Here is a 57,195-nt window from a genome sequence, read left to right on the forward strand (position 1 = left end):
GAGGGCGGGGAGTGATAGGGGTAAAGGGTATGGGTCCCCCCTTCCGTCTTCCTCCCCTCCCCCCCCCCCCCCCCCCCCCCCCCGCCACAGTAGTTTTCGCTATTCGGAGCCGGCGGGCTGGAAGGGCTTGACGCCCTGGCCTGGCTGTACCGGCGGCGTGTAGCTCACCGTGTTCGGATGGGCGTAGAACCCGCTGATGATGCTGACCGGTGCGGTCCAAGCTTCGTCGACGATGTACTCGTTGACCGCTCGAATGGCGTCCCTTTGCTTATCCTCTGGAGCGGAGTCGACGGTGGCTGCGAGTTCCTGGAACTCAGGCGTGACTTGGTTGAAGGGGTTGAAGACCCCCGATGTAGCCGTGTTGAGGTCACGTGCGTCCGAACCACTCAGACCGTTGAACATGAAGAACATGCCGTAGGTTCCCCCGAGAACTCGGGCGTAGAACTCTTGGAACGGAACTGACTCCCAGGTGACCTCGATTCCGATGTCGGCCAGTGCCTGCTGGATGACGCTCTCGTAGGTCGTGGTGATGCCGGCGACGCTCGGCATGGACACAGCGAATCCATCCGCATAACCGGCCTCAGCCAGGAGCTCCTTGGCCCGTTCCACGTCATACGGTGTCTGTTCCAGCAGCGCCTCGTCGTAGGCCTCTCCCAGAGGGCTGAACAACTGGTTCGTCGGTGTGTTCGTGCCTGGGTTCAGGTTCTCCGCGATTGCCTCGCGATTGACCGCAAGGTTGATCGCTTCCCTGACGCGGACGTCCTTCAGCGCTGGCACGATCGTGCCTTCCCGGTCCACCAGCCAGAGGGCGGCAACCGTTCCGGGGCTGCTCTCACCGGTGGTAAATCGATCCGCGGGGTACTGTGCCAGGGCATCCTCGGTGGGGACGCCTCCGAAGTCTAGTTGCCCGGACTGCAACGCGTTCTGGGCGGCGGCCGAATCCTGAATGATCTGGATTTCGACCGTGTCATACGGGTAGTTCTCGGCGTCCCAGTGGTCCGGGTTTTTCTCGAGGATGTACTTGGATCCGACCGTCGTGCTGTCTGCGAGCACATAGGGACCCGATCCGACCGGCGTGAGCTTTGAATCCTCACTGGTCAGGAGGTCCGGATCGCCCACCACGCCGGCCGGTCCGCTCAACGTCGGCACCAGCGCGGCGTCAGGGGCAGACAGTGTCACGAGCACCGTGGAAGCATCGGGCGCCTCAACTGACTCAATGCGGGCCAGGTTCTGCTGAGTGGACGCCCCTGCCCGGGACGCCTCCAGAGAAGCCGCTACCGCAGCCGCGTCTACTGGGTCCCCGTTGGAGAACGTCATGCCCTCCCGGATCTTCAGCGTCAGCTGAGTCCGGTCCTCGTTGTATTCCCAGCTTTCAGCAACGGCAGGCTCCAGTTCGCTTTGGACGGAGCTGCCGATGATGGTGTCGTACGTGGACAGGTACAAGGTGGCGTCGCCACCGGACCAATTTCCCACCTGGAAATTGGAGGGGGGTGAGGTCTGGGCCAGACGTAGGGTCTGCGGCCCTTCCTGCTCAGGGGTACCCGATGATGACTCACCCGACCCGGAGCACGCAGTCAGCGCCAACCCTGTTGCTATTGCGATCGCACCGGCGCGAGTCCAAAGCTTCGCTTTCATGGAGACTTCCTTGTCTGAGAGTAGAACGAGTGATGACAACCCGGGGCCATCGAGGGCTACATGGTGTCTGCGCGGTCGTGCGCCGCATCGGCATTACCAGGATCAACTGTCAGTAACGCGCGTAACCAAATGTTAGGGCACACGTGTTACCAAGTCCAGAGCAAACATGATCCACGTCACAAACAGGAAGATCGAGAACAGGCTAACTGCACGTCCGCCGGGGACCCGGAGCTACTCGGGCGTCTGATTTCTTTACGAAGCGGTTGTGCCAAGATGAGGAGATGACGATCAGTGTGAAGACGACTGGACCGTCAACCAGTCTCGATGTTGCACGCTTGGCCGGGGTCTCTCGATCGACGGTGAGCAACATCCTCAATGGCAATGACGCTCGCTTTCCAGCTGCAACGCAGCAGCGGGTTCGTGAGGCGGCCAAGGAACTTGACTACCGGCCCTCCCAAGCCGGGCGCTCCCTTGTCAGCGGACGAAGTGACACGATCGTCATCCTGTTGCCCAACACCACCTTCGGCAGCAATCTGCAGGATGCCGTCGATGAAGCTGTCTCCACCACTGTGCGATTGGGCGGCAACGTTGTCGTGCGTTTTGCCGGAGAGACACCCAAACTGACTTTCGAGGCCATCAGCGCGCTGCGTCCCCTTGCAGTTCTCGCGTTCTCGGGTCTGCCGAACGGCGACCGCCAGCGTCTTGAAGCGGCCGGCACCATAGTTGTTCCCAGTCAGGCGCCCGCGCCTGACGCACTTCCCGATGCCGGGATCGGGGAACTGCAGGCCCGGCTACTTCTCGCTCGGGGACCTCGCCGTCTCTGGTTTGCCTCCCTTTCGGACCAGCGTCAGGACCCCTACGGTCCTGGGAGGCTCAGCACGCTGATGCGCTTTTGCGTCGAGCAGGGGCTGCCCGCTCCCGGTCACATTTCGGTCCCGCTCAACGTTCCCGGTGCAACGCAGGCGCTCGAAGAGGTCCTCGCGTCCGGTCTGCCAGCCGGTGTCGTCTGCTACAACGACGACGTCGCTCTCGCGCTGCTCGCCGCGGCTCGAGTACTCAAGGTGGAAGTGCCCGATACGCTCTCCTTGGTCGGCCTGGACAATACGCCTGTGGGTCAACTGTGGGACCCACCGCTGACTACAATTGATACAGACCTGCGCGGGCTCGTCGCGAACTACTCCGCCGACCTCGAAGCGCGCCTCAAACGCCGCACTCCCCCACCGGCTGAGCCTCATCGCTTCCAGGTCATCCACGGTGGAACAACGTAGGCACCGATCTGCCTGTGCAACGGTCCTACCTCGATCCTCGGAAAGAACCTATGGTTCTACTAGGCAGAAAGTATCGCGCGACACCTCACGCTGCGGCGAATGGGAACTCGTCCTGCAGATGACTAGGTGCAGCACATAGGGCTGAGAGGGGGTGAACGAGAGTGATTACACGGAGCGAGGACGTTGCCGTTTCAGCGGGGGTTTCCCGGGCTACGGTGAGTCAGATCCTCAACGGCCGAGGTGAGCGATTCTCGGAAGCCACGCGAAAGAGGGTTCGACAAGCGGCAAAGGACCTCGACTACCAGCCGTCGGTTGCAGCTCGAACCCTCGCCCGAGGATCCAGTGATTTCGTCATCGCGCTGATTCCGAACACGACCTTCGGTGGGAACCTTCAGGACCTGTTTGAACGCGCAACCGAAGAGCTCGCGACTATTGGGTTGACCCTCGTTCTGCAGCTTTCCACCCCCTCGACCAAGCCACTGGATCGCGTCATCTCCGGGATGGCGCCCAAAGCTGTCATCTCCTTCACTCCCTTCACCCCGGAGGAGCGAGCCCTACTCGCCGGCCGGGGCGTTCTGACTTTTGACCCCTCAACTACGGCCGGCGAAAAAAACCCGAACCACGACATCGGCGTACTCCAAGCCACTCATCTCATCGACCGCGGTCATACACGGCTGGCCTTCGCGTACCTGCAGGACTCCAGGCAGGACCCTTTCGGTCAGGAGCGCGAGTCCGGGGTCCGCGCTGAGTGTGCACGGCGGGGGCTCTCGGAACCCCTGATCCTGCGGCTCGACATCGACCCTGACGACGCGCTCAAAGCCGTTGACATGCTCGAGCCCCCCGGCGTCGCGGTCGCCTGCTATAACGACGACGTGGCCATCGCGCTGCTGTCCGCAGCAGCCAAGCGGAAGTGGCGTGTACCAGAGGACATCGCGCTGATCGGGATGGATTACACGCCGCTGTCTAGGGTTCTCGAACCACCCTTGACTACCATCGCCTTCGATATGAAGGAAGCCTCCCGCGCCGCTATGGCGGGCATCCTCCGGGAACTGGGCAATCTTCCCGGGCCCCCTGCGCCACGCAACCTCGAGCTGCGCCTCATCCCTGGCGGTACAGCCTAAGCACGCTGCAGCACGAGTGCTGCACAGAACCAATCGCCGCCAGCCTCATCATCACCTCCTCGCGGGGGACCGCCTGATCTGCGAATGACCTTCTGGAGGCATCAGCGCGGACGGTTCGTGGTTGTTCTTCTGCGTTACAGGTCCAGTGGGATTGGAAGAAGACACTACCTGTTGACGCGCGTTACCTGACATGTTTACCTTGTTAGTAACACGCGATACTAGAAGTCGCCCAGCCCTAAGCAACGGAGCTTTCAGTAATGACCCGAGAACTTTTCAATACCGGCTGGCGCTACCGAACCAAGGTCACAGCCTTCATGGAACTGGGCGGAACGGAAACATCGGATTGGGTCGATGTGCTCCTTCCGCACGACGCGCTCATCACGACAGAACGCAAGGCCGGTACCCCCAAGGGCGAAACCAGCGGTCACTTCCCCGGCGGTGCCTTCGAATACCAGAGAACCTTTTACGCAGCGGCAGACTTGCGCGGCAGTCAACTCATTCTCGAGTTCGACGGCGTCCACCGCGATGCTGCGGTCTACGTCAATGGAAACCTCGCCGGCCACAGGGCCTTTGGATACTCCCGCTTCTTCGTACGCATCGACCCGTACCTGCGCTTCGACGCCGACAACGAGATCCGCGTCGAATGTCGTACCCATCTGGACAGCCGCTGGTATGCCGGCGCCGGGATCTACCGGGACGTACACCTTCACCACAAACCCCAAACGCACATCATCGCCGACAGCGTCAGGGTCACGACGCCTGACATCGACAATGACCGCGCCGTCGTCGAGGTTGCCGCCCGAATCGAGAACACCAGCGCCCTCACCACGACCGTCATCGTCAACGCCCTCATCACAGTTGCCGCCTCGTCTAAAGACGACGTGAGCACTCAGGTCACCACCAACACCTCGCAGAACACCCCCGGCGGCCAGGTCGCCGGCGCGACATCGCCTGTCACCCTCCTCCCAGGGACATCCGCCATCGTTCGGCACCGCCTGTACGTCGCGGAACCAGAACTATGGAGCGTCGACTCCCCCACCCTCTACTCCCTTCAGCTTCACCTCACTGAAGCTGACATCCTGATCGACGAAGAGACAACGAGCTTCGGCATCCGCTCTCTGAGCCTCGACCCCATCAAAGGCCTGCGGATCAACGGCGAAGAGGTCAAGCTCCGCGGAGCCTGCATCCACTCCGACAATGGACCACTGGGCGCGGTATCCATGCAACCGGCCGAAGAACGCCGCGTCGCTCGGCTCAAAGCCGCAGGCTTCAACGCCATCCGCAGCGCACACAACCCCATGAGCACAGCTCTGCTCAACGCGTGCGACAAGCTCGGGATGCTCGTCATGGACGAAACGTTCGACGTATGGACCTCCAGCAAGTCCGACTACGACTACGCCTTCGACTTCCCCACCTGGTGGGAACGCGACGTCGAAGCCCTCATTGCTCGCGACTTCAACCATCCCAGCGTCATCTTCTACTCCATCGGCAACGAGATCCCCGAAACAGGAACCCCCATCGGATCGACCTGGGGTCGCCAGCTCGCCGAGAAAGTCCGGTCCCTAGATGACACCCGCTACGTCACCAACGGCATCAACGGCTTCGTCTCGATGCTCGACACCATCGTTCCGCAAATGAAGCAACGCAAGGAAGCCGCAGCTGTGAACCCCTCGGGCGGCGTCAACACCATGATGGCCGGCTTTGGCAAGATGATGGCGCACATCCAGGCATCGGACCAAGCAACCGAGCGAACCGAGGAGTCATACGCGGTACTCGACGTAGCTGGCATGAACTACGCCGAAGCCCGCTACGAGCTCGACCGGGAGAAGTTCCCGCAACGCATTATCATCGGAACGGAAACCTGGCCCACCTACATCCCCGGCAACTGGGAACTGGTTAAAACCAACAGTCACGTCCTTGGCGACTTCACCTGGACCGGATGGGACTACCTCGGCGAAACCGGCATCGGAACCACCCGCTACATCGACGAAACCACTGGCGGAACCAGCTCCTTCTCCGGCGGATACCCCGAACTCACCGCATGGTGCGGAGACATCGACATCACCGGTAACCGCAGGCCCGTCTCCTACTTCCGCGAGATCGTCTTCGGACTGCGCCGCCAGCCCTACATTGCCGTCAACCCACCAGCAAACTTCGGGCGAAACATAGCCGTCGCCACACCCTGGGCCTGGGGAAACGCCATCGAGAGTTGGACCTGGGATGGACACGACGGCCAGCCGGTCCTCATCGAGGTCTACAGCGATGCCGAGGAGATCGAACTGCACCTCAACGGGCAGCGCATCGGGCAAGGAAAAATCGGGGAAACACAACCCTTCCGGACCGAGATCCAAACTACCTACCAGCCCGGAACCCTCACAGCCATTGCCTACACCAACGGCGCCGAAACCGGCAGGTTCTCCCTCACCTCAGCCGGGCCGAAGGTGGCACTGCGTGCCACAGCGGACCGCCCAGTAGTAAGCGCCGACGGAACGGACCTCGCCTTCATCGACCTGACGATCACCGATGACGCCGGAATCATCTACGCGAACAAGGACCGCCTAGTCACGCTCACGCTGACCGGTCCCGCAACACTGCAAGCCTTCGGTAGCGGTAACCCCGTCAACCCCGAGAACTTCCACTCCAGCACCCATACCACCTTCAACGGGCAAGCACTGGCTATCATCAGACCGACCGGGCCGGGAACCATCACGCTCACCGCACACGCCGACAGCTGCCCACCGGCAAGCATCGACATCACAGCGCGCTAGCCATCCACTCAGCAGTACCTTCAGTAGCACTTGACGAAGGAGTCACAATAAGCGCCCCCAACAACCAGCATCCCGTTCCTACAGCGGGTCCTTCCCCCTCCCCAGGGCGGCAGCAGTTGAGGATGTCGAACAAGCTGCGGCACAAGTAACACCCCCCGATGATCGACCGAAAGTCAGCGGGCGCTGAATTCTGCTGCTGGGACTGGGTCTTTTCAGCACCGTCCTCGGCGGACTCATCGTGCTAAGCGTCAAAGCCGTGCGCTGACACCCCACACCCACACCCGCACCCACATCTGCAAAGGCCTGTCGCCCTCGCCGCGGCCGATCGCAGTAGCCACACTTCGGATCCATCAGAAGGAAGTGCTCCCACATGAGTGAAAGTTTTCTCCCGATTGACCGCGAAAGCCTCGTGCTGCGCCACACGGTCCGGCTCACGAAGCCGGACCGGCAGAACGTCTTGACCGTCGGTAACGGAGACTTCGCCTACACCGCGGACATCACCGGCATGCAAAGCCTCACCAGCTTCCATGACCAGTCCTCAAACATCCAGTCAGGTATCACCGCAGTGAACACAGCAACCATGAGCAGCTGGGGATGGCACGAGATGCCCAACCCTGCGGGTTACGCACTCGAGGACGCCATGACCGAGCGCACCTCCCGACGAGGCCCCGTGCGCTACCCGGACAAGCACGACATGGAAGGTGCCATGCGGGGCACAGTAAGTGAGGAGAACGCGCCCGGCGCCTGGCTCAACGCCAACCCGCAACGCCTCGACCTCGGGCGCATAGGATTCCTCGCCCGCGGTGGGGACGGGGCGTTCACGGAGCTAACAGTGGAGGACCTCACCAACACGAAACAAACCCTCAACTCCTACACGGGCATCATCGACAGCCGATTCACCTACCAGGGGCAGGAGGTCATCGTCCAGACGACCGCGGACCCCCACGTGGCAAGCGTTGGATTCTCCATCACGTCACCTCTGCTGGCCGACGGATCCCTGCACGTCGTCCTGCGGTTCCCGTACGCACACAGCGGCTTTTTTCAGACCGCCGATTGGAGCCGACCGGAGGATCATCGCTCCGAGCTGGTGCGCACCGGATCATCCAGCGCCACCATCGGCCGGCAATTGGACGACACCGTCTACAGAGTCGAAATGACTTTCAACCAAGGTGAACTGGAAGAGGTCGCACCGCACCAGTTCGTGCTCCGGACGACCTCCGATCAGCTGTTCCTCTCCGCGAACTTCCAGCAGGACCACGAAGACCAGCCCGCAGAGCAATTCGCAACCATCGCCCAGAAGTCCGCGGACAGTTGGGCTGCGTTCTGGGCATCTGGAGCCGCCATCGACTTCAGTGGCAGCACCGACGCACGCGCAAACGAACTAGAACGCCGCGTCATCCTGTCCCAGTACTACTTCGAGAAGGTCCACACCGAACTGATTTGCGCCGACCTGACCGACGACTACACCGGCGTCACTGGCGACTTCAGCAGCCACTTCCCGCGCCCCGGGCCGCCTTTCACCCGTGAAGCTCCCGCATATTTCGAGCGGAACGGAACCCACTACCTCATCACCTCTGGCTCCACCGGGTACTTCCCCAACTTCTCGGAAGTGTCCTCTGCCCCGGACTACCACGGGCCGTGGACGATCCTCGGCGACGCGCACCCGGGCGACCCGTCACGCACATCGTTCCGGTCCCAGATCAGCTGCATCTTCAAACACCCCCACAAGGACGACCTCTACATTGCGGTAGCCGATAGGTGGCTGCGCCAGCTGCCCGAGAACATGCCCAACGTCTACGACGTCGTCGCCGCCATGACCCAGAGCGGAACGAACCCCGAGCAACTTGCTCTATCCGCCGCCGAAGACGGAACCGACGATGCCAGCAGCGCCACCACCGATGCCGGCGAAGAAAGTGCTACTGATGCACCCAGCTCCTCGGGATCGTCGGCAGAGGTCGGTACCGATGAAGCCCGCGCAACGATGGCCGCAGGGATGGGCGAGAACACGGCGATTGCTGACTACGTCTGGCTGCCCATCCGCTTCGACGGCGGCTACCCCGTCATTGCTTGGCACGACGAGTGGCGGGTCGAGGACTACAGCTAAAGCCTGAATCGACGATTCAACTCCACCCATTCAACACATCACTTGGAGCTACACATGCCTGCACTAACCGCTGCAACCACCATCGGAGCCTGGTTCGAGGACCCCACCGGAGGCCCACTGATCCGTGAGTTCTTCGCCCAAACAGGTCAGGACGAATCAGCCCTCAAACCGGTGCGCGGCTTCGCACTGCAGCGCCTGGTCGAGCTCAGCCAGGGCCGGCTAACCCAGGACGCGGTCGATGACCTCGTTCGCTCGGCCAACGGCGGCATCACCCCCGACGATGACGGGACCGCCACCGGTGCGTGGACCGAGACAATCACCCCGGGCCGATTCACAGGCCAGACCGTCATCGTGACCGGAGCCGGATCGGGAATCGGCCGCGCCGTTGCGTCCCGAGTTGCCCGCGAAGGAGCCATCGTCATCGCTGCGGACATCTCCGAGCAGGGACTCAAGGACTTCGCCGCAGACCACACCGACGCCACCGTCATCACGGTTCCCGGGGACATCACCAAGGAAGACGACGTAATCCGCATAGTCGCAGCTGCCAATGGCAAAATCGACGCTCTGGCAAACGTCGCAGGAATTATGGACGACATGACCCCACACCATGAAGTCTCCGACGCCATATGGAAGCGAGTGTTCTCCATCAACGTCGACGGTACGTTCCTGCTCACTCGGGCCGTGCTACCCGTGATGCTCGAGGCCCGCCGCGGATCCATCGTCAATGTCGCCTCGGAAGCATCCCTGCGCGGATCCGCCGCCGGCCTGGCGTACACGGCGTCGAAGCATGCTGTGGCCGGAATGACAAAAAGCTCGGCATTTATGTACGGGCCGCACGGCATCCGCGTCAACGCCGTCGCCCCAGGCCCCACCGCGACGAACATCGAAGCGAAGTTTGCCTCTGAGCTCGGCCGCGAACGCCTCGCCGAGTTCATGAAACTCATCCCACCCGTGGTGGAACCCGCGCAGATGGCCGCGTCCATCGCATTTCTGCTCAGCGACGACGGCACTAACATCAACGGCGTCATCCTTCCCGCTGATGGCGGCTGGTCCGTTCAATAACTCAGCGCTGAGGGGGAAGGCTTTACGACAAGCCTCCACCCCAGCAGGACGAAGTTCCCGGATCTGCAAATGGGGAAGCCCATTCCTATCAGTCTCCGCCGTGGAACTCCCCACCTACGTCACGAGCTGCCCATCCTGGTCTCCAGATAGGACCGGCATCACCGACACACTACCTTCGCCAAGAACCGCCGTAACAAGGATCTCAACCGCTTATGAGGAGATACGTCGACGTGAGGACCGCAAATACGACTAAAGATGAATGGCGCCAAAGCGGGCCGGGCTCACAAACTGCACTGCGCGCACAGAACCTCGAACGCATTCGCAATGTCCTTCGGCACCAGGGCAGCGCTACGCAAATCGAGATTGCTCACCACACAGGCCTGTCTCCTGCAACGGTGTCAAATCTGGTCAGTAAGCTAGAAAAGGAAGCGGAAGTCGTTTGTGCGGTCACCGTACGATCGGGGCGTAGAGCGAAGCTCGTCAGTTTGAACCCTGCAACTGATTCATAATGTCCTCGCATGGCATGCAGGTGAGGCGTCAATCAACATAAGGTTTCTATGGCGATAAGATCGTAGGCTGATGCACCCTCATGGAGTGTGAGGTTATGCCGAGTATAGGCCCTTGGGCGCCTGCGCCACGGGTGAAGGTTTGTTCGCCGGTTTGTGCTCCGTTGCTGTGCAGCCCTGAAAAGGCCCAGTGCCGGAAAACAGGACTGCCATGGTGGGGTCGGCGTAGCTATTCCACCAGTTAGCGAGACCTGTCGTCGGGTCCGTGCGCAGTGCTTCCCATGCGCGCCAGGGCGCGTTGAGGCGGTTGACTGCTTCCTTGTGCCGCCACCAGCTGGCACACCAGGTGAACTCGGCGCGGCCGTAGGACTCGACGGGCCGCTGATACTGGTGCACCAGGAACTGCGTCATGAACTCCTCGAGGTTGTTGAAGACCATCTCGGGAGCAGGCTGCGCGGTCCCTTGAGCTTGGGGGACGTCATCGGTATCGGGCTCCTCGCCGGGGAACACATCATCGGCAGAGTCGTCGGGCCCGAAGGGCGCATGTAGCTCCACTCCCTTACTCCTTCACCATGGCCGACCAGCGATTACCGCCGGCAGCGACAGCAGAGCTGGCAGGAACTTCGGCAGGATCTTCGGCAGTGCTTTCCACTACCGGAGATGTCGCCGCAGCGGACGCGGAGGGCGACCCGTATGCCATTGTGAGCAGCTTCCGACGCCGCGACCTTGTCTGCCGTAGGAGCGGTCGCTGACAGGGACTGTGCGCAGCAGGACGGCACGTGAGCCGGAGCCGAGCATGATGGCCCGACCCTTGGGCATCGCTGCGAGGTCCGCGACGGAGAGGATGTCGTCAGTGGAGTCCTGGCGGCTCGTGGAGCGGCTGTCCTTCTGCCGCGAGGTCGACACCGAGGTGTACCGGTACTGGCCCACGAGGTCGGAAAGCATCTTCAGGAAACCTTCTTCCTTCACGTTGCCGCAGTAGGTGAAGACGTTGGCCGTGGAGAACAGCTTTCTCATCCCGGACTCGCCCCACACGTCCACGCCCTGAGACCAGGATTGTAGGAATGTAGAAACCACGATTCCCCGGGAACCGAAGTGGCTGTAGAGGTCGGGCAGGTTCTCCCACCGGCACACGTTCGCGGCCTCATCGAGCACACAGACCATCGGGATCGCGAGGCGACCGCCCGGCTGGGTGGCCGCGTATTCCTCAGCAGCGGTGGCCGTCGCTACCGTCAGGGACGTCACCAGAGGACCTGCAGTGCCAGCGCCTTCCTTGGACAGCGCATAGAGCGTGTGCTTGCCCTTGATAAACTCCTCCGGGATGAACTGCGGCCGCAGATCATTCGGACCGCTGGGGTTCACTCAGGCAGCAATCTTCTCGTTCTTCAGGCACGTCGCCATCTGCCGAGCGGTGCCATAGACGCTTTCGCGCTGCTTGTCGGACAGTGACATGGTGCTGCTATCGAATTGGCTTCGGAGATTAATGTCCGGTCGTCATAACGCAAGGTTTTCAGCGCATACGATAACGAGTTCCGGTGGAAGCTTTTCCGAGCGACAGCACACCCGCCGGTCGCCGGGCGGCCCGGTCGCCGCCGCGCACGGCTAAGTCGTTGACGGAACGGCCTCCACTAGCTGACGCCTGCCGCCAAACACACCTGGCGTGTCACGCTTACTGCGTGGATCTTGAAGTGACATCGGACTTGATCATTCCGGCGACCGAATTGCAGTGGAAGTTCTCTAGGTCGTCCGGGCCGGGCGGGCAGCACGTCAACACCTCTGACAGTCGGGTGCAACTCACCTGGGTGGCATCGGAGTCGTCGGCGTTAAGCGATGAGCAACGGATACGAATCGTTCATCAGCTCGCCCGGAGCTTTGTCAGGGGCGCGATCACAGTGACGGTGTCGGAGCAGCGGTCCCAGTTGCGTAACCGCGAAATCGCCCTCAAGACGCTTCGCGAAATTGTGGCCACCGCACTTACCCCTTCGCCCCCTCTGCGCCGCGCAACGCGTCCCACGCGCGGCTCGGAACGTCGCCGTTTGGCTTATAAGCAGCAGCGATCCGAGACTAAACGGCAACGCCGGCGGCCCACCAGCGAATAACGGCTCATTGGGGCCGGTGCTTCGTGATGCACGCGGCCTCAACAACGTGGACGAGAAGCACACAGCAGCAGGCGTTCACCACGCCCAATCTTGAGGCGGCTGCTCGGTGGCAAGCACCCGTCGGGTCGTCTTCTCAGAGTGGGTAATCCCGCATTCACCGAAGGGTCCTCGTTTGGCGAATAGGACGACAGCGTGGCGGTCGAAGTGGTCGATCCACCAGGATGACATGCCTCCATGCGCTTGTGCTTCCAGCCATTGCTCATACAGGCCTCGAAACCTGTCGACGGCTTCGGTGTGGTTCCACCACTGGGAGCACCAGTACTGGCTTTGTGACCGATCCACTGATTCAAGCAGCGCGGCCAAGCACTCTACCCAGTCGACAAGATCCTCAGGCGTAAACGTGAATTCCTCCACTTGGTCGCCGTAACCGTTAGGTTCCGTGGTTCTCACGGCGTCTTTCTGGGACTCAGTCATGAGACCTGCCCCACTTTGGATAACTTGATGCGTTCGACCGTGGGACCGATGCGGGCGTGGATTGTCTTATCGCGGAACCAGGGCACGGTGCGGACGATGGTCCCGCCGCCGTTGGAGGTCTTTACCCAGGCCCTGTTGGCGGGGAGTTCGGAGAGCTGGGAGACGGAGAGGATGTCGCGCTGCTGGGTCTGCACAGACCGGGAGGAGCCATTCCGTGAGGTGGAGCTGCTGCGGACCGTCGCGTCGTATTGGCCGATCGTCTTGGACAGGGTGTCGAGGAACGCGGTGTCGTCGGATCCGCCGCCGTAGACCTTGATCGCGGCCGCCGACCAGAGGGTGTCCCACCCGGTGCGTTCGAGCATGGCCACGCCCTGGCCGCGGGTCTGGAAGTAGGCGCTGACGACGATGCCCATGGACCCGAAGAACGAATACCACTCGGGCAGCTGCTTGAGTTTGACGACGTTCCCGACCTCATCCAAATCCGCTACGAGTGGCACCTGTAGGCGTCCCCCTGCCTGCCGGGCGGCCTGCTGCGCGGCGGTGAACACGGCGTAGACGAGCGTGGACACGAATGCGGCGCCTGAGCCGGCGCCGTCCTGTGAGAGAAGGATCAGGGTGTCCTTGCCGGTGACGAACCGAGCCGGATCGAACACCGGGACACCGGGGGTGGGCGTCGACCATGCCACCAGTTCGTCGTGGACGAGGGCGGAGGCCATGCGCTGGGCGCTGGCGGCGACGGACCCGCGGGTGTCCTCGGGCTGGGCGCTCATTCCCTTGAGCGCTGATGCCGGCCCGGCGTGGCCGGCTCGTTCCAGGAGCTCGGCGGGTTCCATGAAGTCCGCGGAGGACACCCACCGCAGGACCTCCTTCATCGTGCCGTTGCTCTTGGCGGCGGCGAGGAGGCACCAGGCGAGGAAGTCGCGTCCCTGCGAGTCGAACTGCGCGTCCCCCTTGCCCTGACCGGCGCTCGGTGCGGATGAGGTTTCGAAGATCGACGCCACCTCGCCAGCACTCACCGTGTCCGTGACGATCGTGAGCGGGTTGAAGATCATGGCCGGCCGGTGACTATCACGCCAAATCCGTTGCGGGTCGAACAGCCACACGGTCCCGGTCCCGGTTTCCATTGTTGTGCGGGCGGCCAGGACTTCGGCGACGCCGTCGACCTTGTTGCTGGTCATGATGTACGAGCCGGGGGCCTCTAGGGCGTGCCGGACGACCTGCGTTGTCGTCTTACCCCGCCCAGTTCCCCAGACGTGGGTTGAGCACTCCCGCCATCCCTGGATAACTGCCTTGGTGCCCGTGTCGCTGGTGTACCCGATGGTCAGGCCCGGGCCGATACCTTCCGCGGTCGGGTGGAGCCTAGCCGCTTCGGTCAACCGGGCATCGAGCATCGCCGGGCGCATCCTTCCGCTAGGACTCATCCGCCGGGACGCTTCGGCGGTCCTGGACACAGGGCGGGTGCTCCACCATGCAAAGGCAGCGACAACCATGAGCGCTTCCGCGCCGAGCAACCAGCTCGCGGCCGCCGGCAACGGATCCCCCGTAGCAAGACCGACCGCCAGTGCGATCGGGTTCCATGACAGGTCGGCGGGAACCGGCGTGAAGGCTTCCCCGAGATGAATCAGGGCGACGGCGGCGAACGCGGCCAGGGCCACGAACGAGAATGCGATGACCGGGCCGTTCTCTTCGTTCTTCATCGGATCACCTTCGCCTGCGCAACAGCCCACGCCTGGTTGGTGTTGTGGGCTCTGAGTTCGCCAGCGGTGAGGTTCACCCGGAACGGCACCCCGGGTTCGGACCCGGTTTTGAGCATGAACCGACCCCGTCCGGGGGGCGGGGAGACCTGGTTGGTGTTGGGGTTCATCGACCCTTCTGCCGACCAGCCGACCAGCATCGCTTTCTCCCGCTCGGAGATGGGGAACACCGTTTCCAGCGGGTCCATTTCGTTTTGCGCGAGCCCGCCGAGGATCTTCACGGATGAGCGTTCCACGAAGCCGGTCGCGATTTTCGTCAGCTCGTCCGTGGACAGCTGCAGGTCCTTCATGGAGTGCGTGATCATCAGCTGACCCAGGCCCTTGGTCCGGTTCAGGCGGGTGATGGAGTCGATCTGGTGGACCAGCAGCTCACTGGCGCGCAGGGACTGCCACAGCTCGTCCATGATCATCAGGTGATGGCGTTCTTCCATCAATCCGGCATCGGCGAGGGTCTTCGCGGCCGAGATGCCGGCCTGACCGTAGGACCAGCACACTGTCTGCACGGCGGCGCGGAGCGTTAGCTGGGACTCGTCGATGAGGGAAATGTCGAAGTCGACGGAGGTGTCAATCTTCATTTCCTTGGTGGTGTGCTGGCAGAACACGTCCCCGAACGGTCCGTGCTCGCCGAGGGCGTTCAGGCCCGCCAGGAGGTTCTTGACCTGCGGCAGGTACTCCTTGGTGTCCTCGATGAGCAGTGCCGACTGGATCTGCGGTGGTGCGGACTTGATGGCGGCGACGACGTCGCCGACCAGCGGTTGCCGGTCCTCCGCTTCCGCTTTCTCGGCTGCCATGGCGATCGCCATGGACAGCACCGTCTGTTCTTGCTTCTTCGCATCCAGCGGTTCCTTGAACACCAGTTCGATGAGCCCGGTGAGGGTCATCAGGCGCCGGGCGTGGATCTCGGCGCGCATCTGGCGCCGCATCGGGGCCGGCAGGCGCTCCAGTTCCCGCCAGAGCGGGCCGGCGTCGAGCGGGTTGATCGCCCCGACGCCGGGGGCGACCTGTACGACTTGCCCGTTGGTTTCCAGGACCACGCCGGCGAAGTCGGGTTTGAGGTCCCCTGCCACGAGGATCAGGAATCCCTGGTCGATGAGTGCCAGCGCCATACGGACGGCGACCGAGGATTTCCCGCGCCCGTTCAGGCCCAGGATGAACCCGGACGGCGAGGAGATGATGCCGTGCAGGAACAGGCTGATCGGATCCCCGCACACCACGGAGCTGTTGAGCAGGTTCCGGCCCAGAACCGCACCGACCAGCGGCGAGGACGTACCGACGCAGAACGGCCATAGGCCCGCGGTCTGGTTCGACGTGGCGGTGAACTCCGGCGGCGGTTCAACCCATGTCACCATGCCGCCCTCACAGACCCGCATGCCCTTGTCCGTGAGCTGCGGGAAGGACGCCGCACTGACGGCGGCCGCCGCTTCGGAACGGCCCAGGAACCGGTCCATAACCTTGTCAACGATTCTGTCGAACGCGGACATTAGAGGGCCTTCCTGACGTCAGAGGAGATGGTGGCCAGGTGCTCTGGGACGAGGCCGAGCCCAAGGTTGAAGGAGAACGCGGCGTCGTCGTTGTAGTCACACGACCGCATCCGGATCTGGATGCCGGTGGCGGCGTTCCGCATGATCTTCGCCTCCACCGCCTGCAGCTGCTCCGGGCTTTCCACCGTCGCTGTGACGCCGATGGCGAAGCGCACCAGTGCCGCCCCTTCGGCCTGCTCCCGCTCGGCCTTGCGTGCCTTCTCGAGGGCGATGATCTGCGAACTGGTCGGACGGCGACCCTTCTGATTCGTGGCGAACTGGGCATTGGTGAGCGCCTGCGCGACCTGCTGCGCTGACTTCTCCGGAGGCTGCGGACGGTAGAACACGGTGACGCGCTTTTGGAGCATGCTCGCATCCGGGCCCAGCAGGGCCACCAGAGCATTCTCGCGGAACGTCCCGGCCGGCGGCTTGAACATCTGCCACGACTTGCTCGTCACCCCGGCGTGGTCGTACCTGCCCGGATATCCAATCGTCCGGGCGGCCGAAGGCCCTACCTCGTGCCAGGTGAGGCCCGTCCCGTCACCGGAGAGGCGGGCGCGCTCGACCGCGGCCGCCGCGCGCGGATTGAACGCGACGTAGGTCTGGTCGGTCAGGTCAGCGGCCCGCATGAGGGACACGCTGCCCGCGCCGACGTCCTCGAGTTCTTCCTTGAACCCCTGCAAGAGGGACTTCACATCGGCCACCAGCTCCTCGGCGGACCGTTCCGGTGCGCGGTCGCCGTCGTTGGCCTTGCCGCTGAACGTCAGGGCCACCCACTGCTCGAGCTTAGGCACGTCGAGGTTGAGGTCGTTCACCACGTCATCCATCACCTGACGGGCAAAGGCGGGCACCTCGTGGGACCCGGCCTGCTGCCGGGCCACCGCGATCGCGTCAGGGAGGCGTTCGCCCGGATCGGTCGTCGACTGCGTCGTCACCGAAATCTGCTCGACCCGTGCGTTGGAGCCGGCGTCGCGCTGGAATGCTGCCCATGACCCGACGAGCCGGTTCACGCGGTCCTGATCCAGCAGACCCAAGCCCGAGGAGTTGGTGGAGAAGAACACGGTGCCGGTCTTCAGTTTCGGGTGCCAGAGCATGACACCCTCGTTGCCGAAGAGGTCCTGAAAGTCGATCAGCTCCGTCGCGGCCAGCAGGCCCGGTGCGCGGAATGATCCGTCCGGGATCTGCGACACAGGGCCGGACTTGTAGACCGTCTTCCCGGCCTTTTTGGCCTTGGAATGCATGCTGCGCGCCAGCCACCGCTCAGGCTTGGACCGACCATGACGGTCCTTTGAGCCAAGGATCGTGGCCGCGATGAACGCGACCAGCGCGATACCGACGGCCACCCAGATCTGCGAGGCCATGATCGCGACGAACACCCCGACTGCTCCCGCGCCCAGGACAACGGTCGAAGCCATGGAGAACCCCATCAGACCCGCCGTCCGGTCCTCTGCGATGTTGCCGTACTGCCGGATGATTGTCTGTTCGGTGCTCGTTGAGCTCACTGGTCATCCCCACTCTCCACTGCGCGTTCCATGTCCCTTGCTACTTCCCGTAGCGCGTACTCGATGCGTTGCTGATTCTGGGCCAACTTATCCGCCCCGGACGGCGCCCCGGCCCGGAACCCCTCCGCCGTCGGTGACATCGCGGGTGCTGCCCCAGGAGCTTCCGATGGGGGCCTGTTACCTGCTGCTGCGGGCTCTGCCCCGCTCGGTCCCCCAGCGGACGAGCTGCCGTCACTGACACCGGAACCGGTACCGGCTGGTGCGCCCGTTGGCCCGGGCGAACCTGATCCACCAGCACCGGCATCACTGACCGGGGACGTCTCTGCCCCTGCTCGTTCCGGGCGGGACTCCGCACCCGAAGGACCACCAGAACCTCCACCAAACCCGCTAGCGGGGCCGCCAGCACTTCCTCCGAATGCCCCGCCACCTGCGTCCGATACCGGCGCGACGGGTTGCCCCGGCCTCTGTGCTGCCCCGGATGGTCCGGTTCCACCAGTTCCGCCACCGGCGCTACCTGCACCACCAGGCGTTACAGCACCGGTGGCTCCGCTTGCGCCTCCACTGGCCGTGGCCGCACTGCTGCTGGTGCCTGCGGTCGCAGATGCTTCTGCGGCAGTGGCCGCACCAGTTGCAGCGGTGCCTCCACCTGTAGCAGCCGCTTCCCCGGCCGTCACTGCGGTCCCTCCACCAGTGACGGCGGCTGCGCCCCCGCCACCACCGCCTGCCGCTGCGGCGCCGGCTGCAGCGCCAATCCCTCCGGTGAGTGCTCCGATGGCGACGGTACCGCCGACCATTGCCAGGCCGGAGGCTCCCATTCCCTGCGGTCCTGCGCTGACGGCAGGCACGAGGACCTTCGCCAGGGCTGGCATCGCAACGCAGGCGCTGCAGATGATCACGAGACCGGTGATCAGGCCGATCGTGGTGTTTCCGAGTTCGTTGTCTGCGGTGCCGTTGATGCCTTTCAGGAGGGCGAGTCCCGCCCCGTACAGGATTGCGGCGGCAGGCTTGAAGAGGACGACGGCGGCGAGCCAGCCCACGGCCTTGTCGAAGGACTTCCGTCCGCGTTCGGTCTGCGACGCGGCCGCGAAAATCGGCAGGACTCCGCACAATGCGATCGCCGCGCCGTAGGAAAAGATGACGATGACCGCGTTGATGATCGCTCCCAGCAGGGCCAGAGGCACGATGAATAGGACGATGCCCGCGAGCTGCATGGTCATCGTGGTTCCTGTAAGAGCTTCCAAGCCCATCGCAGTTCCGAGCCCGTCTTCCTGCGCGGACCCGGAGATGGTGGTCACCAGCCACGGTGCAAGGACGTCGGTCACCCCGAACAGCAGGCCCACCATCGGGACGGCCAGTGCTGTGGTGAGGACAGTCCGCACCATGCCCATGACCAAGTTCTCGGTCGAGGCACGGTCCTGGTCCCGGGCGAGCTTGATGAGCGCGAACACTGTCCCGATGACACCGGCCATCCCGACGAAGATCAACGTCGACTGCTGGATGCGGTCGGTTGCAGATCCTGCACCCATGTCAGGTGCGCCGATCTTCAACCACCAGGTGCCAACCAAGTTGATCATCTCCGTCAGGACCTGCACGACCCAGCCCGCGAGGAACTGGATCAGCTTTTCGACGGCGCTGCCGGCGATACCTTCAAGAAGATCCTCAACAACCGGCATCAGCTCTTCGGCCCCCATTCGATATACGGCTGGCCCTGGTACAGGTCCGAGGTCATCAACTCGGTACCGGATGCAGGGTCCAGCTTCCAGTCACCGTCTTCCCACAGCAGGTCAGCCTGAACGGAAACCTGACCGACAAGGCCATTCGACGAAGGAACCTCGTAGATCAGCCGGTACGAGGCTGCTTCTTCGGAGTAGAAGTCCTGCGCGTAGCCGATCAAAGTTGAGGCAGCTGATGCGGTTCCGTCCGCGGCCTGTTCTAGACCGTCCCGGATGCGCTTAGCTTTCTCGGCCAGCCTGTCCCGGTCTGGGCCCTCGGCGATGGCAACTTCTACGTTGTCGGCTGCTTCCTCGCTGACCGAAGGATCTATGGCCATCGCATAGGTTGCTGCTGCCATGAGTGCGCCTGCTTCGTTGTGCGCGAAACCAACCCGAAGACCGGAGGGCGTCTTCTCGCAGCCGCCGAACGCGGAGAACGGAATCACGTTGTATCCACCAGCTACCCATTCCTCGACCGGTGGTGCATTGTCAGCCACAGATGCGTCGTCGTTGTTGAGGTCCGCTTGGCAGTCCCAGGCGGCGTCCGCGTCCTCGACGGGTGCTGCCGTCGTGGACGCGGACGTCGAGGCGGATGATGGTGCTGTCTGCGTTGCGGCGGTGGTGGGCTCTGCTGCCGGTTCGTCGTTGCTGGGGAAGAGGAATACCCGCAAACCCCACGCGAGGAGGCCGACCAGCACCAGGGCCAGCAGCATCACGGCAGCGCCGAACCACTTCGGGCGGGCCTTCGGTTCCTGGGTGGTGTCCTGTGTGCTCATCGTGTGTCCTTCTCTCGATCAGATGGGTGGGCGTTGTTGCTCAGGTGATTGCAGTCCACACGGCCCCCGAAGCGCCCAGCAGGCAGGCAGCGACCATAGGCCAGATGGGAGCCTCGATCTCGTTGCCCTGCCGGCGGTTCCTGCCCGCCGCGACAAGGCCGAAGATGAAGAACACGAACAGGACCAGGCCCGCGCCCCACAGGATCCAGCCGATGACGGTGGTCATGCCCTCCATGCCGGGGGGCTGCGTCGGGGTGAAGGTCTGTGCCGAGAGTGATCCTTCACGGACCGGAGTGAGCGCGTTGATGGTGGTCAGGGTGTGTGCTGCCAGAGTGTTTCCGAACATGGAAGTTTGCCTTTCTCAGTGCCCAGAGCGGGCGATCTTCTCGATTTTCCGGAGCACGCTTTTCAGCCGTGTCCCGGAAGCTTGTGGGGTGACGCCGATCTCGCGCCACGAGGGTTCATACGGTGCCGTCATGGCCACCGGGAACATCCGCGCAACCCCGCGCGCGAAGTCCAGGGTCGGCTTCGTCAGCCGGTTCTTGGGCCGGTCATGGACGATCACGAGGCCGACCAGTTCATAAGGCAGCTGCCCGGACACGGACCTACGCGCCAGCTGCTGCGCGGCCTCGAGCGAGGACGCACTGGTCGAGCAGACCAACAGGGCCCGGCCCGCCCAAACAGGCCGCCGCTCAGATTCATCGACGATGTTCTCCGAGCACAGGCCCGCCAGGGTGCTGGTGCCGACGCCACCGGAGGCACCGACCAGCCACAGGGTCGCGCTGGTCACGACCACGGGGGCCGCTGGTTCCTCCTCCTCGACAGGCTCGGCGACGAGGGTCTGCTGAATGTTCCGCGGGCCTCTCAGTGATTCGCGTTGCCCGAGGATCGGGTCATCATCGATCGGGTCTTCCTGCGGTGTCACCTCCGGCTCGTTGACGAACGGATTGCGCTGCGGGGTCACGGTCATAGTCCCTCCGCGATCTGCGCGGCGGCCCGGAGCCAGGCGCGGCGGGTCTGCGGGAGCATCGAGGAGAACCGGATCCTGCCCTCGATCAGCGACGGATCGTAGGGTACCGTCACGACCGACTTCACGAACGGGCGGAAGGACTCAGCGAGCTCGTTCAACTTCGCCGGCCCGTGGGACGGGGTGCAGCCCAGGATGATCACCACGGCGCGGTCTGCCAGCGACTGCGCGTGCTCGTTGCCCGCCCGCAGGGCGCTGAGGCCCCGGGACGCGCCTTCGGCTGCGTCGTCGACGGACTTGACCGGGATGACGACCTGGTCGGAGTGCCCGATCATTGCCTCCCAGTTGTCCCCGCGCTCGGTGTTACCCGAGTCCATGAGGATCAACCGGTAATACTTCGCGGCCACCGAGTAGAGGCGGTGGACCTCGTCGCCGGTGACCTCGTGCCGCTTCTTCGCGCCCGATCGGTCATCGCTTCTCAGTACGTCGTACTGGTCCGAGGGCTGGTGATGGACGTAGGAAGCCAGATCCCCGGCCCGGGCACCGGCGGTCATGAAGTAGTCCGTCTGCTCGAGCAGGTCGACCACTGTCGCCTCGTGGCCGGCGTCGAAGGTCCGCCAGCCCAGCGACCCGAGGGAGTTGTTGTTGTCCCACGCCAGGACACCGGAGCCGCCGAGGCGGGCGAACACGGCGGACAGGCAGATCACCGTTGGCGTCTTGCCCGCCCCACCCTTGGGGTTCAGGACCGTGATCGTGCGGGGACCTGCCCAGTGCTGAGAGACAGTTTTCTCGTCCCGGCGCCGTTCAAGCTCCGCGGGGGACGCTGCGAGCTTCAACCCGAACTGGTTCAGCACACCGCGAAAACCCACCTGTGCTGGTGCATCGGCGTCCGGCCGGTCGACAAACGACGGCATCGCCGTCCTACGGGTCGGCAGCGGCTCCACCGTTACTACCGGGACCACTGCCGGTACTACGGCTGATGGAGCGACGGTTTCCGGTGCCGTTGCTTCCGTTGTCACGGAAGCCTCAGCAGGAACAGGAGCAGGAGCAGGAGCAGGAACAGGAGTGGCAACAGGTGCTGCTGCTTCCACCGCGGCCTCCGGCCGGGTCGGCTCTTTTGGCGTGAGCGGGGATGCCGCAGGTTCGGCTGCTTCGGCGGGCTGTACTGCCGCGCTTTCCGTCGGGTCACTGTCGGTGTCCTGCTCGATGATGGCGCCGTCGGTCTGGACGAGGATCGTGCGGGAGCCGGACGGGTCCTCGATGTGCAGTTCGGTGGCGGTGCTCGTCTCGGCCGCGAGGTCGGTTGCGGTGCTCATGACGGAGCGGCGGGCTTCCATTACCGAGAGGTAGGGGACGGTGGTTTGCTCGCCTCCCAGGTCGAGTTCGAGGGTGCCGGCCGGGTCGATGACAGCGGTCATTCTCATCAGGGGTTCTCCTTCGGGGAAACAGTCGAGGTGGGGCTCGGAGTAGAAGTCGGAGTAGAAGACGGGTCAGCGGTCGTGCTGGTTGTTGCTGTGGGTATTGCTGTGGGTCGGGGTGCGACCTGCGTCAGCGCATACAGCAGGCCGGTGGAGGATCCTTCGGCCCGGGTGATTGCCTTGCCGTCGTCAGTGATGACATCGGGGATGGCCGCGCGGGCGGCGTCGGTTGTGGTCTCGGTGACGCCCTGCGCGTTGATCCGCAGCTGCTCGGTGTTGGTGGTGACCCAGGCGTAGCCGGCGGCGAGTTTCCCGGCCCCGGGCAGGCGGTGGGCCTGCTTTGCTTCGACGTCGACCAGGACGGTACCGGCCAAAAGCAGGCCGTTCTCCCGGTCCACCTGAATACCCGAGGTGGCGACGTCGGTTCCTTCGACGTCGATGATGCCGACCTGCGTCGCCTCCGTCGCGTCGGTCGCATCCCCGAGGGCATAGAAGCCGATGGTGGTGGTGTCGGCGGTCTTCCAGGCCGCGACGACTGTTTCGTTCACGGATCCGAGGACCGTGACCAGTTCCGCTCCGGCCACTGGTGCGGGCAGCTTCGCCGGTGCAGGCAGGGCCGCCGAGTCCTGCGTGACGCGCCAGATCCGCCCCGAACGGTTGTCGGCCGCTACAAGGTGATCGCCGAGGGCTTCGATGGGTTCCGCGGCCGCCGGGACCACCCGCGCCGCTGTACTGCCGTCGGCTGCGACGATCAGGGTCCGCTTGTTCGGCAGGTCCACCCGAGGAGCCGTACCGCCGTCCAGGACGATCGTTCCGTCCTTCGGGACGTCGACGCGGATGGGCTCTGCTCCATCGCCGAATAGCACCAGCTCGCGGGCGGCCGCGGCCGCGACCCTCGACTGCCCATCGAGGGTGAACAGGGCGAGCTGCGCGACCTTGAACGGCGCGGTGCGCGTCCACCGCTCCACGCCTGTCCGAGGGTCATGGCCGATCAGCGTGGAGCCGTCCACGCTCACCGGCTGCCCCGAGGGATCCAGGATCGCCCGAACACTCGAGCCGGTCATCGGTGTTGTCCAGTCACCGTAGGTGTCCCACCCGGCAGGAGCAGGGACCGGCAGCTGCGCGGGCGGCGGTGTGTAGACCGTCGCCACCGGCTCAGCCATGTTGTCCTGCACCGTGGAGAAGGCACTGAACCCGACCGTGGCCGCCAGGAGGCCTGCGCTCCCCCACAGCACAGCCTTCCGGCGCGCAGGAGTACGACGGCGTGCAGACTTCGACCCAGTACGGGCAACACCAGCACCTGTGCCGGTGGCGGTGGTGTCTTCCCGTTCCTCGAGCGTGCCCAGCTCGGCGTCGACGACCATCTCGTAGACCTCGCCGTCCTCGGTGAGTCCCTGCACCCGGCACGCGGCCAAGCCCAAACGGCGACACGCTTCCGCTGCTGCGTCGGCGGCCACGTCGGCTGCGGACGCATCATCGAGCACCAGGTAGGTCAGGATGTCACCGTTCGCGTCCGCGACGATTTCGCCCTCCCCAATGGTGAGGCGGATGACGGGCCAGGAATGCACAACCGGAGTCACTTCCCCTCCCCCGTCATCGAGCCGGGCATCGAGGCGGTCATGTCGCGGGTCTGATGCCCGACGACGTCCCACTGGCCGTCCGTCTTCTCGAGATACACGGTCACCTGCCGGTGACCGCCGCTCGTCAGCGGCGTCTCGTCACGAGCTACCCAGCGCCACGTCACGTCGAGGACCCGGATCGCCTTGTCCGGGGCGACGTCCTGCGCGGCGTCACCGATCGCCGGAACCGCCCGGGGCACGCTGTAGGCGCCGTGCTCAGCTGGTTCCAACCACTCGCCGTTACTCGCGTTGCGCTCAGGCTCGACCTGATTCGCCGCCCACTCCTCGCTCATCAGCGGAATGGCACGCACCGCGGCCGCCGTCTCCGTGCGGTCCACCGTCGTATCCCACGAATGCAGCATCAGCGCCACGACCCAGGCAGTCGAGTCGACGTCCGAACGGTCGGCATCCTCAGGAGATGAGAACGTGTTGCCGCCCAGGATGCCCTCGGCAGGGAGCGATGTGTAGGAACCCTCGTAGACGGTGGTCGGCGCGGAAATCGGGGCCTCCGATCCCGGCGCGTCGGCCGCGCAGCTGGTCAGGGCGACCAGTGCCATCATTGAGACCGCCAGAGCGGTGACCCGGTACAGGTGTGTGTGTGAGCGGCGGGTCATCGCACCCACGCTCCTTTCTCTTTCAGGATCGGCTCCGGGTCGAGGTTCCAGCCCTGGTACGGGTAGACGACCTCCGGTGCTTCCGGCTTGTAAATCTCGAAGTGCAGGTGCGTGGCGACCAGCCCGAGGCCGGCCTTGTTGCCCTCGGTTCCGACGACGTCGCCGCGCTTCAACCGGTCCCCCACAGCCACGCTGTAGGCGTTGAGGTGGCAGAACGCGAACCCGAAATCGGGGTCGTCGCCGTTCTCCTTGGCGATCACGCACCCGTCCTTATCGTTGAACCCGGTAATCCGAATGCCGGTCGGCGCGATGACAGGTCCGCCGTTACCGGTGCTAGCACCCGGAGAGGACAGGTCCACCCCAACGTGGTCCTGCGCCCAAGCGGGCAGCGTCGGTATGTCCCGGTGGCCGTAGCCGGAGGTGAAGACGCCGCCCGGGAGCGGGTTGGTCCACTCGCCGTCGCCGAGGTCGCCGTCCCACGCGCCGATGCCCGCCGGTGCCGTGCAGTCGGCGGAAAACTCGCCCTGCCCGGAGGAAAGGATCTTCTCGACGTACTGCTGAGTCTCCGTGAAAGCCGGGATGCCCTTGGCTGCCTGCACAGCGCCGGGGCCGGCGTTGTAAGCGGCGAGGGTCAGGCGCACGAGCAGGTCGGCGTCATCACCGGCCAGCGGCTGCACCTGCTCTTTCAGGGCCGCCATGTAGCGGCCGTAGGCAGGGATGGCGTCCTCGGCCGAGAACGGGTCCCCGCCCGCCCCGTACAGGGCCCAGGTGCCGGGCATGAACTGAGCGACACCCTGAGCCCCTGCAGGGCTCCATGCGCCTTCGTTCCAGCCCGATTCCTGCTTGAGCTGCGCCGCCACCACACTCACCGGCAGGCCCGCTGTCTTCGCGGCGGCGTCGACCAGGTCGCCCCAGCCGTTCGGGATTGCCGGCGTCGAGGTGAGGTCACCGACGGTTTCGCCGACTGCCGAGACGACGCACGCAGCGGGCTTCTCCTCGGTCTGCGTGAGGATCGCAGCTCCCGCGATGCCCACGACGGGCAGGCCCGCCAGCAGAGGTACAAGGATCGCCAGGGCCAGTAGCGGTGACGCTCCATGCTTGTCGTCTTCGTCCACTGCTACCTCCCAGCGGCGTGAAGGCACAGACTGGTTAGGGTCTGCCCGGTAAAATTTGAGACGTGAAGAAAGAGGGATGAAACCAATTCCTCAGTTTTTACAATAGCTTAAATTTTGACATCCTCGCTATATGGGCGTGCCGTTCCCATTTAGTGCTCTCTTGAAGGAGGTGCCGTGGCTGTTTCTGGTTCTGACTTCAAGCGTTGGCTCGAAGGTCGCGGCATCACCACCTCGGCGAGTGAGCTGGGCCGCCTGACCGGATTGCATCGCGTCACGGTGGGCAACCAGATCCGGCGCGGTAACGTCCCCGAATCGACCGTGGTCGGCGTGGCCCGAGGCGTCGGTATCGACCCAGTCACGGCATTGGCGGATTTCAAGGACTACGAAGACCTCGACAGCCGGCCCCGCACACCAACGGCCGCGGAAGTCCTCAGCCAGGTCCACCACGCCGACCTCATGGTCGAGCTGCAGCACCGCTTCCACGAAGACCTGTTCCCCCGGAACGACAAGGTCAAAATCGACTTCCCCCACGACGGTTCCCATCGAGCATGGATCGACGCCATCGACACCGGCGACGTCCGGCACGACGTGGCCGAGAAGACAGGAACGGCGATCACCTACCTGTTCAACCAGCTCTCGGAAAACAAGCTCACCCCCATCCAGGCGGTCACTGCTGCCCGGGTCAGCGGGACGTCGATGGTCGCGGGGCTTGTCGTCGTCGGACTCATCACCATGGAAGAGGGCGACTGGCCCGAGGAGATCCGGGAAACGGCCCTGATGGTGATGAAGAACGAGGACCTGGTCGAACTCATCCAACAACGACTGAACCTCCTCCAGCGCCGCCTCCGGCAGCGCAAGGAAGCTCTCGAATACGCGGAGAAACTCACGGACCTGATCGGATGAACGACAGCATCTACGTCATTTCAGTCAGCTTCATGCTGATCTTCCTCGGTGGACTGACGTTCCACCGCATGACCTCCAGGCGCACACCCGAAGGGGCGCGGGCACTGCTGCGACCCAGTGGCCGGCTGGCTCTCATGGGAGTGCTGCTGACCGCCGCCTACGTCTTCTCCCTGCCGGGCGTCTATCAGGTGCTGGAGGCCATCGTGCCTATCTCCAACGGCACCGACTTCATCGCCAAATGCTGCGCTATGACCGCTGTAGGGGTCCTCGGCGTGCACCTCGCCGTTGCCTACGGCTCAGAAACGGCTACCACCTGGATCGTTGGAAAGCGCGGCCTCCTGGTGGGCGTGATCGCGGCCTCAGGGGTGCTCTGCACGCTCCTCGTGGCGGATACCCCCGAGGCGTCACCCCGCTTGGAGATGTACCAAGAGCAGCGCGCGGTGGAACTGAACGAGTGGATTGTCCTCGCCTACACCGCCTACGTACTGGTGCCCCTCCTGCTGCCGGTCTTCCGCGACAGCCGCAGGAACCCTCTGCGCTTCGGCCGACTGGCCTCGAGGTTGATCTTCGTTGGCTTCATCCTCTCGATCGGACGCGCCCTGGCCTACCCGCTGGAACTACGGGCGGGGGCTGAAGCGTTCTACATCTTCGAGCTGGTCACGCACGTATCGACAGCCTGCGTCGTCCTCGGACTGTGGGCTTTCGCCTTCGCCAGGTCACGCCAGCTGGCACGCAAGACCTTCGACACCGGTCTGTCGATCAAGTGAGGAGTGGAACGTGAGTCAGACACCACCAGAGGCCAAGATCGCGGTAGAGCGGATCCTGACCAAGGCGAACCCGGAGAACGAGGCCGCCTACGCTGTCATCTTCCATGCCGTGAAAATCTGCATCGAGGCCGGGATGAACCGCCGGCAGACTGCCCGGTACCTCGGCGTCTCCGCCCGCAGGATCGACAAGCACGGCCAATACTTCCGCACCGCGAAGTCGGTCAGGACCATGTTTGGAGAAGCCTTCCGATCCACCTCGATTGACGTGCCAGCAGAAGACGCTAAGGCGAAGCTGATCCAGTGGGCGTGGAAGAGCTAGCCGCGCACTAATTGCTATGGATTGAAGGATTGTGCCATATTGGTACAGTCCTTCAATCGTTAGGAGGCCAGATGCAGCCCACCGGCAGAGAGGGGAGCGTGTCCCAAGACACGGCCACTTACGACTCGCCCCCGCAGGGCGACCGCAAAACGACACAAAAACAGTTTTGCCGTAATGCTTCGTGGTCACTGACCGTGGTGTTAGGTTCGGAGTGTCCGGAAAGAAAACTGTTTTCGCTCACGCGAGAATTGAGACCGCAAGGTCACTGGACATCTGGAACTGATCACGAAGCGAAGGCCCCGGGGGCCAGCAGATTCAAAGGACAGTGGTAATCATGGCTGTGACAGCAGACGGTCGAGTTGGACCTGGCCGCAGGCACAAGGGTGACCGCAAGCTCATTGGCTTTCGCTTGGCGACGGAGAAGGCCAACACGGTGCGGGAGATCGCATCCGCTGAGGGCTTTGAGCACGTCAGCGACTGGGTAGCCTCCGTTGTCGAAGATCGCATCCAGCACACCGACCTCACCAAGACCAACCAGCAGGGGGCTCTGCCTATCGGCCGCCTCGCCTCTTAACGAAGAGAAGGCCCGCCGTAGGCGGGCCTTCGAAGACTTCGACTCACAACCTGTGTTTGCTTGCCGGCTGATCAGGAAGTAAGTCCAACAAACGCCTTTTCCCTTGGGAGGAGCGGACCTCTGTCATTCCTTCAGGAGGAATACCATCACTTTACCCCAGCATGGCTGGGCCTTGCCAGACTTACAGAGTTCGGGCGTGTCGCTTGTCAAAGACGAGCCCTCGGTCGTATGGGCTGCACTAGCACCCCTCCTGGCAGGTCAGCCCCGTGTGAGGCTGTCGCGAGACGCCGGTAGAAGCTACCCACAGAAGTTCGAGCGGGATCTGACCGATGCCCTGCCGACCGTGCCTGCAGCTGTCCGCGTCTTCGGCAAGGACGGCTCCTGCCGCGCGCTCTTCTTCGACTTCGACGCCTCCAAGGGAGGCCTGGCCCAGGTCACAGCTGACGTCCGGGCCCTGCAGGAATGGCTGCACCGCCTCGGCGCCCGCTGGATCGAGGACTTCTCCCCGAACGGCGGACGTCACGTCTACGTGCCGCTGGCCGACCCGGCGACCTTCGCCGATGCCCGGGAGCTCGTTGAGGCGCTGGGCAACAGGCTTCCGAGCCTCGACAGGACGCCCCACCAGAACCTCCTCCACGGGTGTATGCGCGTGCCCGGGAGCCGGCACAAGTCAGGCGGCCACCAGCAGCTCGCCATGAGCCTATCGATGGCCTACGACGTCGCACGCCGGCCCAACGCCTCGACCGTCTGGGCGGCGATGCGCCGTGACCTCCGGGACGAGATCCAGGCTGCCCGGGCCCTCCGCCTCGAAGCGGTGGCCCCCGTAGTCGAAACGTCCACAGCGGACACGATGGACGTCTCTTCGGCTCCCCGGATGTCCCAGGCCATGCAGAGCATCGCGCGCACAGGGCTGTACGACGCCAACCGCTACGGCAGCAACTCCGAGGCTCGCCAGGCAGTCATCACGGGAGCTGCTGCTGCCGGACTGGACGCCACCGACATCTACCGCCGCATGACCCAGGGGATCTGGCCCGGCCTCGCGTCCTTCTACGCCCGCTACAGCTCGGGGAACAGAGTCCAGGCACTTCAGCGCGACCTCGCTGCTTCACATCGGCACCTCAAATCAAAGGCCACAAACACAGCAAGGCAAAGCAGTGACCATAAAAACCCCACAAGCCAGCCACATACACAGCCGCCCGCACTACACCGTGGTAATTCCACGCTCGTCGATTCTGCCGCCGAGCATCGATTCATCAGGACCTGGAGAAACGCCGCTTCGCTGGTTGAGCAGACAATGGGTTCCTCAAGGGCTGACCTCGCACGAAGGATGGTGCTCAGGGCACTGGGAGCCGCGGCACATATGACCGGAGGATCGGTCGTTGAGTTCGGGGTCCGATCATTGGCTGTTGCGACAGGGCTCGATCACACCACTGTGGCCGGTCATCTGCGCGCGCTTCGATCGGCGACCAACCCCCTCATCGCCCTGCTCGAGAAGGCAAAGGGGACGCGGGGAGATCAGTACGAGCTCACCGTCCCGGATTCGCTCAAAGACAGTGCCGGAGATTTGGCTTGGAAGAAGGGCAAGCTGCACGCCCTCCGGCCTGCCTTCAGGGAGCTCGGCTTCCCTGCGGCGTTCGTGTACGAGGCGCTGGAGACATCGGTCGCTCCCCTATCGACGGCCGAGCTCGTCCGCATCACGAGGCTCTCCCGCACCACGGTCAGCGAGTCCCTCGAGATCCTCGCTGCGTGGAACCTCGCGACTCGCGGCCGTGCAGGATGGACCATAGAGGCTTCCACCAGCCTGTCCACGGTTGCCGAGTGCCTGGGCGTCCTGGAGGACGTCGCAGCACAGGTGAAGCTCTACAGGGCGCAGCGCGCAGTCTGGCGGGAATGGCTCGCTGGGCGTGCTCCGGATGCGCTGTACCCCTCCCCCGATGACGACTATCCGTGGGAGACGTACGAGGGACCGCCCGACGACCTATCCCTCGCGGATTTGGCGTTCAGGCCGGCGGGCTGATGCCAGAATTACAGAGTTCGGGAGATACGAGGTGCCAAGCGCGGGAGTGGTGTCCTAACTTCGGAAGTTCGGTACTCCGTAGTCCTGTAGGTCAATAGCGCGGGTCGAGACCACAGGAAGCGCGGATCTCGTTCTCCGTCACTCCCCCGAGCTCGTCCTGGTGCTGCAACAGCAGGTCGATGGCGGTACGAATCAGGGTGTTGTCCGTGATGCGTTCCGGGCCCTTCTTCCCCTTGTTGATCTTCATTCGGAGCGTCGTCAGAGCCAGCACCTGATCCCCGTAGACACGGACCTCCTTGCGGTCCATTTCCTCCCACGACGGCTTCTTCGCGGCTTTGGGCTCCGCCGCTGTGGCCCGCTCCCCCGCGGGCTTCTCAGGCTGCGGAGCCGCCTGCTTGGGCGCCGCTGGAACAGGCTCCTGTTGAGCGCGAGGAGCTGGCTCCGGGGCGGGCTCAACAGGCTCGGGAACCGCCTGGGTCGCCGGCCGGGTTGCTGATGGCTCCTGGAGCGCCGTAGCGACCGCTGACGATGGCCCGGCCGGCGCGGCTACGGGCAGAGTGGCTCCCACTCCCCTACCCGTGCTGCGATCTGCCTCGTCCTGTTGGTCGCGCTGCATGGCGGCAAGCATTTCCTGGCTGCCCTGGTTCAGCAGCCCCTTCAACCCCTTCTTGACCGCCATGATCTACCTCGTCTCCTGGTTGGCCCAGATGCTCAAGAGCTCCCGGGCAACGTCCTTGTAGTCCGCGCCGGCCTTTTCGGCCGCCCGCGTCTTGTCATAAGTGGTCACGACCTGACCGGTTAGCGGTGCACGCTCGTGCACCTTGTAGGACCGCACATACGACTTGCAGACCTTCAGGCCAGCGTCGCGTAGTTCGTCCTGGGCGTCCGTGGCATCGACTAGGGACCTCGAGTCGACCTTCGTGATGACGACCCGGTAGTCCACTCCCCCGGGCTCGACAATGCTCTTGAACGTGTTGACCAGAGGCAGCATGGCCAGTGCCGTTGGCTCGGTTGGCAGGATCACGAAGTCCGAATTGGCCACGACGGCCTTCAGGACCGCCATGTTCTCCAGGTTTCCGGGAGTATCGACGAAAATCGTGTCGTAATCCGCACCGCGTAGCTGAGCGAGGACCTCGACGTCAGTCTCCGCGACGACGTCGAAAGGCAGCCGGCGGTCATCAGGAAGCTCTTCCGCCGTGGTCGCCCACGAGGTGACGGACAGCTGCGGATCAACGTCCACGACTAGCACGCGTGAGTGCTCGGCGACCACCGACGCCAGGTTCATGACGGTCGTGGACTTACCGGCGCCGCCCTTTTGGTTGATGACAGAGACAACTCTCATGTCGCACGGATCCTTCGCTGCAATGACAATTGGTCCGGCTGCAGTAGGAATCTGCGTGCATTAGATGGAGCGGCCACAGGGGCCACCCAAGGTACGGAACTTACAGAGTTCCAGCTGTCAGCCGGCAAGCTAACGGACCCAACCTACCAGTGGACCCCTCCCCCACCTCGGAGGAACCGCCGGTGAGTTCCGACGTACCGAAGTCTGTAGGTTCGTACTTTCGAAGGTCCGAGGTGTCGAACTCCGGAACTACGAGAGTTCCGAGGGTTCAAGCTCGCCGCAAGATCCCACGCGCGCGCGAGGCACGACCGTCAGCCCGAACTTCCGAAGTTTGGCAGATTGGAAGAACGGTACTCCGGAGCTGGACCAGGCGTTGCACCGCCAGACTCCCGAGGTTCGTAGGTTGGCGGCCAAGTGTTGCTGAGGGGGCGGGAGCTCTGCCGAAACTCCGGAGTTTGCTGAGTCCGGAACTTTGGAAGAACGGGGCCTAGTCAACTCGTGGGTGGCTGACTGGCGAGGTGCGTGAGCTTGGACCGCTGAGCTGTGGGCGAGCTCACCACTGCCAAACTTTCGAAGTCCGGAAGGACCGAACTCGGACGAGGTGGGCTCTCATGGTCCCCTACTTCCGAGGTCTGGGGCTCTTCGCCAACGCGTGCTCGAATGTTGCACTACCGGACTCCGGAAGTTCGAAAGGTCCGAAGCCTGGGCATGCCTGGCCTCGGTGGCTACGATCTGCTGAGCGCAGGTGTTCCGCTCGATCTGGTCTTCTGCTACCCGTACTACCGAACTCCGAAAGTTCGGAAGAACCAAGATCCGGAACTTCCCGATTTAGGTGTTTACTGACTGGCAAGTCGAGGTCTGGGGCGGTTGCAGGTGCACCTAGCCGAACTTCCGAAGTCCGGAAGACACGAACCCCGGGTCTCTCTGAGTCTGCAGGCTCCGAACTGCCGAGTTGCGGAAGGCTGAACGGACAGAAGAGTGGGACGTCGGTACTGCCGAACTTCTGGAGTTGGGCAGTACCAAGCCCCGGTGCTGCTTGAGCCTGGCTGACCCCAAACGTGGGGGCCTAGAAGCTCGCCTGCATGCAGACATTCGCGCCCGTACTGCCGAACTTCCGGAGTTTAGAAGACGATGATGTCGGAGGTTACGAACTGCGGAAGTTCGGGAGTGCATTCTAGTATCCAGGCCGCCGGTGGCCGCCGCCAGTACCGAACTTCCGAGGTTCGGAGGTGCGATGCTTCGGCTGCCTCTGAGTAGATGGACCGGCCGCGTGGGGAGCGTTTGCTCGAAACGGTGGGGGAGGGGCTGGAATGACTCGCTGTGGGGCGGCCTGCGGGCGCTGCGACTTCGCAGCGGAGCGTCGGCGGTGGCTATGCCGTGAGGGCGTGAGCGGGCGAAGTAGAGCAATCCCGGGTACGGAAAAGCCCCGGCGGTGACGGCCGGGTCTTTGACATGCTGGCGCGCGACAGGGCCGGCGAAGGCTCTGCCTTGAGCTGTTCGTCAATCATCGTGCGGATCTGGCGCAGGGTCTCTGGGGAGAGGTCCGCGAGCTGACGTGCTGCCAACCGGCGCACGTTGTTCTCACGCATCGTCCTGAGCAGGTCGAGCTGAGACTCGATGCGGGCCGGTGCGTGCGGACGCCGTCTGCCATGTGGTCCGCGTTAGAATCCTGGATCCAGTCGGCCAAACGGACGGTACCGAGCGTGTAAACATAGAGACGACCGGAGCCTTCACCGATGGTTGTACTGGGTGAGAGCGCTCCTGAGTCAGCTCCGACATGGAGAGGTGAGTTAGTGATGACTCCGGCCCTTGCGCAGTGTTGCATTTGCCACAGCACAAGCTTCAGGTGAGGGATGGCTCCTGCCCGAGCGCTGGTTTTACCGGACGATTACCACCGAAGTCGGCCGCTACTGCTGCCCCAAGCACGCCAACAAAGCCTGATCAATCCCCGACCTGACAAGCTCACCGATTTGATGGCCTGTGTGTCAGGGTGCCGCGGTGAACAGGAGTTCACCGATCACCCAGTTAGGGTTTCAGGTACTTGCGGCGACCTCGTCCCTCTAGGGCTGATGCTCACACGCAGCTGAGAGGGAACCTGACGTGGGGGAGTAGACCGTCAGGGCCATGAACAAAGCCGCCAGGGTAGTGACAATCGACAGACCAATTCGTAGACCTTCAGGTTGGGCGGTGCGTCGGCGCCACCGAACCTTCAGTGCCAGAATACTCAGGCGCTGATGGCATTTCTTGTCACGAGGGAAAACCGGAGACGGGACTGTGTGGTGAACTGCACCCCGAAAGTTGGACCGCAATCTAGTCCCGACTTCTGAGGAGCCATCCCTTGTTCGAACGTAGTTCCCTTACCGAAGCCCAACGCGCTGAGGCAGTCAGGCTGTTCAACACCGGCCACGGAGCGAAGGCAGTACACACCAAGCTAGGTGTAGGGCTGCGCTCCATCGTGATCCTGTATGACCAGTGGCGTCTTCGTGGTGATGATGCTCTGGTGACTAGACCAGCCCGAGCGACCTTTACCTTTCTCTTCAAAGCCGAGATCGTTCGCCGCGCCCTCGACGGTGAAATCTACATGGATTTAGCGAAGGAGTTTAACCTCTCCTCAACCCGGCTCATCCAACGATGGGTCCAGCACTACCGTGACGGGGGCGACGAAGGCTTGCGTGGTAAGCCTCGAGGCAGACCGCGCACAAGCGATGGGAACACAAACGACCCGTCGGAGTTGGAGCGGCTACAGCAGGAGAACGAACGGTTGCGGGCGGAGAACGCCTACTTGGGAAAAGTACGAGCCTTGAGGGCACCCGGACGACGGTTAAGGTTCTAGCCGTCCTCGCTCTCAGGGCCAGTTTCCCGCTCAACCTGTTGCTGAACATCGCGGGACTACCTCGGTCGACGTTCTTCTACCATCAGTCCCGGCTTGCCCTACCGGATCAGCGGTCCGACCTCAAAGTCGCCATCGAAGTAGCCTTCTCGACCGCACGAGGCCGGTATGGGCACCGTCGCATCCATTTCGAGCTGACGAAGTTCGGATGGAAGGTAGCAAAGAAGACGGTGCTCAAGCTCATGAGGGAGCTCGGCTTGTTCTGCCGGATCCGGCGCCGGCGCTACAACTCCTACAAAGGTGAAGAGGGCCTCATCGCCCCGAACGTGCTCAACCGGGAGTTCACCGCTGATGCCCCGAACGAGAAGTGGGTCACGGATGTGACCGAGTTTCAGATAGGAGAGCGGAAGGTATATCTCTCACCGGTGATGGACCTGTTTGATCGGTCGATCGTTGCGTATACCTGGGGCACTTCACCAAGCCTCCCGCTCACAAACACGTCACTGCAGCAGGCTCTATCCACCCTGAAGAACGGAGAACGACCGCTCGTGCACTCGGATCAAGGCTTCCAGTACCAACACCAGTCCTGGCGACAAGTCCTTGCCGTAGCAGGAGCACGTCAGTCCATGTCCCGCAAAGGAACCTGCCTCGACAACGCCGTGATCGAGTGCTTCTTCGGGCACCTCAAAGAGGAAATGTTCCATCACAAGCGACACCCCAGCGTGGAGCTCTTCACCAAAGACCTGGAGGACTATATGCGCTGGTACAACAACGTCAGGATCCAACTCCGGCTGGGTGGTTTGAGCCCTACTGAGTATCGACAGAAAGCTTCCACCGTCTCAGCCACCGCGTAGTTCAGCCGATGGTGCGGTGTATGGGCAGCGTCGAGTGTTTCATCAGTGCCTTGAAGACGCAGAAGGGGCCAGCCGGATTCGGCTGACCCCTTCCGGCAAGCCAGATCAGATGTCACCTATCGGTGCAGCAAACCCGTCTTTTGATTTCAGTTGGTTTGAGAAGCCGCTGACTGAATGGCCGTGGCGAGGTCGCGGGGACGGCTCCACATAGGCCAGTGCCCGGTTGTGAGGTCAATGACGTCGAGGTGCTCGATGGTCGCGACTTCGGCAAACATGGGATGGCCTGCGCGGGTCAGCTCCAGCACCTGCGCACTCGGGATCGAGCAGCACACCAGGGTGGTCCGGACTTTGCGGCGGGCATCGTTCGTGAGCTCGACGGGCTGACGAAGCACGGGACCTGGCTGAGGGACGGCCCGGGCCCGGAAACGCTCGAGGATCTCTGAGCTTAGGCCTTCGAGGCTCGCCTGCTGCGCGAGGACGTCGAAAGACGGCAGTGGAAGCTCCTCCAAATCCTCCGGGAGGCCTGAGGCAAAGACACTTCCTGGCGCCACAGGGCCGGAGTCAACCCACACCACCCGATGAACAAGCTCAGGGTGGCGGTCAAGGACGAGGCTGACGGGGGCGTTCGCCCCACTGTGAGCGACGAGAGTTGCGGGCTGATCCTCGGAGACCCCAGCCCGGGTGAGGACATCTTCAATCGCTGCGGCTTGATCGTCGAGAGTCTTCACTGCACGCTCGGGATCGTCCCCGTCGAGACCAGGCAGTGTCATCGCGATGGCACGAGAGTGGTCGGTTGTCAGGTGTTCAAGGACTTCATCCCACGCCCAAGCGCCCAGCCAATGGCCAGCGATGAGGATGATGGTCGGATTGCTCGTAGTAGTTGTCATCTCACTACCCTCATAGGCACTGCGGGCAGGTGTATGTCACTATTTGTGTCATGAATTTTGTGCTGGCGCAGCGGTGAAGCGAATAGAGCGACTTCATGCCCTGTCCGAGATGCTGCGCCGTACCGGATCCCGGGGTTGCTCCGCCGAGCGGCTGGCCGGAGAGTTCGGGGTGTCGGTGCACACGGTAAAGAGAGACCTTGCTGCGCTCGAGAACAGCGGTGCGCCCGTTTGGTCGCGTCCGGGTCCAGGCCGGTGGCTACGGATTGGCTGTAGGTGCGTCCCTGCCGCCTGTCAGCCTGTCCCCAGCGCAGGCCGTGGCGCTCATGGCGGCCGTGTCCGCTGCACCCGAAGCTCCCTACGCTGATCTGGCAGCAGCCGGTATCCATAAGATCCTGGACGTCCTCGATCCCAGAACCCGAGCGCGAGCCGACGAGCTGGCCGGCCGCGTCTGGGTCAACGCGCCACCCTCCACTTCGCGCAGAATCAGGTCGACGTTGGAGGAGGCGATGACCGAGCAGCGGGTCATACGTCTTCTCTACACATCGGGAGACGGGGCCACAACCACCCGCGACGTTGAGCCAGTGCTGTTCGCCTCCACCAGCGGCCAGTGGTACCTAGTTGGGTGGTGCCGAATGCGCAACGCAATGCGATGGTTCACCGTGTCGCGCATCGAGCGAGCCACCGTAACCAAGACGGCCTGCAGCGGTCATACCATCCACGAAGTTGGAGAACCCCCAGTGAACGCCAGACCGGTGCACCGTCCGGGCGACAGAGTCACTCAAACCACCTTTCCAGCCGAAAACCTGTGACCACACCAGCAGCGTAAGCTCCTAATTAGTGGTCCAACTTTTGGGGTACAGTTCATGGTGTGGTTCCGTCTCCACCCATGTAAGGCGCGTTCCCACGTCGATCCGGCGTCGATCAGCAGCCGGTCAGCAGGGCAGCGTTTGGTGGCTGGAATGCTGGGTACATGACAGACCAACCCCAGGACGACGGGCAGCCCGATCAGCCGCCCAGGCCGCTGTGGTTCCTCACCCTGCAGCAGGTGGCCGACGAGCTGAACACCAAGCACAGCACCGTTCGGGCACTCATTGCCTCAGGGGATCTGCCTGCCATCCAGATCGGCGGTCGCGGCCAGTGGCGCATTGAGCGCACCAAGCTCAAGGACTACATCGCCGGCGCGTATGCCAAAGCCCGGACAGACATCGCCCGCGGCGACATCGACGTCGTTGGTGGGGCAGCGGAGTAGAGGACCACAGGGTCCGGGTTAGCTTCCGCCAGCAGACTCTGCGGGGTCGACCGGCGCTGCACCCGATCAACCGGCGCCGTTTCTAGGGTGACCGCTTGTTCTTGTCGGCCACCAGATGAAACACGTACCCCATACACCCGCCGAAGACGGCTCCGACGATCGGCCCGATTCCTTCAAAGATCAGCAGTCCGAGCACCGCGCCCACCACGACGCCAACAACGACGCTTAACAGCACACCTTTCTTCATGGTCCAGACCGTACGGGATGGTACCCGCGCTATCAATATCCAGTCTTACCTAGACCTTTAGGGCGGTTTTTCAACACCTCGGTAGTACCTGTGCCGGATGTGTCCACTGGATGAGTCACGGCCGCGGTCCGTGTGTAAGTACGCAGCAGAGAAAACTACACGTCGTGCACTTTTTAAGTGTGATTCCCAAGTCGTCAAGGGGCCAGGTAGCTCCACGACTGTGCCTTTCTCGTGCCCGTTCAGAAGGCGTAGCGTCGACAACGGGGCGCGCTGGTAGTGCCCTTATCTTCAGTGGTGTTTGACTGACGAAAGCGAGAACCAGTGTTTTTCCACAAGCAAGAGCTTCAGTACAAGGCCAGTCCGGACAAGCCGGATGCCGTCTACGCGCGGAAGCTGCAGGAGGTCCTGGGCGGCCAGTACGGTGAGATCACCGTGGCCCTGCAGTACAGCTTCCAGGCGTGGAACGCGCACATCCCCGGCAAGTACCGTGACCTGCTGTTCGGCATCGGCGCGGAGGAGATGGGCCACGTGGAGATGCTCGCGACGATGATCGCGCAGCTCCTCGAGAAGGCCCCCCTCGGGATCACCGAGGACGCGGTCCAGTCCGATCCGGCCATCGCTGCCGTGCTCGGCGGGACGGACATGCAGCATGCGATCGTCGCCGGCGCCGGCGCCCGGCCGGTGGACAGCATGGGCAACCCCTGGCAGGGCAGCTATGTCACGGCCAGCGGCAATCTGCTGGCGGATTTCACGGCGAACGCGAACGCGGAGATGCAGGGTCGACTGCAGGTGGCCCGGCTGTACCACATGACGGATGACCACGGGATCCGGGACATGCTCTCCTTCCTCCTGGCCCGCGACACCATGCACCAGAACCAGTGGATCGCGGCAGCCCGCGAACTCCAGGAATCGAAGCTGGAGGAACTCCCGGTGCCGAGCAACTTCCCGCTCAAGAAGGAAGCCAGGGAGGTCTCCTACCAGTACCTCAACTTCTCGGACGGCAAGACCGCCTCCGAGGGCAGCTGGGCGGCCGGGCCGACGCCCGACGGCAAGGGGGAGTTCACCTACCACGAAGGCCCCACCACCCGTGCCCCCATGCCGCCCGCAACCCACCCCGACTCACGCTTCTACGGCACCACGGAGATCCCGAACACCGTCGAGAAGATGGCCGGCACCGTGCAGGACAAGCTCAACCGCGAGTAATCACCTCCGGAGATGCGGGACGAACTTATCAAGCCGGGGCTGGCGGTTGTAGGGTCCGGGTTTGGTAGAGGAAGGGCATCGTTTTTGACGGATCGAAGCTAAGTGGCAGCTAGGGCTAAGGACTACGCGAAGGGCAACCCAGACAAGGGTTGACTAGGAGAAGACGAGGCAGTGACGTCCTCGGCGGACTCAAGGACCGCGACCGAGAGTAGTACGACCCGCCAGCTGACTTGAGGCCGGACCATCTTTCGGGGTGGTCCGGTCTTTTTCCTCACGCTTTGGTACTGGTGTTGTTCTTACCGTGGGAGACAGTGGTGGTTTTGGTGACATCGGTCTCTAGCGTGACGAAAACGTCTTCATGCCCAGCGGCGCCACCTTCGAGGGGCGACTCATCTCGCTCAACGCGATGATCACGGTCAACCGGGCGCACCTCATACACCCCGCTGAACGCGGCTTACACCAAACTAACCGGATCAAACGGGTCGGACGGGCCAGCGCAGGTTGGTAGGGGAGCGGGTCAGTCGGTTCGCGGGTTAGCGCAGGTTGATCCGTTCATTGGGTGAGGTGCACGGATCGTGCTCCGAGGTTCGGGCCGCCGAAGGTGAAGTCGGTATCGAGGGTTACGAAGCGTTGGAAGGAACCGATGATGCCCCTGCAGTTTCCAGTGCAGGAGGGGCTGTTGTTCCAGTTCAGGCCTGTCTGGCCGTTGCCGCCGAATTTCCAGCCCGTAATTTCGAACGCGGCGAAGCCGTAGATCTTGTACCAGCCATTGTTGCCGCTTCCTCCGGTGTCTTCGAAGACGGGAATCAGGATGGTCTGGTTCTTCATCGTTTCTAGTTCGTCAAGGCAAACTCCCGGGAAGCTGTTGCCGGTATCGCTGGCCGTGCGGGCGGTTGCTGTATCGACATTCACCGAACAGGCTCCCGCTGGGGTTTTCAGCCACCCGAACCCGCCCGGGATCGCATGGCCTGTCGGCCCGACGCAGGAGGGGCCGGTGTTGTACTGGATGAGCCGCGTGGTTCCTGTCAGAGCCGGATCGAATTGACACATCGAGAACGTCAGGGGAAGTATGGCGGGCCCCGCCGAGGGGCTTCCCCAGGCAGCGGACGCTGTGGCGCCGACCTCGGTGCTGTCGATGCCGAGAACAGGGGCGAAGAAATGTGCGAGGGCATGAGAGCCGTCCGGGTTCAGGGTGCTCGTTTTCACGGTGACCGTGTTCCCGGTGACGGTGGGGGTTGCCGTGGCGAAGTCATCCCTGGCGTTGCCGGAGGCCAGAGAGGAGGCTGTGGTGTTGATGGTGCCGCAGGCTCCGGCAGCACAGTGTTGGGCGACACCGAGGGCTGCTGCGTCAGCACCGTTTTGCAGTTCGGCTTTTTCCGCGTAGAGCATGCCAATGTCAACCACCAGGGCGGCGAAGCCGAGCAGTACAACCATCAGCAATGCGACGATGACCGCTACTGCCCCGCGCTCATCTGCGACGGGTTGAACCCGCGCAAGAGTAAGAGTGTTACGCATTGTGCCCCCATGTAGTGCTGGCCCTCCAGCGTGGAACCGAGCCCTTCAACCGTTTCATGACACGGGCAAGAAAACCCTGCAGCAGGCTGAAGGATCAGGGCAGGGTTAGCGCAGCGCAGGAGTAACGAAGGCCCAGATCAGATGTCACCTATTCGTGCAGTTAGACCCAACAGCAAAGGCGGCGACGTCGCCTCCGCGATGCATGCCTTCGACAGCACGTATTCACAACGCACACCTCTGACACTTCTAGGGCGCCTTTGTGATGCCTGTTCTTTAGGTGCGTCTCGAAGCTTGAGGGAATGCTCGGTTTGGTTGAAGGTTTGATCGCCCTGGGTTGAGGTGTGCCTGTCAGAGTAATCCCAGAACAGCACATTAGCGCCGCCCCGATCGGGAGCGACGACACACATACATTCTGGGGGAGTCAATTATGAACAAGACCAAGTCTTCGAAGAAGCGGATCGCCATCACCTCTGTTGCACTGGTCGCTGTCGGCGGCGGAGCGGCTTTCGCGTACTGGACGACCACCGGGGTCGGGACGGGCTCAGCCGAGACCGGCGACGCGGTCGCGTTCACGGTTGCCAGCTCTGCTGCCACGGGTGGGCCGCTGAGCCCCGGTGGCCCTACCCAGACGGTCGCGTTCACGGTCACGAACCCCGGCACCGGCGCCCAGCGCCTGAACAACGTCGAGGTCACCGTCGCCGAAGCTGACGGCGGCGTCTGGAACGACGTGGCGAACTGCTCCGCCGCGGACTACACGGTCTCTCCCGCTACCTTCACGGCCGGCGACATCGCCCCCGGCGCGACGAAGACCGGAACCGTGACGATCACCATGAACAACACGAACCTCAACCAGGACGGCTGCAAGAACGCTGCCGTGCCGCTGTACTTCGTCACCAACTAACCACTGTGCCCCCTCACCTCGGCTAGAACTGCAGCACTCGTTCCTGCCGCTTAGTGGGTCTTGGCTAGGTTTTAGCTGGGTACTAGTTGGTGCGAGCTGGTTCTGGTTGTGAATGTTCTGGGGAGTTCATGTGTCACCTGCAGGTCAGCCATCAGCTGTACCAATGGCCGGATCCCGTGTCGGGGTCCGGCCCCTGGTGGTGCTGTCAGCTGGTGGGTCAGCCCTAGTGGTGACCGTTTTGATTGCCGTACTGATGACTGTGTTGGCGGCCGTCGTCCTCGGTGTCCCGTCGGCTGTGGCTTTCTGGCAGAACACCGGATCAGGTAGCGCGACCGTGACCACCGGCACCCTCCCACCTCCTACGAATGTCACCGTGCCCGTCGGCACGGCCTCTGCTGCCGTGCCCGTTACTTGGGCCGCCTCAACCGGTGCTCTGACACCTGCCGGCTATTACGTCACCCGCACAGCAGCCACGGATGACAGCAGTACGGGTGGAAGCCGTACGGGCGGAAGTAATACGGGCGTGCTGGCGTGTGGGAGTGGGCCGACGAATCTGCTGTCGGGCACCTCGTGTACGGACACGGGTTTCACCGGTGCCGCTGACGGGACCTACCGGTACGCGGTGACCGCGGTTTACCGGTCCTGGACCGCGACCAGCACCCCTAGCAGTCCAGTCATTGTCACGGCACCGTCCCGTCTGGCTTTCGGCGTCGCTCCTTCCGATGTCAACGCTGGTGCTGTGATGTCCCCGCCAGTCACTGTCCGCCTGCAGGCGGTGAACGGGACGCCGGTTTCCCGGTCAGGGGTCCCGATCACGATGAGTCTGGCATCGAACCCCGGGTCGGGCAGCCAGCCGGCAACACTATCGGGCACTCTGACCGTGACAACTGACGCGCAAGGATTCGCGACGTTCGCCGATCTGTCCGTCGATCGAGCAGGCAACGGGTACACGCTGGTCGCTGCGAGTCCTGGCCTCGCATCAGCCACTAGCACGAGCTTCAATGTTTTCACGGCGGCGACGCCGGTCCCTGATCCGGACCCGGTCGTGGTAACCAAAGCCGTCTTCACGACCCCGCCCGTGTCCGGTGCGGCGGCCTCGACCGCGTCGATCGGGCCGCTGACTGTTCAGCGGCAGGATGCCTCCGGTAAGCCCGTCCCGGCTCCGGCTGGCGGAACGGTCGTGGCCCTGTCCTCGACCTCCAGCACCCGCGTGTTCTCGGCAACTCCCGGCGGGGCGTCGGTGACAACCCTGACCATCCCGGCGGGCGCATCCTCGATCACCTTCTACTACGGCGACTCGACAGCCGGTACACCTACCATCACCGCGGCGATCACCGGCCTGACGAGCGCCACCCAGACCGCAACCATGACCGCTGGCACCGCCAGCCTCGTGGTATTCACGACGGCACCGGTCACCGGAACCGTGTCCACGACCGCGACGACCGGCCCCCTGACCGTGGAGCGCCGGGATATTTTCGGGAACCCGGTCACCTCGGCAGCCCCGGTTGCCCTGACCCTGTCATCGAACTCCACCGGAACGACCGTGTTCTCCCCGAGCAGGGCTGGTTCCCCTGTCTCCACGATCACGATCCCGGCCGGTGCCTCGGCAGCCACGTTCTACTACGGGGACACCAGAAGCGGCACCGCGACCGTGACCGTGGCCGGCGCCGGGCTGACCAGCGCCGCCCAGGCCGTGTCGGTTGCGTCGACTACCGCAACGCGACTGGCCTACACGACACACATCACTCCACGGGCGGCGTCCGCTGCAGCGACGGCCGACCCCATCACCGTCCAACGCCAGGACGCGACCGGCAACCCTGTCCCCGCACCAACCGGTGGTACGACAATCACCCTGAGTTCCACCTCGACAGGAACACGGGTCTTTTCCACCGCCTCCGGCGGTGCGTCGATCACAACAGTGACCATCCCCGCCGGATCCTCGAGCGCAACCTTCTACTACGGGGACACGCGGGCCGGCACTCCTACCCTTACTGCGACCAGCACTGGCGTGTCAGCTATCTCCCAGAGCGTGACCATCACCCCGGCCGCAGCAACTCGACTGGTCTTCGGACAGCAGCCCACCAACACCACACGAGGCTCGGTCATCACACCAGCGATCACCGCGAGCATCCTCGACCAGTACGGCAACCAGACCACCAGCACCGCAGCAGTCACGATCAGCAAAACCAGCACGCAGGGCCCTGACCTTGGCGGAACAATCACCGTCAACGCCATCAACGGCGTCGCCACGTTCAGTAACCTCACCGTCCGAGGACCCGCACGCTCCTACACCCTGATCCTCACCGGAACCGGGCTCACCACCTCCGACCCCAGCACACCCTTCAACGTCAACTAGAGCCCGCTCATCACCCGAGGCTCTGGTCCTGCAAGCGTAATTTGGTCCCTGCGCGACACCTGATACAGATGTTTGTGAGGTCGGGGCGACCAAGGTTCGATGTGCAGTGGGGCCCCGCCACTATTCCCCCGCCAGCCGACTAACCGTTAGGTCAGGTTCTAGTGGGCTTCGTTGTAGGCATCGACGATGGACTGAGTGATACGACCACGGGAGCTGGGGTTGTGTCCGTTGTCCTGCGCCCACTGGCGGATCTTCTGCGTCTCTTCCCGCTTGGACCTACTCGTGGATGTCGAGGACGAGCTCTGCCCGCCCTGCCCGCTCTGTGCTCCCTGTCCGCGACGGCCCGTCTTCGCCTTCCGGCCCTTGTCCACGTACTCAGACAGGGTTAATCGGAACTTTTCCGCGTTCTCCGTCGTGAGGTCGATCTCGTAGTCGGTGCCGTCGATACCGAACCGGACGGTTTCATGAGCTTCTTCACCATTGAGATCGTCAATCAAATCCACCTGAACACGCTGCGCCATTGTCGTACTCCTCAATTACGTGCTGATCATAAATAATTCCCCTTTTATCGATTCTAGCTCAAATGAGACTAAGCATGCTTCACGTCGTTATTGGCGCCATCATCATTACCGGTGTCCTCACCGTCACTGATTGAGGGAGTGACCAAGCTGAGCCAAACCCAGCCTCTAGCGCTGGCTTCCGCTGAGGCGTGTGAGGAATCGGATCTTTGCTGCTGTGTGAGTGTGCGCGGTCGGGTGCGCCTGGGTGCGGTGAGCATCAGCTAGGCGTCATGCATTGACGGCCATGGGGTAGTTCCCACGCCTGGTTCTCACCCACGGCGGTTTTAGGCGAGGGGTTCTCCGCAGGTTTGCGGTTTGGGTGCGTAGTGGTACCAGTCCGGTAGTGCGCTGGTGAAGCTGGTGCGGGTGGTGTCGTTTTCCAGGACCGTCCAGTCCACGGGCGCGCCGACTTCGGGTTCTATCTTGTTCCACTCGAACCAGTTGACCATCTTCAGTTGCGGGAATCGTTCCTGCACTGTGGGGTCGAAGACCTGCTCCCACCATGCCCGCTTGATGTTCAGGCTTCGGAGTTCGCCGATGTCGGCCTGCACCAGGGACGCTGTCTCGGGGATCGCGACGGGTTTGCCGTGGTCGACTCCGTACTGGGTGTAGAAGTCCGGCAGTATCGCGTCGTTGCCGTTCTTGCCGTTGTAGGTACCGGTGAGCTGGTCGATGAACTTGCCTTCTTCGGGCATCTCACTTTCTGCCCAGGGGTAGGTGTTGCCCCAGTGGTAGAGGGACATGCCCACCCAGTCCACGGCGTCATCGCCCGGGTAGTAAGGGGCGTACGGGTCATCGAAGGACGTCAGGGCGCCGTCACCGGTGGTGTCCAGCTCCGCGAATCCGGGGGATCCGGGGAGGGATTCGAACTCACCTCCCGCAAACGGGTACCCGCCGGCGTAGTTCGGCGCCCACATCATCGCCGACCCCGGGGCCTGCTCGTGGACGGCGTCCGCGACGCGTCGGTAGGCGGCGATGTACTCGGCTGGTTGCTGTCCCCAGGGGTACCAGGACCCGTTCATCTCGTGGGCGAAGCGAACGATCACCGGCACCCCGTTGGTGTTGAACCGTGCGAGGAGGGCTGCGAGCTCGTCCGCGCGCTCGGACGTGACCGCGTCGAGTCCTTCCATCGGTTCCAGGGTCAATAGCAGCGTGCCCCCGTTCTGGCGTAACTGTTCGGCCGCTGATGCCAGCAGGTCGGGGTCTTCCTCGTTGAAGGGGAAGTCCGCGAATGTCACTGCGACAGCGGGGCGTTCACCGAGCTTGTCGGAGTACTCGGCGAGGGTTTCCCTGCCCCATTCCAGATTCACGCCCATCAGCGTGCCAGTATCCGGGGCGAGGTTGCGCCCGTCGATCGGATCGCAGGGGACGGCTTTGGGGTTGATGTTGCAGGCGCATAGGGACAGGAGCAGCATCGCCATGACCAGGCGAACGAAACGTGAGACCACACGTCCAACCTACTGGTGAGGATCCACCCTGAAAGCGGAAACAGACCGAACTTCACCGAGTCCTGCGCCTACCCTGCAAAACCGAAGCCAACTATCGAGTGCACCCCCGCACGGAGGACCGGCAAGGTCCTCGGATCGTTGTGCGGTCGTCCTGCGCTCAGGCGTTCGCTGTCGTGCGGCGTCGGTTGGGGCCGAGGGCGGTCTTGAGGCTGACTTTGTTGGTGTAGGCGATGGATCCGTGTTGGAAGAGTTTCACCGCGATACGAAGCATGAGCGCCGAGGAGATGAACAGGATCGCGATGACGATGCCGGCTTCGAGGAGGTTCAGGGAGCCGAAGCCGTTGCGCAGCAGCGCGGTGATGGGCGCTGAGTAGGGGAAGTACGTGAAGATCTGTACGACGAGGGCTTGGGGGTTGGAGATGATCAGGGACACGGCGTAGAAGGGGATGAACAGCAGGGCGATCATCAGGCCCATGAAGTTCCCGGCTTCCTTCGCGGTCGGCATGATCGCACCCAGTGCGACCAGGCTGGTGGTGAAGAGACTGAAGCCGCCGATCATCAGCAGCAGGCCGATGATCATGGTCTGCGGGTCGAAGATCAGGGTGCTGAGGTCGAAGTCGGGGATGTTGATCTGGTTCCGGAAGAACAGGTACCCGATGACGATCGGTGTGGAGAAGATGATGACTTGCAGGGCGCCGATCGCGAAGAGAGAGATGACTTTGCCGGTGATCAGGGTGGTCGGGTTCAGGGTGGTCAGGATCATCTCGGTGACCCTGTTCTCTTTTTCCTCGAGGGTGGAGGAGAGCATTTGTCCGGCGAGAAGGACGAGCAGCCCGTAGAAGATCACGATGTAGAGCATGGGCGGGACGATCGCATTGATGCCTCCGGACTCGGCCCCGTCCGCGTAGGTCGTCACATCCACGACCGGGCTGGTCTGGGTCAGGGCGAGCAGGGTCGGGTCTTCGATATTGGCTTGCACGGCCGCGTCGAGCATGGCTTCGGCGACGCCGGAGTATTTGCCGTTCGCGAAGATCCCTTCATCGGCCCCGTAGACCCTGATGGGTTCGGACTGGGGGTTCGCGGGGTAGGCGAAGTACGCATCCAGGGACCCGTCCCTTACGGCGCTGATGGCCTGATCCTCCGACACTGCAGCTTCTGCACCGAAGAGCTCGGCCTGCTCGGGAGTGATGAGCCCGGATTCGTCGGTGTAGGCAATGGTGAACTCTGCATCGCGCTGGGCCTCCGCGGTGGCCGCTGTGGTGGAGTTCGAGAGGTAGATCAACGCGATCACGACGCCCATGATCAACGGGACGGACAGGGTGCCGATCCAGAATCGGGCTTTGGTGATCGTTCGCAGGAACTCGAACGTAACCACGGTCCGGAGGTTGTGCTGTGCCATGCTCATACTCCTGTCTGTCGCAAACCCGTACCAGTAGCCGTACCTGCGAGCCAGGTGGCATCAGAACCGGCATCCACACCTCCAGTGGCTCCATCGTTGGATTTGCTTGTGGTGCCAGTCATGGAGGTGGTGGCGTCGTTCTCGTCGCCGTAGACCTTGATGAAGATGTCCTCGAGGGACGTCTTGGAGGTGGTGAAGCTGCGTACGGTCAGGCCGGCGGTGACGAGCTCGCGCAGGATATCGGCTTCGTCCTGGTCATCGGGCAGGGACAGTTCGGCGTAGTTCCGTTCCACCAGCAGTACCTCGTATCGAGGTGAGCGGGGGAGGGTGCCAGAGTATTTAAGGCGGATGGTGCGGCCGCCAAACTGATTCTGCACGGCGTCGATCGTCCCGTACGCCTCCGCCCGGCCGTTCTTGAGCAGGATCACGCGGTCGCAGAGCCGTTCGACTTCCTCCATCTGGTGAGTAACCATGACCACGGTCGCCCCGTTGGATTTCTGCTCCTCGATGATGTCCATCAGCAGGCGCCGGTTCACCGGATCGAAGCCCTTCGTCGGCTCATCCAAAATCAGCAGTTCGGGCTCGTTCATGATCGTCACCCCGAGCTGAATTTTCTGCTGCTGCCCGCCGGAGAGCTTATCCAGCCGGGTGCTCGCCTTGTCCGCCAGGGCGACGCGCTCAAGGTACTCCATCGACCAGGTGCGCGCCTGGACCCGGGAGAGGCCCTTGAGCCGGCCGAAGTAGGTCATTGTGTCGATGACCTTTTCCTTCTTGTACAGGCCTCGTTCCTCCGGCAGGTAGCCCAGCCGGCCGCCGTCCTCGGGCCGGAACGGGCGCCCGTTGATGTGCAGGATCCCGGCCGTGGGCTGGTAGATGCCGAGCAGGGCCCTGATCGTCGTGGTCTTGCCTGACCCGTTACTGCCCAGGAACCCGAACGTCTCACCGCCCACCACATCGAAGGACAGATCCTCGATGACCGTCGTCGACCCGAAATCCATCCGGAAATGCTCAATATGGACCAGCGCCTCGTGCACCCTTTACCCCCACGGTTATGGCATCGATACGCGCTGCAGTTCAGCCTGCAGCGCTCCATCCCACCCTACCCAGCGACGCCAGCAACCACGCCGATCGGGTGGCGAAACCTATGCGCTGACACCTGTGCGCTGACACCTGCGAAGCAATGGGTCCTGCTGCTAGTTGTTGCTGCGCTTACCGTTCTTACCCGCGGTGACGCCGAGCCAGATGAAAACGCCGGCGAGGATGAGGAACGTGAGCATGCTCGGTTGACCGCCCGCCATGCCCGAAAGACCGACGACCCCGAAGGTGAATGCGATCAGCAGATACGGGAGTTTCAGGTCCTTCGACATACCCGCGATCCTAAGACCACGCCCTTCTCCGTGAAAGGCTTACCTCTTCTCGAGGTGGGATGACATTCCGGCTCGCCGCCGCCGACGGCCCGATCCGGGCCGGGCTCTCGCGGTCCAAGGCGCGGCCGGTGATACTCCGCAGAGAAGAGGGCGCTAGCTTGTTGATCTGTCGCCTTGGCTCGTCGCGACATCCATCAAACGGCACCCTGCCTCGGCTCTCCCTGCACCCTTGCCCCTCTCTGGTATTAATGTTCTAGTAGTACCATGTCGAGAATTCAGGCGCAGCAGGACGCGCAACTCACCAGAGCGGCCCTGCCTCTGCTGACGCTCACACTCCTCTCCAACGAGGAGTCCTATGGCTACCAACTCATCGAACGTCTCGCGGACCTAGGCCTGGAGGTAACGACCGGGCTGATGTACCCGCTGCTCAGCAGACTCGAACGAGACGGTCTGGTCAGCACCCGAATGGTCCCCTCGACGAGCGGACCCCCGCGGAAGTACTTCGCCCTGACCGAAGCAGGCCGCATCACACGAGCATCTGCCCAAGACCAGTGGCAGGTCGTCGCCACTGCCGTACACGCTGCTACCGAGAAGGAGAGCGCACCTCATGCCTGAAAAAACTCTGAAAGCCACTGCCGCCCGTCGTCGATCCTTCGGGGAGAAACTCCGAGCCGATATGTACCTCACCCGACTCGACTGGCACCTCGAGGCAGTTCTGCCAGGCAATGAACGGCGGGCAACGGTCAAAGAGCTCCGACAGACCCTGGCCAGCGATCCCCGAGACACGACCACCAGTCTCCGGGATCTTGGCGCACCGAAGATACTCGCAGAGCAGTACGCCAGCGACACGCGGCGCAGGCCCTTGTGGTCCATCGGTGTCATCACCGCCGGCGCAGCCCTGCTGATCTACTGGACGGTGTTCCTGTCCTACGTGTTCGGGATGCTCGCCGCCGTTGAATCCCTCGGCTCCACCGAAGCGCGCGCCACATTCCTCACCATCGAGGTGAGCGCATACTCCACCACCGAAGCCATCGGGATCAGCTGGACCAGCGACTGGGCCTGGCTCATCCTCCCCACCATCATCGCCGCACTCGCCTTCCTCCTCGGAGCCCGCACCTGGCGCGCAATCACCCCTTCAGCGAAGAGCAACTAAACGGGCGGTAGCAGCACACCACGGCGGGCGTTAAGGGCGGGTATTGACGGTGGGCGCTGCAGATCGGCTGCCTGGCAGGGAAAACCATCCGTGCCGCCGCGGGTGAGGGCGTTCAAGTGACCCTCTGAGGTTGATTCTGCGGTCGGCGGGTGATTAGAAGGGCAGTTGGCCGTGGTTCGGTGGGACAACGAGGATCCCGACAATGTTCCGGGCGGGGTCGTAGGCGACCCGTCCCACCCACTGCCCGGCTTCGCAGTCGATGATGGTGCGGCCGATCAGGGACCCGCGCACGGCGTCGCCCGGGTCGACGGGTGTGCCGTCGGGCAGTTCAAGCCCGGTCTCCCGGCACCCGGTGAGGTTCCCGGTATCGGCGACCGCTTGCGCCCAGGTACCCAGAATGAGGTCCCGCGTCAGAACCGCGGCGGTGTCACCGCTCATCATGGGCGCCAGGGTGCCGTAATCGCCCGCGTCGATCAGTCGGAAAACTGCTTCAGTTGCATTGATCAGATCAGAGGCGGTCTGTGCCGTGGGCATGGTCTCTCCTGTTCGCGGGTCGCGTGGGGACCCGAATCGTTTGAATGCGGCCTGGCGGGTCATGCCCAGTACTTCGCCGATCTCGGCCCACGTGTGGTCCATGCGGGCTTCGGTGACCGCCTGCTGGAGTCCGGTGCGTGCCTGCTCCAGATGCGCTTGGGCGGTTGCAACCTTCGCGAGACTGGCGTCGTCCTTCACCGGGCTCGTCGTGTTCCGGACATCATCGATGTCGTGGCGGGAAGAATCGCTCCCACAAAGATGATCGCCGGCGCCCACATCGCCAGGTTCTGACCGCTGAGCAGGAAGAAAACAAAGCCCAGCGGCACAGCGATGAGAGCTGCCGTGGCGTAGGCCCGAGCAGATACAAAACCCCTGCGGGGTGTGGCGTACGAGCCGAAGAACAACATCATCCACAACGACAGACCGAATACGGCGCCCATGACGAATCCGGGCCACCCAACCGAGGTGATGAACCCGATCGCCACGGTCATCAGCACCCATGTCAGAAACGATGCCGGGAAAGTGCGCATACCCCCACCCTTACGCACCACCCATATCACCGTCAACCATCAGTTGACGTGGATACGTTGGGAGATGCGTACTTGTGTGCCGGTGAGCCAAGGCTGCGGGGGCGAAAAGTAATGTCCGTATAAGGCTTGCCGTGCGAGCTCTAGCCCTTGGGCTCGAAGTCCAGGTCCAGGCTCTCGGGGCTGGTCAGTTCCCGCCAGGCCGATATCACCCGAGCGCGTGGTAGCGCTGTGGCGATCGGCATCCGATCCACGGCGATGAGTTGTGCCAGGTCCAGTCCGGTCAGCGCGGCGATGTCACGGATGGGGACCTGGAAGGTGCGGAACGGGCCCAGCGGGGGAGCCTCCCCGTCACCTCCTTCGCCGACTGCTCCTGGCCGTGGGATATCCGGTAAGTCTTTGAGCTGCGGTGTCTGATCCACGACGTAGCCTGTCGCGGCCAGAGATCCGCTTTCGAGGAATACGGCGACCTTGAAGAACCGCAACGGGATCTCCACGCCCCGGTACACGGGGTCAACATCGCTGAAAATGGGACCGGTGAACACGATCAGACGCCGGCCGTTGTCGGCGGCGTTCTCGAGCAGATATGTTTCCAGGCCGAGCCACAGCTCGAAGCCTTGGTTGAACTTCGCCGCCTGCGGGGCTGCGTTGGTGTAGTGGAAGGTGTCCTCGTTCGCCTGGGCTGCTTCGGCCCCGGTGTCACCCCAGACGGCGGATGCCCGGCGGACGAGGTGCCCGCGGTCGATGTCGTTCTTCGCGTACACCCTCTCCCCGGTCTGGTGGTCCTCTGGCAGGCGCGGATCCAGCCGCCACTGAATGCCGGACCGGTCAAGGTCCATCAGCTTCGCCCCGTCAATGCCGAGGGCCGTGATCGCCGCTAGGCGCTTGTCGGTGCGCATCAGCACCGAGAAGTGTGTATAGGGCAACAGGATCGTCTTGGTGTCCTCGAGAGTCGGGATGGGCACCCGGCGGCCCAGGAACTGCTCGTCGAAGCCCTCCCGGTCGGACAGATCCTCGACACGAGTGGTACGCAGTTCCGGCAGCAGCTCATCCATGACCGGAACCTACCAGCGGCGCATGACACTCAGATGAACACCTGCAGCCCTTGCACTGGTCCTGTACAGGTGATTCCTGCCGGCACCCGAACGGTTCAGCTGCACCCAGCAAGGATTCTCTTCAGGCTCTCATCAGTCGCGGGATTTTCGCGCTAGCCGCACCCCAACCAGCACCCCTGTAAGAGCCCAAAAAGCGCCCACCCCCACACCCGCAAGCACAATCCAAAACGGAACTCTCAACGGATCTTCGACGGTATGCAGGTCCGGCGATTGGTCACTCATGCTCAGGATCATGCCATAGGCGCAAATCGAGAGCCGGCCCGCGCAGGCATCTCAGGTAAAACAGGTGGTGAACTCGTCGAATGAGGTAGTCATTCCAAGGCAGTCAAAGTTCCTGCCTTCCTAAAATGAAGACAGCGAGGCCCAATGCCCGCACCAAGATTCCGGCCACTCTGGCCGGGTAAGACGTGACCGGCGTCGAGCGGGATCCTGAGACCATCCCGCGCCCCAGCCGCCGCCGGTCACCCAGTGTTACCAGCCACCATCACCGCCGGTCTCAGGTGCGCTGAGCGGTCCAGCACATCCGGTGTGCGGCTGTGACGTTAACGATTCTGATGGTGCTGTTCGTGGTGGCGGTAGCACGGCGCCATGGTGATCGCAGTCCTTCCCGGTACTTTTCCGTTGCCCGTCGTGAGCGGCTTAGGCAAACGTTGCTTGTCAGCGGCTGCGGGGTCAGGGGATGAAGTGGGTGGCAGGTGTCTGTTGTCCGAGGGACTCCACGACGGCGGCGGCGATGTCGCGGAGTTTCATGTTCCGGCCGCTCGAGGCGGCTTTGAGGATGGTCATGGCGTCGTCGTGGCTGCACCGGTTCTGGGCCATGATGATGCCCGCAGCGACGTCGATGGTCGTCCGGTTGCTCATGGCCTCGGTGAGGTGGTGGTTGGTGACCGTGAGCTGAGCGATGTGGACCGCCATCCGCAGCAGTTGTGATGCTTCCTTGCCGAGCGTGTCCGCTGCGGTGATGACAGTGGGGTCGAAGGCGTCCGGGGCGGTCGCGTAGAGGTTCAGGCCGGCTGCGGCATGGCCTTCCAGGGCGATGGGTATACCCAGGGCGGACCGAATACCGTGGCCCACAATGGCCGCGGAGTACGCGCCGAAGCGGTCCTCGGTCGTGAAGTCCTTCACGACGTAAATCTGTCCCTCGCGCGCCGCACGCAGGCACGGCCCGTCGTCATAGGCGAGTTGCACCTCGTCGAGGTTCTTCGCCTGGTTGCTGCTGCTGGCGATGACGTCCTTACTATTGGGGCGTAGCAGTGTGACGCTGCAGAACACGTCCCGTGCCTCAGTGGTAAACGTGGTGGCTGTGAGAATGGCAAGTCTGTTCAGGAACCGTTCGAGGTCCGTGCTGTCCAGGACCAGGTCCTGCAGCTGTGCCGGCTCACTTTTCCTGCGCTCATTACTTCCTTCGGTCATCTTCACTGTCCTTTCAGGGGATGCCCGTCTTCCGTGTTCCAGTAGGGGGCTTCCCTTGCAGTATCAATCGCAGCTTCAACGGTAACCCTGCTGCCAACGCACCCTCAGCCGCCTTGTTCCCGGCCGCCCTCGTTCACATCATCCTTCCGGCCAACCGGGTCCTCCCGGTCATCTGGACCCTCCCGGTCGCCCGGATTACTCGGGTTACCCGGGCGGTCGAGGTCGGCCAGGACCCCCTTCAGACCCAGGGCAACCAAGGCCTCCGGCTCGTCGGGATCGTTGCTGTAGGGGGCTGTGTGCCTTGGTGTTTCACTGATGAGTTCGTTCACCGCGTGCACGACGAAGTCCCGCTCCAGTTGGGGGAGGCTGAGGCGCACCAGCTCTCAAACGCCTCCACGCCGATGCCGACCGTCCAAGAACCAGCCCTTTCGCACCATGCGAACCGGGAGTTTGTCTGAAGATGGCACTCTTCTTGAAGGCTATGTGGCGGAGTCGATGTGTGTCTGGCTGCGGAGTGCTGGCGGGGGAGTGGGAGACTTTTTTGCATGGGGAATGTCATGGGGAATACAAAGGGAGGGCCGGGGCCCGAGGAGTATGTGCAGGCAATCGAACGAGTGTTTGCGCGCTGCCCAAGCCTCAGCGGGCTGAGGCTGATTTCGGCCGAAGCCCTGCTGGGTTTCGCGACCGTCCGGTTCGAGGGCCCGGTGGATGATTTCCGGGGACCGTATGGGGCGATGGTTCGCCTACCGAAAATGCAGCACGATGACCTGTGGAACCGGTACGTCGACGATCGGACTGCCACAGTCGATGACTGGGCGCACGCCGGCATCGCCATGCGAGCAGTCCGAGCGCACACGCTCAGCCAGGACCTAGACCGCGTCTACACCATTGACGGTGTCTGGTGGATCATCAACGATTGCCTCGACATCTTCGGGTGATGAACTGTCCGGCAATTGGTTTGCGCGGGGCTGGCTTCGAGCACTCTCCCAGCCCAGCGGGATGAGGAGATCGACCACTCCAGCCTGGCCATGCATTCGGCCAGCAGTCACCGACGCTGACCCAGGACGAGAATGACCCCCCCTTGCAATGTCCGTCTGCAGGAGCTTGATCCTCACCGCGGCAGCGCGAACCCTGCCCGCATACCATCAGAACAACAGCGCGCTATTCACGAACAGTCAGGCGCCTGATAGGAAAGGGTCTTCCCCGTGAACGGAGAAGACCCTTTCCTGCTCTTGAGAGACTAGGGATGTCAACAAGAACACCAATCAGCGTAAGCGAGAGCACCGCGTGCGTCATGACACGACGCGCGTCCTGTCGCTGATCTCTCGAACACTATCCTTCGAGGTGCGCAGTCTCATCGAGGGACCCTTTGACCGGATCGTGGGCTGTGGGCCCGAGCACCAGTGCGGACTCGGTGCCCGGGCTCCGGCGTCAGCTGTATCGCTATTAGCGACGGATCTAGAAGGGCATCATCCTCATCACCGCCCGATACGGTTCTGCTGAGATCATGGGCCGCTGATGAAGGTGATGGTGACGACGAGTACCTGGATGAAGACGAAGCCCCAAAGTGCTGAAGTGGCAGCCCACCACGGATGCCCGCCCTTCAGAGCGAAGCCAGCTCCGGTCAGGCCGAGCAGGATGGGTATGGCGAAGACCCAGATCGGGCGAGGGACGCCTCTTCCACTCCAGTCGGGGAGGAGGAGGACGACAGCAGTGGTCAGGAGCATCAGCACCCAGGTGGTCATGGGCCGAGTGGTTCGCGGTTCCTGGTGGCCGGCGTGATCTGCGTGGGTCATGGCTTTGGCACCTCCTATCCTTCGTGCGATTTGTTGCGTGGTTGTCGGCGTACTTCAAAGGGTTGCAGAGGCAGTAGGTGAAGTATGTGCTCACTGTTGCAGCTACGGCTGCTGCGCGTAAGCCAATCGTTCTACGTGCTCTTGAAACCGTGTTCACTAACTCGGGGCGAAAGCCGCGATGTGCACCGGTTCTCCGGCGTTGGGGTTGCTTCCGAGTAACCGGATAAGTCCACTCGTGCGTGGGCTGGCGAAAGGCCTCACCTGCTCGTGCTCCATTTCGACGAAGAGCTCGAATCGGCGTCCGCGCGCATTCTCCTCTATCCACTGGTGTACCTGCGTCAGATCCTCGACGTCACTGAGAACGAAAGCATCGAGCATCCAGCCACGCGGCGGTGTTGCTTGTTCCCAGAAGTTGACCCGATAAAACGGAGAGTCAATGAGGTCGTGGTTCTCTGCGTGGACAGTTTCAGATGCCTGCATGCGCTCCACGGTAGGCACCTACACGTCCGCACGCGGCTCACGACGAGAGAACGTGATCTCATCGCAATGAAGCAGTGCCGCAGGAGGATCCGTCTACGAGATGCATTGACAGGCAGGATCACTGCCTGACTGACTAGCGACATGGTCAATGACGCCGTCCTCGATAAGGTCCTGTTCGTGACGCATGAAGCGGTCAGCAATGATCTGCTCTCTGACGCCGATTCCCTGGCTGCCGGGATCGAAGCTGCGGGCTGGGTGCGCGCGGTCGACGGAGGGCACTGGTACTACCCTGACGAACCCTCCTGGTCGCTGCTGTCGTCGGACCACGCACCAAATCTGGCCGTGTTCCTGACCGAGGAGGACGCTTCGGTGGTCTTCACCACGGGCCAGGAACTCGCGCGGCGGCTTGACCAAAACGAGGACCTGCACCAGCACGAGTCCCGCCCAGGGTGGCCAACGTGGTCACCTGATGATGCGCGCTGGGCGGAATGGACGGGACTCGGACCCGACTGGGTGATGTGGGACGGAGGCCCTGCCCGGATCTCTTTAAACGTACAGCCGGCCTACCAGCCAGGCCGTCATCGCTCGCCACCGCACCTCCATTTCCAGATCGAACGGCTCGACACCCCAACGGAGGGACTCCCCACGAACTTTGGCCGAGCACGCCACGTCGCCGCCTCAGGATCACCTGTCGCACGCTGGTATCTCGCTGGAGAAGTCGACCTGCCCGAAGACGTCATCGATGCTCTTCAACGTGACTCAGACCCTGCCGTCGTCGCAGCCATCGAGTCGGGAGAAAAGTACCGCGCGATGCACGCTGCCGCGCAGGAACACCTGAGGCGGCACGACGAACCCTGATCCGGCCAACCAGGATTCCCGCTGAGGGATCCTTCAGCGGAAGGGATCCGTAAGAGAGTAAGACACCCGAATTGAGGATCATTGAATGGAGCCCTTTGAGGTCAGTGTCGATGACGAGCTGTTTCGCATCAGTGAAGAGGTTCAGCCAGGCGGAGTGCGTAGTTATGACTTCAGTTGGTTGAACGGGCCGGTTGGTGGCACCTACGGCTTCACAGTCGGACAATTCGTTGAGGCCTTTGATGATCATAAATTTGAGCCTGCAACTCCTTTGACCCGCGACGAGCTGGTTCGGGAAGCGCGGGAGTTCGTGAAGGCGTTTTACGAACCAGGTGGAATCGGTGATGACTTCCCTGACCATGTGCCGACTCGCACACTTGGATCGACGGGCCCACAGCCAGTCCCGCAGGCGGATTGACCTAGGTCTGCGAGAGGCAGACTTCAGTACGACTGGGCAGATTTGTGGGAAGTTTCCGATCCTCGAAGCCACCAAACGAGTGCCCACATAAGGGCTACCACGATAGCCGCTACTGCTGCTGAGGTCATCGCG

General features: G+C 63.1%; 54 protein-coding genes and 2 pseudogenes. 24 read left to right on the top strand and 32 right to left on the bottom strand.

Annotated features, from left to right (window positions below):
- Positions 1–99: 99 nt before the first annotated feature.
- A complete protein-coding gene (locus ACX80L_RS15340; protein ID WP_459290684.1) occupies positions 100–1,635 on the bottom strand; it encodes an ABC transporter substrate-binding protein in 1,536 nt (511 codons plus the stop codon).
- A 281-nt stretch (positions 1,636–1,916) separates the two neighbouring features.
- Here ACX80L_RS15340 and ACX80L_RS15345 point away from each other — a divergent pair, with 281 nt between their 5' ends.
- The 6 genes from ACX80L_RS15345 (at position 1,917) to ACX80L_RS15370 (ending at position 10,467) form a co-directional block, all read left to right on the top strand.
- Complete coding sequence (locus tag ACX80L_RS15345) at positions 1,917–2,903, top strand: LacI family DNA-binding transcriptional regulator (RefSeq protein WP_459290686.1); 987 nt, start codon at positions 1,917–1,919, stop codon at positions 2,901–2,903.
- Positions 2,904–3,064: 161 nt separating this feature from the next.
- Positions 3,065–4,024 carry a LacI family DNA-binding transcriptional regulator gene (locus tag ACX80L_RS15350; RefSeq protein ID WP_459290688.1) on the top strand — a complete coding sequence of 320 codons (960 nt, stop codon included), beginning with the start codon at positions 3,065–3,067 and terminating at the stop codon, positions 4,022–4,024.
- A gap of 257 nt (positions 4,025–4,281) precedes the next feature.
- Positions 4,282–6,792, top strand: a complete 2,511-nt coding sequence (locus ACX80L_RS15355; RefSeq protein ID WP_459290690.1) for a glycoside hydrolase family 2 TIM barrel-domain containing protein — start codon at positions 4,282–4,284, stop codon at positions 6,790–6,792.
- Positions 6,793–7,201: 409 nt separating this feature from the next.
- Positions 7,202–8,896: a glycoside hydrolase family protein gene (locus tag ACX80L_RS15360; RefSeq protein WP_459290692.1), complete on the top strand. Its 1,695-nt coding sequence runs from the start codon at positions 7,202–7,204 to the stop codon at positions 8,894–8,896.
- 54 nt (positions 8,897–8,950) lie between these two features.
- Entirely contained in the window at positions 8,951–9,958 is a 1,008-nt protein-coding gene (locus ACX80L_RS15365) for an SDR family NAD(P)-dependent oxidoreductase (RefSeq protein ID WP_459290694.1), read from the top strand.
- Between the two features lie 212 nt (positions 9,959–10,170).
- A complete protein-coding gene (locus ACX80L_RS15370) occupies positions 10,171–10,467 on the top strand; it encodes a helix-turn-helix transcriptional regulator (RefSeq protein WP_459290696.1) in 297 nt (98 codons plus the stop codon).
- A gap of 93 nt (positions 10,468–10,560) precedes the next feature.
- On the opposite strand, the gene ACX80L_RS15375 is transcribed toward ACX80L_RS15370, so the two are convergent.
- Both ACX80L_RS15375 and ACX80L_RS15380 read right to left on the bottom strand, forming a co-directional pair.
- Positions 10,561–11,019, bottom strand: coding sequence for a DUF4913 domain-containing protein (locus tag ACX80L_RS15375; protein ID WP_459290698.1), 459 nt, complete (start codon positions 11,017–11,019; stop codon positions 10,561–10,563).
- Between the two features lie 96 nt (positions 11,020–11,115).
- Positions 11,116–11,826, bottom strand: a complete 711-nt coding sequence (locus ACX80L_RS15380; protein ID WP_459290699.1) for a type IV secretory system conjugative DNA transfer family protein — start codon at positions 11,824–11,826, stop codon at positions 11,116–11,118.
- Positions 11,827–12,140: 314 nt separating this feature from the next.
- On the opposite strand from ACX80L_RS15380, the gene arfB reads away from it, so the two are divergent.
- Positions 12,141–12,563, top strand: coding sequence for an alternative ribosome rescue aminoacyl-tRNA hydrolase ArfB (gene arfB, locus ACX80L_RS15385; protein ID WP_459290700.1), 423 nt, complete (start codon positions 12,141–12,143; stop codon positions 12,561–12,563).
- 75 nt (positions 12,564–12,638) lie between these two features.
- On the opposite strand, the gene ACX80L_RS15390 is transcribed toward arfB, so the two are convergent.
- From ACX80L_RS15390 to ACX80L_RS15445, 12 genes are read right to left on the bottom strand one after another with little or no spacing between them, the layout of a single operon-like run.
- The gene (locus ACX80L_RS15390) at positions 12,639–13,013 is read right to left on the bottom strand and encodes a DUF4913 domain-containing protein (RefSeq protein WP_459290702.1); all 375 of its coding nucleotides are present in this window, start codon (positions 13,011–13,013) and stop codon (positions 12,639–12,641) included.
- Positions 13,014–13,033: 20 nt separating this feature from the next.
- On the bottom strand, positions 13,034–14,734 hold the full coding sequence (locus tag ACX80L_RS15395) for a type IV secretory system conjugative DNA transfer family protein (RefSeq protein WP_459290704.1): 1,701 nt from the start codon (positions 14,732–14,734) through the stop codon (positions 13,034–13,036).
- Positions 14,731–16,239, bottom strand: a complete 1,509-nt coding sequence (locus tag ACX80L_RS15400; protein WP_459290705.1) for a hypothetical protein — start codon at positions 16,237–16,239, stop codon at positions 14,731–14,733. The genes ACX80L_RS15395 and ACX80L_RS15400 overlap by 4 nt, the downstream gene beginning before the upstream one ends.
- 32 nt (positions 16,240–16,271) lie before the next feature.
- Positions 16,272–17,813 (bottom strand): SCO6880 family protein, encoded by a 1,542-nt coding sequence (locus ACX80L_RS15405; RefSeq protein ID WP_459290707.1) that lies wholly within the window; start codon positions 17,811–17,813, stop codon positions 16,272–16,274.
- Positions 17,810–19,486, bottom strand: a complete 1,677-nt coding sequence (locus ACX80L_RS15410) for a hypothetical protein (RefSeq protein ID WP_459290709.1) — start codon at positions 19,484–19,486, stop codon at positions 17,810–17,812. The genes ACX80L_RS15405 and ACX80L_RS15410 overlap by 4 nt, the downstream gene beginning before the upstream one ends.
- Positions 19,486–20,301, bottom strand: a complete 816-nt coding sequence (locus tag ACX80L_RS15415; RefSeq protein WP_459290711.1) for a hypothetical protein — start codon at positions 20,299–20,301, stop codon at positions 19,486–19,488. The genes ACX80L_RS15410 and ACX80L_RS15415 overlap by 1 nt, the downstream gene beginning before the upstream one ends.
- 40 nt (positions 20,302–20,341) lie before the next feature.
- Positions 20,342–20,647 (bottom strand): hypothetical protein, encoded by a 306-nt coding sequence (locus ACX80L_RS15420; RefSeq protein WP_459290712.1) that lies wholly within the window; start codon positions 20,645–20,647, stop codon positions 20,342–20,344.
- A gap of 15 nt (positions 20,648–20,662) precedes the next feature.
- Complete coding sequence (locus ACX80L_RS15425; protein WP_459290714.1) at positions 20,663–21,271, bottom strand: DUF6668 family protein; 609 nt, start codon at positions 21,269–21,271, stop codon at positions 20,663–20,665.
- Positions 21,268–22,692 carry a MinD/ParA family ATP-binding protein gene (locus ACX80L_RS15430; RefSeq protein WP_459290716.1) on the bottom strand — a complete coding sequence of 475 codons (1,425 nt, stop codon included), beginning with the start codon at positions 22,690–22,692 and terminating at the stop codon, positions 21,268–21,270. Before ACX80L_RS15430 ends, ACX80L_RS15425 begins: the two co-directional genes overlap by 4 nt.
- A complete protein-coding gene (locus tag ACX80L_RS15435; protein ID WP_459290718.1) occupies positions 22,692–24,266 on the bottom strand; it encodes a hypothetical protein in 1,575 nt (524 codons plus the stop codon). Before ACX80L_RS15435 ends, ACX80L_RS15430 begins: the two co-directional genes overlap by 1 nt.
- Positions 24,263–24,919 (bottom strand): hypothetical protein, encoded by a 657-nt coding sequence (locus ACX80L_RS15440; protein ID WP_459290719.1) that lies wholly within the window; start codon positions 24,917–24,919, stop codon positions 24,263–24,265. The genes ACX80L_RS15435 and ACX80L_RS15440 overlap by 4 nt, the downstream gene beginning before the upstream one ends.
- On the bottom strand, positions 24,916–26,034 hold the full coding sequence (locus ACX80L_RS15445; protein WP_459290721.1) for a transglycosylase SLT domain-containing protein: 1,119 nt from the start codon (positions 26,032–26,034) through the stop codon (positions 24,916–24,918). Before ACX80L_RS15445 ends, ACX80L_RS15440 begins: the two co-directional genes overlap by 4 nt.
- A 174-nt stretch (positions 26,035–26,208) precedes the next feature.
- Here ACX80L_RS15445 and ACX80L_RS15450 point away from each other — a divergent pair, with 174 nt between their 5' ends.
- The 5 genes from ACX80L_RS15450 (at position 26,209) to ACX80L_RS15470 (ending at position 30,614) form a co-directional block, all read left to right on the top strand.
- Entirely contained in the window at positions 26,209–26,937 is a 729-nt protein-coding gene (locus ACX80L_RS15450; protein ID WP_459290723.1) for a hypothetical protein, read from the top strand.
- A complete protein-coding gene (locus tag ACX80L_RS15455) occupies positions 26,934–27,704 on the top strand; it encodes a hypothetical protein (RefSeq protein ID WP_459290725.1) in 771 nt (256 codons plus the stop codon). The genes ACX80L_RS15450 and ACX80L_RS15455 overlap by 4 nt, the downstream gene beginning before the upstream one ends.
- Before the next feature lie 10 nt (positions 27,705–27,714).
- A complete protein-coding gene (locus ACX80L_RS15460; RefSeq protein WP_459290727.1) occupies positions 27,715–28,023 on the top strand; it encodes a hypothetical protein in 309 nt (102 codons plus the stop codon).
- A gap of 334 nt (positions 28,024–28,357) precedes the next feature.
- Positions 28,358–28,597 carry a hypothetical protein gene (locus ACX80L_RS15465; protein WP_459279115.1) on the top strand — a complete coding sequence of 80 codons (240 nt, stop codon included), beginning with the start codon at positions 28,358–28,360 and terminating at the stop codon, positions 28,595–28,597.
- Between the two features lie 172 nt (positions 28,598–28,769).
- Positions 28,770–30,614, top strand: coding sequence for a MarR family transcriptional regulator (locus ACX80L_RS15470; protein WP_459290729.1), 1,845 nt, complete (start codon positions 28,770–28,772; stop codon positions 30,612–30,614).
- A 91-nt stretch (positions 30,615–30,705) separates the two neighbouring features.
- Here the strand turns inward: ACX80L_RS15470 and ACX80L_RS15475 are convergent, their stop codons facing one another.
- Both ACX80L_RS15475 and ACX80L_RS15480 read right to left on the bottom strand, forming a co-directional pair.
- Positions 30,706–31,293 carry a hypothetical protein gene (locus ACX80L_RS15475; protein ID WP_459290731.1) on the bottom strand — a complete coding sequence of 196 codons (588 nt, stop codon included), beginning with the start codon at positions 31,291–31,293 and terminating at the stop codon, positions 30,706–30,708.
- A gap of 3 nt (positions 31,294–31,296) precedes the next feature.
- Complete coding sequence (locus ACX80L_RS15480) at positions 31,297–31,956, bottom strand: ParA family protein (RefSeq protein ID WP_459279112.1); 660 nt, start codon at positions 31,954–31,956, stop codon at positions 31,297–31,299.
- A 2,500-nt stretch (positions 31,957–34,456) separates the two neighbouring features.
- Between ACX80L_RS15480 and ACX80L_RS15485 the strand changes: the two genes are divergently transcribed.
- Together ACX80L_RS15485 and ACX80L_RS15490 are read left to right on the top strand one after the other, a co-directional pair.
- Positions 34,457–34,789 (top strand): transposase, encoded by a 333-nt coding sequence (locus tag ACX80L_RS15485; protein ID WP_459290851.1) that lies wholly within the window; start codon positions 34,457–34,459, stop codon positions 34,787–34,789.
- Positions 34,777–35,640, top strand: a pseudogene (locus ACX80L_RS15490) (IS3 family transposase); the annotation flags it as partial. The gene ACX80L_RS15485 and the pseudogene ACX80L_RS15490, both read left to right, overlap by 13 nt.
- Before the next feature lie 146 nt (positions 35,641–35,786).
- Here the strand turns inward: ACX80L_RS15490 and ACX80L_RS15495 are convergent.
- Positions 35,787–36,527 (bottom strand): alpha/beta fold hydrolase, encoded by a 741-nt coding sequence (locus tag ACX80L_RS15495; RefSeq protein WP_459290733.1) that lies wholly within the window; start codon positions 36,525–36,527, stop codon positions 35,787–35,789.
- 109 nt (positions 36,528–36,636) lie between these two features.
- On the opposite strand from ACX80L_RS15495, the pseudogene ACX80L_RS15500 reads away from it, so the two are divergent.
- A pseudogene (locus ACX80L_RS15500) lies at positions 36,637–37,336 on the top strand (helix-turn-helix transcriptional regulator).
- Between the two features lie 161 nt (positions 37,337–37,497).
- On the top strand, positions 37,498–37,776 hold the full coding sequence (locus tag ACX80L_RS15505) for a helix-turn-helix domain-containing protein (RefSeq protein ID WP_459290735.1): 279 nt from the start codon (positions 37,498–37,500) through the stop codon (positions 37,774–37,776).
- Positions 37,777–37,858: 82 nt separating this feature from the next.
- Here the strand turns inward: ACX80L_RS15505 and ACX80L_RS15510 are convergent, their stop codons facing one another.
- Entirely contained in the window at positions 37,859–38,023 is a 165-nt protein-coding gene (locus tag ACX80L_RS15510; protein WP_459290737.1) for a hypothetical protein, read from the bottom strand.
- A gap of 321 nt (positions 38,024–38,344) precedes the next feature.
- Between ACX80L_RS15510 and ACX80L_RS15515 the strand changes: the two genes are divergently transcribed.
- Positions 38,345–39,226, top strand: a complete 882-nt coding sequence (locus ACX80L_RS15515) for a manganese catalase (RefSeq protein WP_133079950.1) — start codon at positions 38,345–38,347, stop codon at positions 39,224–39,226.
- 552 nt (positions 39,227–39,778) lie between these two features.
- Here the strand turns inward: ACX80L_RS15515 and ACX80L_RS15520 are convergent.
- The gene (locus tag ACX80L_RS15520; RefSeq protein WP_459290739.1) at positions 39,779–40,741 is read right to left on the bottom strand and encodes a pilus assembly protein TadG-related protein; all 963 of its coding nucleotides are present in this window, start codon (positions 40,739–40,741) and stop codon (positions 39,779–39,781) included.
- A gap of 427 nt (positions 40,742–41,168) precedes the next feature.
- On the opposite strand from ACX80L_RS15520, the gene ACX80L_RS15525 reads away from it, so the two are divergent.
- Positions 41,169–41,642 carry a hypothetical protein gene (locus ACX80L_RS15525; protein ID WP_459290741.1) on the top strand — a complete coding sequence of 158 codons (474 nt, stop codon included), beginning with the start codon at positions 41,169–41,171 and terminating at the stop codon, positions 41,640–41,642.
- An 880-nt stretch (positions 41,643–42,522) separates the two neighbouring features.
- Complete coding sequence (locus tag ACX80L_RS15530; protein ID WP_459290743.1) at positions 42,523–43,998, top strand: hypothetical protein; 1,476 nt, start codon at positions 42,523–42,525, stop codon at positions 43,996–43,998.
- A 158-nt stretch (positions 43,999–44,156) separates the two neighbouring features.
- Here ACX80L_RS15530 and ACX80L_RS15535 read toward each other — a convergent pair whose 3' ends face one another.
- The 5 genes from ACX80L_RS15535 to ACX80L_RS15555 all read right to left on the bottom strand — a co-directional run bounded on the left by ACX80L_RS15535 (position 44,157) and on the right by ACX80L_RS15555 (position 48,772).
- A complete protein-coding gene (locus ACX80L_RS15535) occupies positions 44,157–44,519 on the bottom strand; it encodes a histone-like nucleoid-structuring protein Lsr2 (RefSeq protein WP_459290745.1) in 363 nt (120 codons plus the stop codon).
- Positions 44,520–44,842: 323 nt separating this feature from the next.
- Complete coding sequence (locus ACX80L_RS15540; RefSeq protein ID WP_459290747.1) at positions 44,843–46,006, bottom strand: glycoside hydrolase family 26 protein; 1,164 nt, start codon at positions 46,004–46,006, stop codon at positions 44,843–44,845.
- Between the two features lie 157 nt (positions 46,007–46,163).
- Positions 46,164–47,405 carry an ABC transporter permease gene (locus tag ACX80L_RS15545; protein ID WP_459290749.1) on the bottom strand — a complete coding sequence of 414 codons (1,242 nt, stop codon included), beginning with the start codon at positions 47,403–47,405 and terminating at the stop codon, positions 46,164–46,166.
- 2 nt (positions 47,406–47,407) lie between these two features.
- A complete protein-coding gene (locus ACX80L_RS15550) occupies positions 47,408–48,403 on the bottom strand; it encodes an ABC transporter ATP-binding protein (RefSeq protein ID WP_459290853.1) in 996 nt (331 codons plus the stop codon).
- 195 nt (positions 48,404–48,598) lie between these two features.
- Positions 48,599–48,772, bottom strand: coding sequence for a hypothetical protein (locus ACX80L_RS15555; protein WP_459290751.1), 174 nt, complete (start codon positions 48,770–48,772; stop codon positions 48,599–48,601).
- 264 nt (positions 48,773–49,036) lie between these two features.
- Here ACX80L_RS15555 and ACX80L_RS15560 point away from each other — a divergent pair, with 264 nt between their 5' ends.
- Positions 49,037–49,387, top strand: a complete 351-nt coding sequence (locus ACX80L_RS15560) for a PadR family transcriptional regulator (protein ID WP_459290753.1) — start codon at positions 49,037–49,039, stop codon at positions 49,385–49,387.
- Positions 49,380–49,925 carry a hypothetical protein gene (locus ACX80L_RS15565; RefSeq protein WP_459290755.1) on the top strand — a complete coding sequence of 182 codons (546 nt, stop codon included), beginning with the start codon at positions 49,380–49,382 and terminating at the stop codon, positions 49,923–49,925. Before ACX80L_RS15560 ends, ACX80L_RS15565 begins: the two co-directional genes overlap by 8 nt.
- A 153-nt stretch (positions 49,926–50,078) precedes the next feature.
- Here the strand turns inward: ACX80L_RS15565 and ACX80L_RS15570 are convergent, their stop codons facing one another.
- From ACX80L_RS15570 to ACX80L_RS15590, 5 genes are all read right to left on the bottom strand, one after another.
- Positions 50,079–50,657 (bottom strand): hypothetical protein, encoded by a 579-nt coding sequence (locus ACX80L_RS15570; RefSeq protein WP_459290757.1) that lies wholly within the window; start codon positions 50,655–50,657, stop codon positions 50,079–50,081.
- On the bottom strand, positions 50,654–50,989 hold the full coding sequence (locus ACX80L_RS15575; protein WP_459290759.1) for a hypothetical protein: 336 nt from the start codon (positions 50,987–50,989) through the stop codon (positions 50,654–50,656). Before ACX80L_RS15575 ends, ACX80L_RS15570 begins: the two co-directional genes overlap by 4 nt.
- Before the next feature lie 140 nt (positions 50,990–51,129).
- Entirely contained in the window at positions 51,130–52,041 is a 912-nt protein-coding gene (locus ACX80L_RS15580; protein ID WP_459290761.1) for a DNA/RNA non-specific endonuclease, read from the bottom strand.
- Positions 52,042–52,773: 732 nt separating this feature from the next.
- Positions 52,774–53,514 (bottom strand): GAF and ANTAR domain-containing protein, encoded by a 741-nt coding sequence (locus ACX80L_RS15585; RefSeq protein WP_459290763.1) that lies wholly within the window; start codon positions 53,512–53,514, stop codon positions 52,774–52,776.
- Between the two features lie 104 nt (positions 53,515–53,618).
- Positions 53,619–53,891 carry a hypothetical protein gene (locus ACX80L_RS15590; RefSeq protein ID WP_459290765.1) on the bottom strand — a complete coding sequence of 91 codons (273 nt, stop codon included), beginning with the start codon at positions 53,889–53,891 and terminating at the stop codon, positions 53,619–53,621.
- Positions 53,892–54,110: 219 nt separating this feature from the next.
- Between ACX80L_RS15590 and ACX80L_RS15595 the strand changes: the two genes are divergently transcribed.
- A complete protein-coding gene (locus tag ACX80L_RS15595; RefSeq protein WP_459290767.1) occupies positions 54,111–54,452 on the top strand; it encodes a hypothetical protein in 342 nt (113 codons plus the stop codon).
- A gap of 567 nt (positions 54,453–55,019) precedes the next feature.
- On the opposite strand, the gene ACX80L_RS15600 is transcribed toward ACX80L_RS15595, so the two are convergent.
- Positions 55,020–55,310: a hypothetical protein gene (locus ACX80L_RS15600; RefSeq protein ID WP_459290769.1), complete on the bottom strand. Its 291-nt coding sequence runs from the start codon at positions 55,308–55,310 to the stop codon at positions 55,020–55,022.
- A 156-nt stretch (positions 55,311–55,466) separates the two neighbouring features.
- Positions 55,467–55,790 (bottom strand): hypothetical protein, encoded by a 324-nt coding sequence (locus ACX80L_RS15605; RefSeq protein ID WP_459290855.1) that lies wholly within the window; start codon positions 55,788–55,790, stop codon positions 55,467–55,469.
- 141 nt (positions 55,791–55,931) lie between these two features.
- On the opposite strand from ACX80L_RS15605, the gene ACX80L_RS15610 reads away from it, so the two are divergent.
- Positions 55,932–56,648, top strand: coding sequence for a hypothetical protein (locus ACX80L_RS15610; protein ID WP_459290771.1), 717 nt, complete (start codon positions 55,932–55,934; stop codon positions 56,646–56,648).
- A gap of 85 nt (positions 56,649–56,733) precedes the next feature.
- Complete coding sequence (locus ACX80L_RS15615; RefSeq protein WP_459290773.1) at positions 56,734–57,063, top strand: hypothetical protein; 330 nt, start codon at positions 56,734–56,736, stop codon at positions 57,061–57,063.
- Positions 57,064–57,195 lie beyond the last annotated feature (132 nt).

The organism is Arthrobacter sp. MDT1-48-3 (assembly GCF_054511015.1).

What these genes read in the sequence shown, in the direction of transcription:
- ACX80L_RS15415 (WP_459290711.1), bottom strand. Translation starts at nt 20,301, where the DNA reads ATGAGCACACAGGACACCACCCAGGAACCGAAGGCCCGCCCGAAGTGG.
- ACX80L_RS15615 (WP_459290773.1), top strand. Translation starts at nt 56,734, where the DNA reads ATGGAGCCCTTTGAGGTCAGTGTCGATGACGAGCTGTTTCGCATCAGT.
- ACX80L_RS15475 (WP_459290731.1), bottom strand. Translation starts at nt 31,293, where the DNA reads ATGGCGGTCAAGAAGGGGTTGAAGGGGCTGCTGAACCAGGGCAGCCAG.
- ACX80L_RS15430 (WP_459290716.1), bottom strand. Translation starts at nt 22,692, where the DNA reads ATGAGAATGACCGCTGTCATCGACCCGGCCGGCACCCTCGAACTCGAC.
- ACX80L_RS15600 (WP_459290769.1), bottom strand. Translation starts at nt 55,310, where the DNA reads ATGACCCACGCAGATCACGCCGGCCACCAGGAACCGCGAACCACTCGG.
- ACX80L_RS15440 (WP_459290719.1), bottom strand. Translation starts at nt 24,919, where the DNA reads ATGACCCGCCGCTCACACACACACCTGTACCGGGTCACCGCTCTGGCG.
- ACX80L_RS15535 (WP_459290745.1), bottom strand. Translation starts at nt 44,519, where the DNA reads ATGGCGCAGCGTGTTCAGGTGGATTTGATTGACGATCTCAATGGTGAA.
- ACX80L_RS15410 (WP_459290709.1), bottom strand. Translation starts at nt 19,486, where the DNA reads ATGCCGGTTGTTGAGGATCTTCTTGAAGGTATCGCCGGCAGCGCCGTC.
- ACX80L_RS15555 (WP_459290751.1), bottom strand. Translation starts at nt 48,772, where the DNA reads ATGTCGAAGGACCTGAAACTCCCGTATCTGCTGATCGCATTCACCTTC.
- ACX80L_RS15610 (WP_459290771.1), top strand. Translation starts at nt 55,932, where the DNA reads ATGGTCAATGACGCCGTCCTCGATAAGGTCCTGTTCGTGACGCATGAA.
- ACX80L_RS15560 (WP_459290753.1), top strand. Translation starts at nt 49,037, where the DNA reads ATGTCGAGAATTCAGGCGCAGCAGGACGCGCAACTCACCAGAGCGGCC.
- ACX80L_RS15505 (WP_459290735.1), top strand. Translation starts at nt 37,498, where the DNA reads ATGACAGACCAACCCCAGGACGACGGGCAGCCCGATCAGCCGCCCAGG.
- ACX80L_RS15425 (WP_459290714.1), bottom strand. Translation starts at nt 21,271, where the DNA reads ATGACCGTGACCCCGCAGCGCAATCCGTTCGTCAACGAGCCGGAGGTG.
- ACX80L_RS15365 (WP_459290694.1), top strand. Translation starts at nt 8,951, where the DNA reads ATGCCTGCACTAACCGCTGCAACCACCATCGGAGCCTGGTTCGAGGAC.
- ACX80L_RS15370 (WP_459290696.1), top strand. Translation starts at nt 10,171, where the DNA reads ATGAGGAGATACGTCGACGTGAGGACCGCAAATACGACTAAAGATGAA.
- ACX80L_RS15585 (WP_459290763.1), bottom strand. Translation starts at nt 53,514, where the DNA reads ATGACCGAAGGAAGTAATGAGCGCAGGAAAAGTGAGCCGGCACAGCTG.
- ACX80L_RS15520 (WP_459290739.1), bottom strand. Translation starts at nt 40,741, where the DNA reads ATGCGTAACACTCTTACTCTTGCGCGGGTTCAACCCGTCGCAGATGAG.
- ACX80L_RS15525 (WP_459290741.1), top strand. Translation starts at nt 41,169, where the DNA reads ATGAACAAGACCAAGTCTTCGAAGAAGCGGATCGCCATCACCTCTGTT.
- ACX80L_RS15355 (WP_459290690.1), top strand. Translation starts at nt 4,282, where the DNA reads ATGACCCGAGAACTTTTCAATACCGGCTGGCGCTACCGAACCAAGGTC.
- ACX80L_RS15605 (WP_459290855.1), bottom strand. Translation starts at nt 55,790, where the DNA reads ATGCAGGCATCTGAAACTGTCCACGCAGAGAACCACGACCTCATTGAC.
- ACX80L_RS15565 (WP_459290755.1), top strand. Translation starts at nt 49,380, where the DNA reads ATGCCTGAAAAAACTCTGAAAGCCACTGCCGCCCGTCGTCGATCCTTC.
- ACX80L_RS15465 (WP_459279115.1), top strand. Translation starts at nt 28,358, where the DNA reads ATGGCTGTGACAGCAGACGGTCGAGTTGGACCTGGCCGCAGGCACAAG.
- ACX80L_RS15455 (WP_459290725.1), top strand. Translation starts at nt 26,934, where the DNA reads ATGAACGACAGCATCTACGTCATTTCAGTCAGCTTCATGCTGATCTTC.
- ACX80L_RS15340 (WP_459290684.1), bottom strand. Translation starts at nt 1,635, where the DNA reads ATGAAAGCGAAGCTTTGGACTCGCGCCGGTGCGATCGCAATAGCAACA.
- ACX80L_RS15420 (WP_459290712.1), bottom strand. Translation starts at nt 20,647, where the DNA reads ATGTTCGGAAACACTCTGGCAGCACACACCCTGACCACCATCAACGCG.
- ACX80L_RS15545 (WP_459290749.1), bottom strand. Translation starts at nt 47,405, where the DNA reads ATGGCACAGCACAACCTCCGGACCGTGGTTACGTTCGAGTTCCTGCGA.
- ACX80L_RS15575 (WP_459290759.1), bottom strand. Translation starts at nt 50,989, where the DNA reads ATGCGCACTTTCCCGGCATCGTTTCTGACATGGGTGCTGATGACCGTG.
- ACX80L_RS15580 (WP_459290761.1), bottom strand. Translation starts at nt 52,041, where the DNA reads ATGGATGAGCTGCTGCCGGAACTGCGTACCACTCGTGTCGAGGATCTG.
- ACX80L_RS15480 (WP_459279112.1), bottom strand. Translation starts at nt 31,956, where the DNA reads ATGAGAGTTGTCTCTGTCATCAACCAAAAGGGCGGCGCCGGTAAGTCC.
- ACX80L_RS15345 (WP_459290686.1), top strand. Translation starts at nt 1,917, where the DNA reads ATGACGATCAGTGTGAAGACGACTGGACCGTCAACCAGTCTCGATGTT.
- ACX80L_RS15495 (WP_459290733.1), bottom strand. Translation starts at nt 36,527, where the DNA reads ATGACAACTACTACGAGCAATCCGACCATCATCCTCATCGCTGGCCAT.
- ACX80L_RS15400 (WP_459290705.1), bottom strand. Translation starts at nt 16,239, where the DNA reads ATGGACCGGTTCCTGGGCCGTTCCGAAGCGGCGGCCGCCGTCAGTGCG.
- ACX80L_RS15550 (WP_459290853.1), bottom strand. Translation starts at nt 48,403, where the DNA reads ATGGATTTCGGGTCGACGACGGTCATCGAGGATCTGTCCTTCGATGTG.
- ACX80L_RS15395 (WP_459290704.1), bottom strand. Translation starts at nt 14,734, where the DNA reads ATGAAGAACGAAGAGAACGGCCCGGTCATCGCATTCTCGTTCGTGGCC.
- ACX80L_RS15510 (WP_459290737.1), bottom strand. Translation starts at nt 38,023, where the DNA reads ATGAAGAAAGGTGTGCTGTTAAGCGTCGTTGTTGGCGTCGTGGTGGGC.